Origin of the sequence: Winogradskyella pulchriflava (genome assembly GCF_042434315.1) — a bacterium.
GTDB classification, from domain to species: Bacteria; Bacteroidota; Bacteroidia; order Flavobacteriales; family Flavobacteriaceae; genus Winogradskyella; species Winogradskyella pulchriflava.
The window spans coordinates 921982-979652 of record NZ_JBHLTQ010000001.1 but is presented as its reverse complement, the minus strand read 5'-3'; the positions used below and the strand labels follow the sequence as shown (position 1 = coordinate 979652).

General features: G+C 33.4%; 48 protein-coding genes and 1 tRNA gene (2 of these 49 only partly in view). 27 read left to right on the top strand and 22 right to left on the bottom strand.

Annotated elements, in window-relative coordinates; all coding sequences use genetic code 11:
* The 4 genes from ACFFGA_RS04325 to ACFFGA_RS04310 all read left to right on the top strand — a co-directional run.
* On the top strand, positions 1-1618 hold the 3' portion of the coding sequence (locus ACFFGA_RS04325; protein WP_386060156.1) for an efflux RND transporter permease subunit. 803 nt of this gene lie to the left of the window's left edge; only the last 1618 of its 2421 coding nucleotides appear in the window; its start codon lies beyond the left edge, outside the window; the stop codon is at positions 1616-1618.
* 21 nt (positions 1619-1639) lie between these two features.
* Positions 1640-3073 (top strand): asparagine--tRNA ligase, encoded by a 1434-nt coding sequence (gene asnS, locus ACFFGA_RS04320; RefSeq protein ID WP_386060153.1) that lies wholly within the window; start codon positions 1640-1642, stop codon positions 3071-3073.
* Positions 3074-3150: 77 nt separating this feature from the next.
* Complete coding sequence (gene rpoN, locus ACFFGA_RS04315) at positions 3151-4617, top strand: RNA polymerase factor sigma-54 (protein WP_386060150.1); 1467 nt, start codon at positions 3151-3153, stop codon at positions 4615-4617.
* A 15-nt stretch (positions 4618-4632) separates the two neighbouring features.
* Entirely contained in the window at positions 4633-5241 is a 609-nt protein-coding gene (locus ACFFGA_RS04310) for a hypothetical protein (RefSeq protein ID WP_386060147.1), read from the top strand.
* Here ACFFGA_RS04310 and ACFFGA_RS04305 read toward each other — a convergent pair.
* The 10 genes from ACFFGA_RS04305 to ACFFGA_RS04260 form a co-directional block, all read right to left on the bottom strand.
* Complete coding sequence (locus tag ACFFGA_RS04305; RefSeq protein ID WP_386060144.1) at positions 5236-5934, bottom strand: porin family protein; 699 nt, start codon at positions 5932-5934, stop codon at positions 5236-5238. The two genes, ACFFGA_RS04310 and ACFFGA_RS04305, sit on opposite strands and share 6 nt — an antisense overlap.
* A 98-nt stretch (positions 5935-6032) precedes the next feature.
* Positions 6033-6497 carry an ExbD/TolR family protein gene (locus tag ACFFGA_RS04300; protein WP_386060142.1) on the bottom strand — a complete coding sequence of 155 codons (465 nt, stop codon included), beginning with the start codon at positions 6495-6497 and terminating at the stop codon, positions 6033-6035.
* Positions 6498-6508: 11 nt separating this feature from the next.
* Entirely contained in the window at positions 6509-7144 is a 636-nt protein-coding gene (locus tag ACFFGA_RS04295) for an ExbD/TolR family protein (RefSeq protein WP_386060140.1), read from the bottom strand.
* Between the two features lie 6 nt (positions 7145-7150).
* Positions 7151-7621 carry a hypothetical protein gene (locus tag ACFFGA_RS04290; protein ID WP_386060137.1) on the bottom strand — a complete coding sequence of 157 codons (471 nt, stop codon included), beginning with the start codon at positions 7619-7621 and terminating at the stop codon, positions 7151-7153.
* A 16-nt stretch (positions 7622-7637) separates the two neighbouring features.
* Complete coding sequence (locus tag ACFFGA_RS04285; RefSeq protein ID WP_386060134.1) at positions 7638-8405, bottom strand: MotA/TolQ/ExbB proton channel family protein; 768 nt, start codon at positions 8403-8405, stop codon at positions 7638-7640.
* 75 nt (positions 8406-8480) lie between these two features.
* Positions 8481-8568 (bottom strand) — tRNA-Ser (locus ACFFGA_RS04280).
* Between the two features lie 74 nt (positions 8569-8642).
* Entirely contained in the window at positions 8643-9668 is a 1026-nt protein-coding gene (locus tag ACFFGA_RS04275) for an asparaginase (protein ID WP_386060132.1), read from the bottom strand.
* 3 nt (positions 9669-9671) lie between these two features.
* Positions 9672-10439 carry a TatD family hydrolase gene (locus ACFFGA_RS04270; RefSeq protein WP_386060129.1) on the bottom strand — a complete coding sequence of 256 codons (768 nt, stop codon included), beginning with the start codon at positions 10437-10439 and terminating at the stop codon, positions 9672-9674.
* A gap of 50 nt (positions 10440-10489) precedes the next feature.
* On the bottom strand, positions 10490-11233 hold the full coding sequence (locus ACFFGA_RS04265) for a tetratricopeptide repeat protein (RefSeq protein ID WP_386060126.1): 744 nt from the start codon (positions 11231-11233) through the stop codon (positions 10490-10492).
* 4 nt (positions 11234-11237) lie between these two features.
* On the bottom strand, positions 11238-11819 hold the full coding sequence (locus ACFFGA_RS04260; RefSeq protein ID WP_386060124.1) for an RNA polymerase sigma factor: 582 nt from the start codon (positions 11817-11819) through the stop codon (positions 11238-11240).
* Positions 11820-11962: 143 nt separating this feature from the next.
* Between ACFFGA_RS04260 and ACFFGA_RS04255 the strand changes: the two genes are divergently transcribed.
* The 6 genes from ACFFGA_RS04255 (at position 11963) to ACFFGA_RS04230 (ending at position 19303) form a co-directional block, all read left to right on the top strand.
* Positions 11963-12400: a hypothetical protein gene (locus ACFFGA_RS04255; protein ID WP_386060121.1), complete on the top strand. Its 438-nt coding sequence runs from the start codon at positions 11963-11965 to the stop codon at positions 12398-12400.
* A 76-nt stretch (positions 12401-12476) separates the two neighbouring features.
* Positions 12477-13502, top strand: coding sequence for a hypothetical protein (locus ACFFGA_RS04250; RefSeq protein WP_386060118.1), 1026 nt, complete (start codon positions 12477-12479; stop codon positions 13500-13502).
* A 136-nt stretch (positions 13503-13638) separates the two neighbouring features.
* Entirely contained in the window at positions 13639-15588 is a 1950-nt protein-coding gene (locus ACFFGA_RS04245) for a DUF7849 domain-containing protein (protein WP_386060115.1), read from the top strand.
* A gap of 58 nt (positions 15589-15646) precedes the next feature.
* On the top strand, positions 15647-18193 hold the full coding sequence (locus ACFFGA_RS04240) for a CHAT domain-containing protein (RefSeq protein WP_386060112.1): 2547 nt from the start codon (positions 15647-15649) through the stop codon (positions 18191-18193).
* Entirely contained in the window at positions 18177-18632 is a 456-nt protein-coding gene (locus ACFFGA_RS04235) for a retropepsin-like aspartic protease (protein ID WP_386060109.1), read from the top strand. The genes ACFFGA_RS04240 and ACFFGA_RS04235 overlap by 17 nt, the downstream gene beginning before the upstream one ends.
* 47 nt (positions 18633-18679) lie before the next feature.
* A complete protein-coding gene (locus ACFFGA_RS04230) occupies positions 18680-19303 on the top strand; it encodes a response regulator transcription factor (protein WP_386060106.1) in 624 nt (207 codons plus the stop codon).
* A 491-nt stretch (positions 19304-19794) separates the two neighbouring features.
* Here ACFFGA_RS04230 and odhB read toward each other — a convergent pair whose 3' ends face one another.
* Both odhB and ACFFGA_RS04220 read right to left on the bottom strand, forming a co-directional pair.
* The gene (gene odhB, locus ACFFGA_RS04225; protein WP_386060103.1) at positions 19795-21009 is read right to left on the bottom strand and encodes a 2-oxoglutarate dehydrogenase complex dihydrolipoyllysine-residue succinyltransferase; all 1215 of its coding nucleotides are present in this window, start codon (positions 21007-21009) and stop codon (positions 19795-19797) included.
* A 43-nt stretch (positions 21010-21052) separates the two neighbouring features.
* Positions 21053-23809, bottom strand: a complete 2757-nt coding sequence (locus tag ACFFGA_RS04220) for a 2-oxoglutarate dehydrogenase E1 component (protein WP_386060100.1) — start codon at positions 23807-23809, stop codon at positions 21053-21055.
* Positions 23810-23922: 113 nt separating this feature from the next.
* On the opposite strand from ACFFGA_RS04220, the gene ACFFGA_RS04215 reads away from it, so the two are divergent.
* The gene (locus ACFFGA_RS04215; RefSeq protein WP_386060097.1) at positions 23923-24468 is read left to right on the top strand and encodes an alpha-ketoglutarate decarboxylase; all 546 of its coding nucleotides are present in this window, start codon (positions 23923-23925) and stop codon (positions 24466-24468) included.
* A gap of 6 nt (positions 24469-24474) precedes the next feature.
* Here ACFFGA_RS04215 and ACFFGA_RS04210 read toward each other — a convergent pair whose 3' ends face one another.
* The 3 genes from ACFFGA_RS04210 to ACFFGA_RS04200 are packed head-to-tail and all read right to left on the bottom strand — an operon-like array spanning position 24475 to position 26417.
* Positions 24475-25035 carry a hypothetical protein gene (locus ACFFGA_RS04210; RefSeq protein ID WP_386060094.1) on the bottom strand — a complete coding sequence of 187 codons (561 nt, stop codon included), beginning with the start codon at positions 25033-25035 and terminating at the stop codon, positions 24475-24477.
* Between the two features lie 60 nt (positions 25036-25095).
* Positions 25096-25443, bottom strand: coding sequence for a hypothetical protein (locus ACFFGA_RS04205; protein WP_386060091.1), 348 nt, complete (start codon positions 25441-25443; stop codon positions 25096-25098).
* Entirely contained in the window at positions 25443-26417 is a 975-nt protein-coding gene (locus ACFFGA_RS04200; RefSeq protein ID WP_386060088.1) for a polyprenyl synthetase family protein, read from the bottom strand. The genes ACFFGA_RS04205 and ACFFGA_RS04200 overlap by 1 nt, the downstream gene beginning before the upstream one ends.
* A 119-nt stretch (positions 26418-26536) precedes the next feature.
* Here ACFFGA_RS04200 and ACFFGA_RS04195 point away from each other — a divergent pair, with 119 nt between their 5' ends.
* The 8 genes from ACFFGA_RS04195 to ACFFGA_RS04160 all read left to right on the top strand — a co-directional run bounded on the left by ACFFGA_RS04195 (position 26537) and on the right by ACFFGA_RS04160 (position 37576).
* A complete protein-coding gene (locus tag ACFFGA_RS04195) occupies positions 26537-27145 on the top strand; it encodes a TetR/AcrR family transcriptional regulator (RefSeq protein WP_386060086.1) in 609 nt (202 codons plus the stop codon).
* 6 nt (positions 27146-27151) lie between these two features.
* Positions 27152-28498: a TolC family protein gene (locus ACFFGA_RS04190; protein ID WP_386060083.1), complete on the top strand. Its 1347-nt coding sequence runs from the start codon at positions 27152-27154 to the stop codon at positions 28496-28498.
* Positions 28499-28517: 19 nt separating this feature from the next.
* Positions 28518-29711: an efflux RND transporter periplasmic adaptor subunit gene (locus ACFFGA_RS04185; protein WP_386060081.1), complete on the top strand. Its 1194-nt coding sequence runs from the start codon at positions 28518-28520 to the stop codon at positions 29709-29711.
* A complete protein-coding gene (locus ACFFGA_RS04180) occupies positions 29701-33237 on the top strand; it encodes an efflux RND transporter permease subunit (RefSeq protein WP_386060078.1) in 3537 nt (1178 codons plus the stop codon). Before ACFFGA_RS04185 ends, ACFFGA_RS04180 begins: the two co-directional genes overlap by 11 nt.
* 157 nt (positions 33238-33394) lie before the next feature.
* A complete protein-coding gene (gene aspS, locus ACFFGA_RS04175) occupies positions 33395-35149 on the top strand; it encodes an aspartate--tRNA ligase (RefSeq protein ID WP_386060075.1) in 1755 nt (584 codons plus the stop codon).
* Positions 35150-35195: 46 nt separating this feature from the next.
* Positions 35196-36977, top strand: a complete 1782-nt coding sequence (locus tag ACFFGA_RS04170) for a chloride channel protein (protein WP_386060073.1) — start codon at positions 35196-35198, stop codon at positions 36975-36977.
* On the top strand, positions 36974-37219 hold the full coding sequence (locus ACFFGA_RS04165; RefSeq protein WP_386060071.1) for a hypothetical protein: 246 nt from the start codon (positions 36974-36976) through the stop codon (positions 37217-37219). The genes ACFFGA_RS04170 and ACFFGA_RS04165 overlap by 4 nt, the downstream gene beginning before the upstream one ends.
* 165 nt (positions 37220-37384) lie before the next feature.
* The gene (locus ACFFGA_RS04160; protein WP_155088814.1) at positions 37385-37576 is read left to right on the top strand and encodes a cold-shock protein; all 192 of its coding nucleotides are present in this window, start codon (positions 37385-37387) and stop codon (positions 37574-37576) included.
* A gap of 56 nt (positions 37577-37632) precedes the next feature.
* On the opposite strand, the gene ACFFGA_RS04155 is transcribed toward ACFFGA_RS04160, so the two are convergent.
* Together ACFFGA_RS04155 and ACFFGA_RS04150 are read right to left on the bottom strand one after the other, a co-directional pair.
* A complete protein-coding gene (locus tag ACFFGA_RS04155; RefSeq protein WP_386060068.1) occupies positions 37633-38088 on the bottom strand; it encodes a protease complex subunit PrcB family protein in 456 nt (151 codons plus the stop codon).
* A gap of 11 nt (positions 38089-38099) precedes the next feature.
* Positions 38100-38549, bottom strand: a complete 450-nt coding sequence (locus ACFFGA_RS04150) for a nucleoside deaminase (RefSeq protein ID WP_386060065.1) — start codon at positions 38547-38549, stop codon at positions 38100-38102.
* Between the two features lie 65 nt (positions 38550-38614).
* On the opposite strand from ACFFGA_RS04150, the gene ACFFGA_RS04145 reads away from it, so the two are divergent.
* Positions 38615-40399, top strand: coding sequence for a 1-deoxy-D-xylulose-5-phosphate synthase (locus ACFFGA_RS04145; protein ID WP_386060062.1), 1785 nt, complete (start codon positions 38615-38617; stop codon positions 40397-40399).
* Here the strand turns inward: ACFFGA_RS04145 and ACFFGA_RS04140 are convergent.
* A complete protein-coding gene (locus ACFFGA_RS04140; RefSeq protein WP_386060059.1) occupies positions 40373-40543 on the bottom strand; it encodes a hypothetical protein in 171 nt (56 codons plus the stop codon). The genes ACFFGA_RS04145 and ACFFGA_RS04140 overlap by 27 nt on opposite strands.
* Positions 40544-40624: 81 nt before the next feature.
* Positions 40625-41965, bottom strand: a complete 1341-nt coding sequence (locus ACFFGA_RS04135) for a deoxyguanosinetriphosphate triphosphohydrolase (RefSeq protein ID WP_386060057.1) — start codon at positions 41963-41965, stop codon at positions 40625-40627.
* A 251-nt stretch (positions 41966-42216) separates the two neighbouring features.
* Here ACFFGA_RS04135 and ACFFGA_RS04130 point away from each other — a divergent pair, with 251 nt between their 5' ends.
* Both ACFFGA_RS04130 and ACFFGA_RS04125 read left to right on the top strand, forming a co-directional pair.
* Complete coding sequence (locus tag ACFFGA_RS04130) at positions 42217-43542, top strand: beta-helix domain-containing protein (protein ID WP_386060054.1); 1326 nt, start codon at positions 42217-42219, stop codon at positions 43540-43542.
* A 64-nt stretch (positions 43543-43606) separates the two neighbouring features.
* Positions 43607-46435, top strand: a complete 2829-nt coding sequence (locus ACFFGA_RS04125; RefSeq protein WP_386060051.1) for a TonB-dependent receptor — start codon at positions 43607-43609, stop codon at positions 46433-46435.
* A gap of 80 nt (positions 46436-46515) precedes the next feature.
* Here the strand turns inward: ACFFGA_RS04125 and ACFFGA_RS04120 are convergent, their stop codons facing one another.
* Positions 46516-46872, bottom strand: a complete 357-nt coding sequence (locus tag ACFFGA_RS04120) for a toxin-antitoxin system YwqK family antitoxin (protein ID WP_386060048.1) — start codon at positions 46870-46872, stop codon at positions 46516-46518.
* Positions 46873-47280: 408 nt separating this feature from the next.
* On the opposite strand from ACFFGA_RS04120, the gene ACFFGA_RS04115 reads away from it, so the two are divergent.
* From ACFFGA_RS04115 to ACFFGA_RS04100, 4 genes are all read left to right on the top strand, one after another.
* Entirely contained in the window at positions 47281-48486 is a 1206-nt protein-coding gene (locus ACFFGA_RS04115; protein WP_386060045.1) for a porin, read from the top strand.
* A 77-nt stretch (positions 48487-48563) separates the two neighbouring features.
* On the top strand, positions 48564-50897 hold the full coding sequence (locus tag ACFFGA_RS04110) for an inorganic phosphate transporter (RefSeq protein WP_386060042.1): 2334 nt from the start codon (positions 48564-48566) through the stop codon (positions 50895-50897).
* 257 nt (positions 50898-51154) lie between these two features.
* Complete coding sequence (locus tag ACFFGA_RS04105) at positions 51155-52006, top strand: OmpA/MotB family protein (protein WP_386060039.1); 852 nt, start codon at positions 51155-51157, stop codon at positions 52004-52006.
* A 153-nt stretch (positions 52007-52159) separates the two neighbouring features.
* Complete coding sequence (locus ACFFGA_RS04100; protein WP_386060036.1) at positions 52160-52879, top strand: DUF6503 family protein; 720 nt, start codon at positions 52160-52162, stop codon at positions 52877-52879.
* A gap of 156 nt (positions 52880-53035) precedes the next feature.
* Here the strand turns inward: ACFFGA_RS04100 and ACFFGA_RS04095 are convergent, their stop codons facing one another.
* Together ACFFGA_RS04095 and ACFFGA_RS04090 are read right to left on the bottom strand one after the other, a co-directional pair.
* A complete protein-coding gene (locus ACFFGA_RS04095) occupies positions 53036-54835 on the bottom strand; it encodes a ribonucleoside-diphosphate reductase subunit alpha (RefSeq protein ID WP_386060033.1) in 1800 nt (599 codons plus the stop codon).
* A gap of 2 nt (positions 54836-54837) precedes the next feature.
* Positions 54838-56127 (bottom strand): ribonucleotide-diphosphate reductase subunit beta, encoded by a 1290-nt coding sequence (locus ACFFGA_RS04090; protein WP_386060030.1) that lies wholly within the window; start codon positions 56125-56127, stop codon positions 54838-54840.
* An 835-nt stretch (positions 56128-56962) separates the two neighbouring features.
* Between ACFFGA_RS04090 and ACFFGA_RS04085 the strand changes: the two genes are divergently transcribed.
* Positions 56963-57671 carry the 5' portion of a LytR/AlgR family response regulator transcription factor gene (locus ACFFGA_RS04085; protein ID WP_386060027.1) on the top strand. The gene runs 26 nt beyond the window's last position, so only the first 709 of its 735 coding nucleotides appear in the window; the start codon lies at positions 56963-56965; its stop codon lies beyond the right edge, outside the window.

Sequence of the window (57671 nt, the reverse complement as noted above, 5' to 3'; positions counted from 1 at the left end):
GTTTGGTATATTAGGCTTATTAGGCTACGAGATTACTGTGCTTACAGCTTTAATTCCACCTTTAATCATTGTAATTGGTATTCCTAATTGTATTTTTTTAATAAACAAATATCAGCATGAGGTAAGGTCTCATGGTAATAAAGTAAAATCATTACAAAGGGTTATCACCAAAGTAGGTAATGCTACGTTAATGACCAATGTAACAACGGCTTCTGGTTTTGCTACATTCATCTTAACAGAAAGTACATTACTAAAGGAATTTGGTATCGTAGCATCGTTAAGTATTTTGGCAATATTCATTTTGTGTTTACTCATCATTCCTATAATTTACACCTTTTTGCCTTATCCAAAGGATCGCCATTTAGAACATCTTAATAAACGATGGATTGGTGGCTTTGTTAATTGGATGGAGCGCATGGTAAAGCATAAAAAAATTACCATTTATGTTACAGCTTTTATTCTAATTATTGCGAGTATAATTGGAATGTACAAAATAGAAATATCTGGCAGCTTAATAGAAGACATGCCTAAAGACAAGCAGTTTTTTAAGGATATTCGATTTTTTGAAGATGAATTTAATGGTATTATGCCATTAGAAATTATGGTAGACACAAAGCGTAAAAAAGGAGTCATGAAATTGGCAACTTTAAAACGTATAAATGAGTTAGAGGAACTAATTGTTGAAACACCAGAACTATCAAAACCTATATCAGTTGTTAGCTTAGTTAAATATAGTAAACAAGCTTATTACAACGGAAATCCCAAATATTATCAGTTGCCAACAAGCCAAGAAAATAGCTTTATCCTATCCTATGCCAGAAACTCATCATCTGATGTAGATCTGCTTAGAAATTTTGTGGATAGCACAGGGCAATACGCACGTATCACAACTTTTATGAAGGATATTGGTACGGATAAAATGGAACGTATTCAAGAAAACCTTCAAAATAAAATTGATAAAGTTTTCCCTAAAGAACGTTACGAAGTCACTATGACTGGTAAGGCTTTAGTATTTCAAAAAGGCACAAAATATCTAGTTCGAAATTTAATCATTTCTTTAACGCTTGCCATTTTCCTTATTTCGTTGTTTATGGCTTATCTTTTTCGTTCTTTTAGAATGATAATTGTATCGCTTATCCCTAACCTGTTGCCTCTAATAGTCACAGCTGGTTTAATGGGTTATGTAGGTGTGCCTATTAAACCTTCAACTATATTGGTGTTTAGTATAGCTTTTGGTATTTCAGTCGATGATACCATTCATTTCTTGGCAAAATACAGGCAAGAGCTACAAGCAAATCACTGGAAAATTAGAAAATCCGTTTATGCTGCGCTTCGTGAAACCGGAGTAAGTATGTTTTATACTTCAATTGTTTTGTTTTTTGGATTCTCTGTATTCACCATATCGAGTTTTGGCGGTACGGTTGCCTTAGGAGCATTAGTATCAATAACTTTGTTATTTGCTATGCTTTCTAACTTACTATTATTACCATCATTGTTATTATCTTTAGAAAGAAACATCGCCAATAAAGAAGTATTGCGCAAACCAGCAATTGATATTATTCCTTCTGACGATGATGATGAAATGGACACTAAAAACGAACAAGAAAATTTATCTTAGCATTTTCAAAATAATTAAAAAATGACAACAAAAACTGTAGCAGAATTATTATCGCAAGATGTAACCTTACAAGATGTTACCGTAAAAGGATGGGTTAGAACTTTTAGAGCTAACCGTTTTATAGCTTTAAATGATGGTTCTACCATAAATAATATTCAATGCGTTGTAGATTTTGAAAATTTTGACGAAAACCTTTTAAAACGTATCACTACAGGTGCTGCAATACATATTACTGGCGAGCTTGTAGAAAGCCAAGGAAAAGGACAGTCTGTTGAAATACAGGTTAAAGAATTAGAGATTTTAGGAGATTCCGATCCTGAAACCTATCCTATTCAGCCCAAAAAACACTCTTTTGAATTTTTAAGAGAGAATGCACATCTGCGCACCAGAACTAGTACGTTTAGTGCTGTAATGCGTTTACGTTCATCATTATCATTTGCAATTCACAAGTACTTTAATGAGAATGGTTTCTATTACATGCACACACCAATAATTACTGGTAGTGATGCTGAAGGTGCTGGTGAAATGTTTAGAGTAACAAACTTAGACGCTAAAAACCCTCCATTAACAGAAGACGGAGACGTAAATTATAAAGAAGATTTCTTCGGAAAAGAAACCAACTTAACAGTTTCTGGTCAGTTAGAAGCTGAAACCTATGCCATGTCTCTTGGTAAGGTTTACACCTTTGGACCAACATTTAGAGCAGAAAACTCTAACACATCGCGTCACTTAGCTGAGTTCTGGATGATAGAACCTGAAGTGGCTTTTATGGATTTGGCAGGCAACATGGATTTAGCAGAAGATTTTATGAAATCTGTGTTAAGCTATGTTTTAGAAAATAACAAGGAAGACTTAGAATTTTTAGAAAAGAGATTATTAGACGAGGAAAAAACAAAACCTCAGGCTGAACGTAGTGAAATGAGCTTAATTGAAAAAATTAAATTCGTAGTTGATAACAACTTTAAACGTGTTAGCTATACCGAAGCCATTGATATTTTAAGAAACTCTAAGCCAAATAAGAAAAAGAAATTCAATTATATCATTGAAGAATGGGGAGCAGATTTACAATCTGAGCACGAACGTTTCTTAGTTGAAAAACACTTTAAATGTCCAGTAATATTATTTGATTATCCAGCAAACATCAAAGCGTTCTATATGCGTTTAAATGAGGATGGCAAAACCGTTAGAGCCATGGATATTCTTTTCCCTGGCATTGGTGAAATGGTTGGAGGCTCGCAACGTGAGGAGCGTCTGGACGTATTAAAAGAAAAGATGAAAGCCTTAGACATACCAGAAGAAGAATTATGGTGGTATTTAGATTTACGTAAATATGGTACTGCTGTGCATTCAGGTTTTGGTTTAGGTTTTGAGCGTTTGGTAATGTTTGCAACTGGTATGGGCAATATCAGAGATGTAATCCCTTATCCTCGTACACCTCAAAACGCAGAGTTTTAAAATCATACATTAAACCTGTCGGGTTTCAAAAACCTAACAGGTTTTTTTAGTACTTTTATATTTACAGATATATAATTATGGCCCTAAAACAGTATTTACAATTTAAACTATCACAGAAGCTATCACCTCAGCAGATTCAGTTGATGAAGTTGATTCAGTTACCTACACAGGCTTTTGAGCAACGTTTAAAACAAGAGTTGGAAGAAAATCCGGCTTTAGATACTGGTAAAGAATCGGAATCTACAGAAGATAGCTTTGACGAATTTGATAATTCTACGGAAGACTATAACGACAATGACACTATTGATGCTGAAGATATTAATGTTGATGAATATCTAAGTGATGACGAAATTCCTGAATACCGTACGCAAGCCAACAATTACAGTGCAGATGATGAAGAAAAAAATGTGCCTTATGCCGCAGGTACGTCGTTTACACAACATTTAATTAATCAATTAAATACATTTAGACTATCAGAAACTGAAGAAGAAATTGCTTATTTCTTAGTAGGTAGTGTAGATGAAAGCGGCTATATTCGTCGCTCATTATCTGATATTACAGATGATTTGGCATTTACTCAAAACGTATATACAACTGAGGAAGAAGTTGAAAAGGTATTACATATTGTACATCAGCTAGATCCTGCTGGTGTGGCTGCACGAAATCTACAAGAATGTTTAAGTATTCAGTTACATAGAAAAGAACAGCATCCAGATGTGGAATTAGCAACAGCCATTATAGATAAAGCTTTTGAGCAATTTACTAAAAAGCACTATAAAAAATTGATGCAAAAGTTCAACATCAATGAAGAACAACTCAAAGATGCTATTGAAGAAATTGAGCGTCTTAATCCTAAACCGGGAGGTTCTTATGCTGGCAACAACAAAATTGTAGAACATATAGTTCCTGATTTTGCTATTAGGATTGTTGATGGTGAATTAGAGTTAACACTTAATGGCAGAAATGCTCCAGAGCTTCATGTATCTAGGGAGTACAACAATATGCTTAAAGGCTACAAAGACGCCAAACAAAAATCTAAAGCTCAGAAAGATGCCGTAATGTTTATAAAGCAAAAGTTAGATGCGGCTAAGTGGTTTATAGAAGCTGTAAGACAGCGTCAGCAAACTTTATTTGTTACCATGAGTTCTATAATGGAATATCAAAAAGAATACTTTTTAACTGGTGATGAGCGTAAACTTCGTCCTATGATTTTAAAAGACATAGCTGATGAAATAGAAATGGATGTCTCTACCATCTCTCGTGTAGCAAATAGCAAGTATGTAGATACTCCTTATGGTACCAAATTGATTAAAGAATTCTTCTCTGAATCCATGACCAACGATCAAGGAGAGGAAGTTTCTACAAGAGAGATAAAGAAAATTTTAGAAACTGTAATAGAGGAAGAAAATAAAAAGAAACCGCTAACAGACGAAGCACTTGCTAAAATTTTAAAAGAAAAAGGGTATCCTATTGCCAGACGTACAGTAGCTAAATACAGAGAACAATTAGATATTCCTGTAGCTAGACTAAGAAAAGAACTATAAGAACAATACATTTGGATGAAAGATTTTATTCTAAAAAGTATCTCGTTTGTTTTTCATCCGCTGATTATGCCTTTGTTAGGTGTTGTATTTTATTTTCATAAAACACCGCGTTTTATTCCAGAGCCTATTCAACATGCAAAAATTTTTTCTATTGTAATCCTTACTATCATTCTACCTATTCTGCTCTTCTTTTTACTTAAAACCATTAATAAAGTGGAAACAATTTATTTAGAAAGTACAAAAGAGCGCTTAATCCCATTATTTATTAATTGTATAATCTTAGTTTTAATCCTCGTACGTGTACTAACACCAAACGAAATAGTAGAGCTGTATTTCTTCTTCTTAGGAATATTATGTTCTACACTAGCTTGTTTTATTCTAGCTATTTTTAAGGTAAAGGCAAGTATACATATGATTGCTGCTTCGGGTTTTTTTATGTTTGCCGTGGCAATTGGTATCCATTACCAAATAAACATTAACGGTACCATAGCTTTAATGATGATAGTTCTTGGTGCTATTGCTACATCGCGTTTGCACTTAAACGCACACACCAATCAGGAGTTGATTATAGGTGTTTTTATAGGATTATTTCCGCAGTTGATATTTTTGAACTATTGGTTATAAGATGTAAAACATCAAACCTAATTTAAACGACTTTGCATCAATAGATGTACCATCTAGTTTTGCATTGCTATCAAAAATTGAATTTAGGCCATAGTAAACATGAAAATTCCAAGTACCATATCCTACACTAAGCGTTAATCCGTATTGCAGCTTATTAAAATCATCTAGATTAGATAATTTTTCATCTCCAGCATCACTCTTAAATTTTGTAGAATTATAAAATAAATAACCCATTTTAAACCCTGGATATATACGCCAAAAGTTGTATTCTGTAGCTGTAGATGTACGCCATCTAAATTCTATTGGCACTTCAATTAAGTAAGTAGTAAATTTATTTTTAGAAACATTAATTTCACTTTCATCAATGACACTATAGGTTATGTCGTTGCCATCTTCCAAAATAGCTATATTTTGATTATAGGAGTTGGATGATAGCCCAACACCTAAACCAATAGCAACATTTCTACGCTCATTGATAGGCATATCTCTTATAAAGCCAAAATGAATTCCAGACGAAAACCCATTCTGATTTACATCCTTAGGCTTGTTGGCAAGTAAATTATAGGTTACCGATATATAAAATTGGTCTTCCCTGTAATTTTTATAAAGTTCTGATTTATCAGTGCTATCCTCGTTTTGTGAAACAGCAAAATAACCTACAAAAATCATTAAAAGTAATATGTAGTACTTCATAAGATAAATCTACAAAATCTTTGATTGAGTTTCTTATTATACAATAAAAAAACGTCCTAATTACTCAGGACGTTTCTTCTATAAAATTAAGAATTTTATTATTCTTCAGTTTTTACATTAGCAATATACATTACTTTAAGTGCATTAGCTTTACGTAGCTCCTGCTTAATGTCTGACACTAAACCAGCATGGGTTTCCTTATCAACTTTAAGACCTACAACTACTTTACTTTGTAATTCTTCATTCATATCTGCTATTGCCTGAAGTATTGAAGGTTTTACGTCTTCAACTCCAATTATTGCATCGTTAAACTGAATTCTAGGTTCAGTACCTAGGTGCTTATACTGACTGCTTGGCTTACCTGCATAGATAAAGGTTGTTCTGTCCTTTTTAAGCTTTTCTACCTGATCTGCGCTTGGTAATTTATTCTCAATCATTAAAGAACTATCACGCATAACGGTTGCTACCATGAAAAAGAAAAGCAACATAAATACAATATCAGGTAAGGATGCCGTTGAAATTGCCGGTAAATCTCCTTGTTTTCCTTTTTTAAACTTTGACATAATTGTTACTTTTAATTTTTATCTGGTTCTGCTTCAGACAATTTCATAGGGTAAAGCTTCTTAATCGTTTCAATACGTTCATTAAGAACCTCATCCTTGCTAAATTGGTTTTTCTCCTTCTCTTCTAACATGGCGGTAAACACTTTATCAGCATTTGGATAATACTTTTTGTATAATCTTGATGCCTCTCTTTCTCTTAAGAAATTATAAGCAGCAACTAATTCGTTCTGTACTTCTATGTATTTCTCATAAGAGGTTTCCCTATCATGTTTCATTGAGATAATAGCTTTGTCTGGATGATCTGAAGAATCCTCTAAACGTTTTCCTTTGCAATAGTCACAACTTTCACCTTCGGCATTTGTGCCTCCTCCATTATCAAGAAATTCTATTGCCGCTTGTCTTAAGTCTTTCATCTCCATAAGCTCTTCTTCTACGAGCAATTGGTTATCACGACTTACAAGTACAGTAAATAAATTTTTCTGTTTAATAATAGGTGGTTCTACCTCAGAGTCGTCAATAGGTGGCAAACTTCTTAATAATCCCTTGTCCTTTTCTATAGTTGTAGTAACTAGGAAGAAGATAAGTAGTAAGAAAGCAATGTCAGCCATTGAACCTGCATTTACTTCTGGTGCCGATCTTTTTGCCATACTATATTATTTACTGATTATTTTTTTAACTCCTGAGAAAACCATTGTAATTGCAGCTAGTGCTAGTAAAATATAGAAAGCTACTAAGCCTGCTCCAGACATTTGAATTTCATTACTTGTTGCTGCTTTATCTCCATACTTAAAAAGATACTTGCCATCATTCATTATAGGGTTTTCATTGTCTGACAATACATAAGCAATGACCAATACTGCCACAAATGCTCCAACTCCTATTAATGTGTTCTTAAGACCTGCTGAGTTTGTAAATAGATTCTTTAGAACAAAGACTATTACGAATACCAATACCAGACCAAGCATAATATATGCTGCCCATGCCATTGGCTCAACTATAGCAGTATCTCCTGCTTGAGCAGCTGCATCTATTGCGTCATCACCTTTGGATATAATTCTAACTAAAGAAACAATACCCAAGAGACTAATTAGAGCCGCTACTATTTTTAATACTTTATGTAACATAATTTATGTGGTCTTTTTATTTTTTGTGTCTTACTAATAAATCCATCAATGTAATTGATGCATCTTCCATATCATTTACAATACTATCAATCTTAGCGATGATGTAGTTGTAAAAAATTTGAAGTATAATAGCTACAATAAGACCAAATACTGTTGTTAAAAGTGCTACTTTAATACCACCGGCTACTAAAGACGGTTGCATATCACCAGCAGCTTCAATTTTATCAAAGGCTTGAATCATACCAATTACCGTACCCATGAAACCAAGCATTGGTGCTAAAGCGATGAATAAAGATATCCAAGATACATTCTTTTCTAATTGTCCCATTTGTACTCCACCGTAAGCCACAACAGCTTTTTCAGCAGCATCCAAATCTTCGTCTGCTCTATCTAAACCTTGATAGAATATAGAAGCAACAGGTCCTTTTGTATTTCTACAAACTTCCTTAGCAGCTTCAATACCACCAGAGTTTAATGCATCTTCTACATTTTGGGTTAATTTTTTAGTGTTTGTTGTAGAAAGGTTTAAAAAGATAATTCTCTCTATAGCGATAGCTAAACCAAGAATTAAACATAATAATACAATACCCATAAAGCCTGGGCCACCTTCAATAAAACGCTTTTTTAATTCTTGATGGAAACTCAAATCTTCAGAAGCTGGTTCTGCTTGAGTTACACTTGTTGTTACAGCTGTTGTAGTAGTAGCTAATGTCGTTGCATTAACGTTAACTGTTCCGATAGCCAATAAACATGTAATGGCGAGGATAGAAAATAATCTTTTCATTGTTCTGAATCTTAATTTTATTAGTTAAAGTGTTAAAGATAAAAAAAATAATGTAACAATTGCGTAAAATATCAGCAGAGAGGAAGGGATTCGAACCCTCGATACCCTTTTGGAGTATACACACTTTCCAGGCGTGCGCCTTCGACCACTCGGCCACCTCTCTGTAAATTTTATCAAAAATTACAGTATGCCAAATAACAAAAAAAACTTCAAACACTGAAATTTATGCCGTTAATTTTAAGACATTTCTCCTCTGAGGGAGGTTTCAAAAACAGATTTAAATGTACTTGGCTCTATATTTTCACCCAAAAGATACATGAGTTTTGTTATCGCTGCTTCTGTAGTTATATCCTTTCCTGAGATGACACCAATTGATTTTAATTGCGAACTTGTTTCGTACTGACCCATTGAAACACTACCACCTACACATTGGGTTACATTAATTATATATAACCCTTTTGCAATGGCATCTCTAATTAAATTAATAAACCAAGGTTCTGTAGTAGCATTACCAGATCCATAAGTTTCTAAAATCAGTCCTTTTATTAATCGACTTTTGAGCACAGCAGTGACAATAGGCTTAGAAATTCCTGGAAAGAGTTTTAATATTCCCACATTTGTATCCATAGCTGTACGAACAATCAAGTTTTGATTTGGTTTTGGTTGCCACAAATATTCAGTGTTTATTTTTATATGTACTCCAGATTCTGCTAAATGTGGATAATTAAGTGACTCAAAGGCTTCAAAATGCTCTGCGTTAATTTTTGCAGTTCGGTTACCTCTATATAATTTATATTCAAAATAAAGACATACTTCCTTTATTATAGGTTCTCCATTTGTGTGCATAGATGCCATTTGAATAGAAGTAATTAAATTCTCTTTAGCGTCTGTACGCAAATCACCTATTGGTAATTGAGATCCTGTAAATATTACTGGTTTAGAAAGGTTTTCTAGCATAAAGCTTAGAGCAGATGCAGAATAACTCATTGTGTCACTACCGTGCAACACTACAAAACCTTCAAAAGACTGATAGTTAGCCTCAATAATTTTGGCAATATCTGCCCAATATTGAGGATTCATATTAGATGAATCTATGGGCTCTTTAAAAGACACTGTTTCTATATTACAGTCTAAAAGACGTAGTTCTGGAATTTTTACTAAGAGACTATCAAAATCGAATGCTCTCAATGCTCCTGAATCAGCATCTTTTATCATTCCAATAGTGCCGCCTGTATATATTAAAAGAATATTAGGTTTTTGCATAGATTAAATTCCAAATACTTGTTTTGAGTTTTCAGTAGTAATTTTCGCCACCTCTTCTATACTCATTCCGTAAAGTTCGGATAATTTTTCCAATACCATATATATATAGGAGCTTTCATTTCGTTTTCCACGATATGGTTTTGGCGCTAAATATGGCGAATCGGTTTCTAACACAATATGCTTTAAATCTATTTGATTGATGAACTGATCTATCTTACCATTTTTAAAAGTTACAACCCCACCAATACCTAATTTCATATTGTATGATATTGCTTGTTCGGCTTGTGCTTTTGTACCAGTGAAACAATGAAAAATTCCAAATAAATCATCTGATTTTTCCTGCTCTAATACTTCGAAAATTTCATCGAATGCCTCCCTACAATGGATTACAATAGGAAGTTTATACTTTTTTGCCAAGTTAATTTGATGCTTAAAAGCTTCAATCTGAATACCCAAAGTTGTTTTATCCCAATATAGGTCTATACCAATTTCACCAACTGCATAAAACTTTTTCTTAGCGAGCATTTCTTCCATATGAGCTAATTCTTCCTTAAAGTTTTCTTTTACATGTGTTGGGTGTAATCCCATCATTAAGAATATGTTTTCAGGAAAATCTTTTTCGAGTTGAAGCATGGATTCGGTATAAGTTGAATCTATAGCAGGAATAAAAAACCGTTTGATATTAGCATCTATGGCACGTTTTATCATCTCAGTTCTATCCTCATCAAAGGCTTCACTATATAAATGGGTATGTGTATCTGTAATTATCATTGCTGCAAAAGTAAAAAAGCCATCATGGTTTTGACGACTTTTTTGAGCTTTTATTCTAACTTCCGTAAGAGTTTTTGTGCTGTACTATAATCTTCGGCTTCTTTGGGAATTGTCTTTAAAACAGTAATGCAATCTTCTTCTTTATTTTGCTTTAGTTTACTTAATGCTAAATACCATTTGGCTTTATTTTTATATGCTGAATTTGTTTTTGAAATTTTGTTTAAAATCATATCAGCTTCGGCAAAGCCATCCGTTTCTATCAAGGCAAGTGCTTTGTATAATTCCACTTCTAAGTTTGAAGGGTTTTCTTTTAATAATTCTTCAAACAGCAAAACTGCTTCATTGTAATTTTTTGAATTAAAGGCATTCTCTGCTTTTGTACTAAGTTCATTACCACCTCTTACAGTTAAACTTATTGCATCAAAATTGTTGTAATCTGAATAACTTGGACTTGTAAATTGGCTAAACAAAAAGAAACCCAATAAAATTACCACACTCGCGGCAATAGCTATGCGGTAAAATCTTTTTGGTTTTACGGTAGACTCGTTTCGTTGCATCAATGTTTCATTGCCAAAATGTTTATTTGAAATTTTCTTTAGATTCTCCTTAAAATCGGTTATTTTATCTTGAGACCCAATATGATGATCCAAATGGTTATACAGACCTTTGTATAATTTAAAAGCTTCATTAAAGTCAGGTTCTGTTTGTAGACGAGTTTCAAATTTAGATTGTTCTTCATCACTCAAGTTTCCTGATAAATAATCTTCAAACGCTATATAATCTTGTTCTTTCATCCCATTAATAATTAAGTTGGTTAAATTTAGGTGATGCTTGCACCAACTTGGTCAGTTGCCCAATACAAAGCGATTTTTTCTTTCTGGCATAGGCATAACTCACATTGAGGCTTGCCGCCACTTCTTCCATGGATTTTATCTTAAAGGTTGCTTTGAGCAAATCTTTACAGGCATCACCTAGCTTTTGAAACATTTCGTTGAATAATGCTTGTTTTTCTTCAAAAATCGAAGTTTCAAAAGAGAGTTGTTGCGCAGCATCATCCTTAGATAACACCTCCTCATTAATTGTTACCTCCTTTTTATTGTTTTTTTTGAGTTCGTTCAGCCATTTTCGTTTACACAACAGAAAAAAGTAGGCATCAAATGGACATGTCAATTGTAGGTCTTTTTGATGAGCCTGATTATATATGGTCACCAAAGTGTCTTGTACTATATCTTGAGCTTTAGCTGTATCTCCACTATTCTGTTTTATATAATTAACCACTTTGGGAACAAACTTATCATAAATGGTCTGTATTATAAAGCCATTGTTCTTAGCTAAACCATCTATATATTTTTGGTCTTCGTGAATTTTTTTATCGCTCATAAACCCTTTGTTTGCAACGAATTTAAAAAAACTTCACCACATAAGGGTAACAATTTTAAACATGAATTTATATAAGGGTGTAACAGTCAAAATTTTAATTGACGAACAAACAAAAAATTAAACCATTTTAAAAATTAGAAATCATGAGAAAATCAATTTTAATTATCGCAACAGTAGTATTAGGGTTAACAACTTTAAATGCTATAAATCTAAAAATGACTCTTAACAGTGAAATCTCTGTAGAAATCAATGAAGACAATATTGTAGAAGTTTACGATTGGAAAGTAACTACCAGAAATGGAGAAAGTTCAGGAACTGCACAAAGCCTTGAAGAAGCCAAAAGAATGATTAAACTATTTAGTAATGGAGAAATTGTTTTAGAACAGCAAATCACAAGCTTTAAAATGTTGGCATCAGAAGCTAGTAATAATAACAACAGACTTTATTATTGGAAAGTAGAAAGTAACTATGGAAATTCTGATGGATTTGCATCTTCAGAAGCTACTGCCAAAAAAATGATTGCACTCGTAGCTAAAGGTGATATTGTAAGCTATAAAGTAATTGCAAGTAAAAAACTTTAGAAAAAAATCTAAAAGCAGGGTAACATATCCGTTGCCCTGTTTATATAAAAATGTATAACCATAAAAAACCTATATTATGAAAACCACAAAAAACGCTCAAATCTATGTAAACACAACGAGCAACAAGCTAAACCGAATTTTCGGAACCTTATTAATGATCTTGCTATTGGCACAAAGCTGTAGCACATCGGATGACTCTGACAATGACTGTGATGGTCCTTGTAACCCACCTTTAGCACAAGAGTTTGCAAACCTTAGAAACACTGCTTTAGAAGCCCGTACACAAAACTTTAATTTTAATGCAGAAGATGGTAATGTAACTTTAACATCTGCAAATGGAGTACAGATTAATATTAACGGTAACTGTTTAACCCTTAACGGAAATCCGGTAACCGGAAATGTTGACGTAGAGTATGTAGAGCTTTTTGATAAAGGCAGTATGCTTGCCACTAACAAACCTACTATGGGTGAGTTACCTAACGGAGATAAAGCTTTATTGATTTCTGGTGGAGAATTTTTTATTGAAGCAACGCAAAACGGAAATGAACTCGAAACAAACTGCGGATTACAATTAATTATACCATCTGCCTTAACAGGTGGCACTGATGCCGCAATGACACTTTGGGAAGGTGTAATAAATGCTGAAGGAGATCTTACTTGGGACGAAGTAGATGACGCAACCGGACAAGGTGGTGTATTTGGTGAAGGAGATCAATATTACAGTTTACTCGAAGGGTTTGGCTGGTCTAATGTAGATCGTTTTTACAGTGATCCAAGACCAAAAACACAAATACAGGTACAACCACCTGTTGGCTATAACTATACCAATAGTGCTGTGTATTTATCGTATGATGGAGAGGATACAGGTTTAGCACAGTTAGATACTTATGATGGCACATTAAATCTGTTTAGTGAGCATTATGGACAAATTCCTATTGGATTAGAATGTCATGTCATTTTTGTTACTGAAGACGATGGTGTTTGGAGATATGCTATTAAGCCTGTAACCATTGTCGCAGATGATATTATAACGTTTAATTTAGGGGAAACTACCGTAGGTACTGAAGCTACATTAACCGCTTTGATAAATGGTTTACCATAAGCCAATGCCTACTTTAGTTTATAAAAGTCAGAAATTAATTTTTCTGACTTTTTGTGCTAAAATATATTTAGGAATATCCACAATATTATGCCCTTAAATTTTAATTGTTAAATTTATTCATGCTAAATCCATCATAATGAAATCTACAATCGCATTTTTCTTAATCCTTTGCTGTCCATTACTTGCCTTTACACAGCAAAATACAGAAATAGACACCTTAAGGCCCATTGCCAATATAGAGCATAAAGCTGTTGGTAACCAAATAGAATTTACTCCTAACGCGCCAGAGCTCAACCAAATTGCTGGTGCGCCAAAAGCGTTTTACAGCAATTTTTGGGAGTTTGGAGATGGTACATTTAGTAAAGAAAAAAATCCTATAAAATCTTATAAAAAGAATGGTGAGTACACCGTTAGGTTGTGGGCTACAAATAATTATGGCACAGGAAAACCACCTGTATCGCGACCAAAAAAGATTAACGTAACCAATGCAGACACTAATTACCAAGAGGAAGCATCCATGGACGGTGCTTTAAACCTTCAACGCAATAGGGAACCTGTACCGAATGATGATATTGTTGTAGTATTTAGCTATAAAAACAAAAAAAACTACACCACAAACGGAAAATTGTTTTTGTTTTATAATGAATCTAAGTATAATGCCGATAACTTTAACCTAGTAGATACAAGAACGTATCATAATGAAACTATTCTTAACACTGAAGATTTAGTATTTACTTCTAAGCTAGACAACCCTATTTATTATGCATCCGTTGACCATGACGTAAAGCCACTCAGGACTCAACTACAAGACACAACGGAACGCAAAAATCTTCCACTAACTTTAGATGAAGCTAAAATGGAATATAGAAATTCTAGTCAGTTACAATTTAGTAATATGGAACCCAACGAAGAACGACATGTATTCTATACGTTTAAAACCACCAGAGAAATGCTTAAGGATACTAGCGCAATTATTTCGGTAAGAGGCGTTTATGTTCCTGATGATGCATACGATAATCATAATGTTAAGGATATGGAAATGGAGATTGTAACATCTCACGATCCCAACAAAATGTCTTCTAATGCCACATTTATGAATTATAGATTGGTACGCTTTAAAAAGCCGAAATTTAAAATCCGTTTTCAAAACAATGGTGAAGGACCAGCAAGAACAATTCGATTAGAAACAGACATACCAGATATGTTCGATAAATCCTCAATTGAAGTATTAGACATGTATCCCAAGGTAAAAATTTGTCCAAAACGTGAAGTGGAATACAGTTGCTTAGATACTACCTATACCGATAAGCAGGCTATATTTACCTTCAAGAATATTTATTTGCCAGGTAGCGAGCAGAAAAATGTAAAGGAGTATGACAGCACTAAAGGTTTTGTGCAATACCGTATAAAGTTTGCTAAGGATTTTCACAAAAAGAAAACAAAATCGCGCACTGCTATTATTTTTGACAAGAACGAACCGATTATAACCAATTATTCTACAACGCGTTTTTTGCCTGGGATTTCTATAGGTGCAAAAGTGGGTTACAATTCGTTTTCTGATTTAAAAAATTCTGAGAGTTATTTTTTGGGAGCTACTATTTCTCCTTACAAATCGTACCGTTGGTATTGGCAAGTGGAATTATTAAACAGTCTACACTCATTTAATGGCAATACTTCGGTACAAGAAGAGTTAGTAGATAGTCAAGGCTTTGTGTTTTTTCAACGTACCACAACAGAAAACAGTTATAAAAATATTGATTGGGAAATACCAGTACTCTTAAGATACAACGTCAATAATTATATTGGTTTGGGTGCAGGAGTCATTGGCACTATTTCGGTAAGTGAAAAGCGAGATCAATCCGTTTTAATTGAGCAGTTTGAAGGGCAAAATCCTGATGCTCCAGTTTTTAATACTGAAGAAAGTAGTGCTGAAATTAAGGAGTCGTTTACAAACTTTAGGTCTGGTTTTCTGATTGAGGCTACAGCTGGCTTTGCTCGTATTGGACCAAGTCTTGGTGCACGTTATGTCTTTAACCTAAAAGAGGATTACAACTATCTACAACTATATGCTATTTGGAAATTTTAGTTGTTCATAATTCCCTATAAACGTTATGAGAATTTGCTACATATTATTTTTTTTATTGATGAGTGGCATTGGCCTCGCTCAAAATATTGAAGAAAACATTTATGTAGCTACAGAAACATTTAATGCTAATCCCAATAATTCAACATTAAGCGCATTGAATGATAAAATTGTGGTATTTGAAACCCAAATAACAACGAAGAACGAGTACTATGCCTTTATTAATTTACTGGTTAATAAAGCCTACTACTTATCAGAAAACAACAAGATTAAAGAGGCAATTACCACATACGAAAAAGCACATCAGTTATATGAACAACATGAAATTAAAACCTACGATATTGTAGAATACGGTCTTATTCCATTGGGAATTCTTTATCATAAAACCAATGCCTATTTAAAAGCAGAGCGGATAATTACATACTACATTGAATTAGCAAAAAAACAAGGTAACGAGCAGCAGCAAATCACAGGAACTATTAATCTCTCCAAGCTATATCAGTCCTTAAACAAACACACCAGTGTTATAAATATTGTTGAAAAAGGGTTACAATTAAAAGGACTTTCAAAACAACAAAAAAGCAGTCTCAATTATATAAAGCGAAAAAGTGAGCTCTTATTAAGTAGTAACCAAAAAAAACTTCTGTTAGAAAACGATATTATAGTTGGAAATCCTGATATGAGTGAAACAGAAGATTTTCAACTCAACTATGAAACCGCATTAAAAAATGGTGATTATGAAAAAGCCCTTAGCAATTTCAATAGGTTAAAAACTCTAAAATTAACGCAACTCACCTCTGCGAGAAACAAAGCAAGGTTTAATTTTCAAGAAGCCCAATTGTATTATTTATTAGGCAAGAACGACCGTGCTCTATCTAGGCTTAATAATACCTTGGCTATTTTACTGCCAAATTATAATGGCAATAAATTGCCGGAAAAATCAGATTTATATCCTGAAAACACATTTATTGATGTTTTTGATTTGTTAGCAGAACTACAAACTGATGCAGAAGAATCCTTAAAATGTTATTCGTTAAGTTTTTATGTTGCGGAGTTATTGACTGAAGATAATACAAGCCAAGAAAGTCTTATCCTCAATGCCTCTGTTAACAGAAATCGAAGTGAAAAATGTATCAGCATTTTATATCAACTTTATAATGTTAAAAATGAAACGAGCTATTTTGAACGTGCTTTTGAATATGCCGAACGCCATAAAGCCTTAGCCTTAAAATGGTATAACAATAAAAGAATCCTTTTAAAAAAAAACCCAACAGATAGTTTACTTATAAAGGAATCTGAATTATTACAGCAACAACAGGTACTCACCAACAGATTACTAAACCGACCTATTAATAAAAAGGGATTAAATATTCAAGATAGTTTGAGGCTACAGCTTATCGTTATAGGTAATGATTTAAAAGATTTACAAAAACGTATCAACAAAAAATACGAAGTAGAAAACAGACCAAGTTTAAAGCAATTAAAAACAAAATTAAGTAATGACAAAGCTTGCTTGGTAGAATATTTCCATGGCAAAAATGATATTTATCAATTTATAATATCACCAAACCATTTTGATTTTAAAATAATTAATCTAAACGCATCTCGTAAAAAAGCCATTACAGGTTTTATAGATTATTTTAATGATGCATCTGCTATAAATAATAATAGCTCTAAATTCTCATTAGATGCCTTTAACCTATATCAGCTTTTACAAGTTAAAAACGTGAGCTCTTTTACCAATGTTATTATTGTACCAGATGGGATTTTAAATTTTATCCCTTTTGATGCATTATTAACAGAAGCCACCTCATCCACATCTTATACAGCAATGCCTTTTATGGTTAAAAATCATAGATTAGCTTATAATACAAGTGCTTTGTTTTATTTACATAACAAACCATACATATTTCATAATTCTGCGCTAGGTGTTTTTCCTGTTTTCGAAGATAGCAATCAAAAGTTAACACATTCCGTCACGGAAGCAGAGTCTATAGATGACGAAGTTAACGCCAAATTTTTAATGTATAATGCCGCAAAAAAACAAGAAGTATTAGAACAAGCTCGTAATTATAGTATATTACATTTATCTACACATGCCAATGGTGGTAGTTTTACAATTCCTGCCCATATAGATTTTATAGATGCTAAACTCTACCTCAACGAATTGTATAGCCTAAATTTAAACAATGACCTCGTTGTATTAAGTGCTTGCGAAACTGGTGTTGGTATGTTACAAAAAGGTGAAGGTAGTATGAACCTAGCTAGAGGATTTAAATACGCAGGCGTTGATAACATTATATTCTCATTATGGAAAATCAACGATTTGTCAACCACACAACTAATGTCTTCCTTTTACAGGCATTTAAGCCAAACAGAATCAGCTTTTAGGGCCAACCATAAATCCAAACTAGACTACCTCAACGATTCTAATATTTCAAATATTAAAAAATCACCTTACTACTGGAGTGCTTTCGTTTATTACGGAGACTTAACGGTAGAGAAAGAAATGAATTACACAAAATATATTATCTATGTAATAGTTATTATAGGTATTGGCTTAATTTTGTGGTTTATCAATAAAAGAAAACATGGAGATTACCCTTAAAGATTTTTTACTTTTAAAAGGCTATTCCAAAGTCAAGTTAAAGCTCACAAAAACAAATCATTTTGAGATTAAGGCTTCAATAAATGGAATTAAAGGACGCTTTATTTTAGACACAGGAGCCTCTAGTAGTTGTGTTGGTTTTGAAGCCATTGAACGCTTTAATCTCAAGGTAAAAGATTCTGAAATAAAGGCAGTTGGCGCTGGTGCCTCTAATATGATGACGCAGATTTCGAGTTCTAATGATTTAAAAATTGGATCTTGGAAGAAGAAACGCGTTGCTTTAATTTTATTTAATCTATCTCATGTTAACACTGGACTGGTTAATCATAATGCAGATCCTGTAGATGGTATTATTGGTGCAGATATTTTAAAAAAAGGGAAAGCCATAATAGACTATCAAAAAAAATATCTCTATTTAAAGCTGAAAGAAATTTCATAGGCTAAAGATTCTTAGTATATTTAAGATTCAGTTGAATTATTAGCAAAATGAACCCTACCATCATCATTGCAGACGACCATCCTCTGGTTCTTAAAGGTCTGGAAGAATTTTTATTTGAAAAAAAATTTAATGTATTAGCGAGTGCAAAGAATGGTAAAGAAGCACTTGCTTTAATAAAAGCCCATGTGCCAGACATTGCCGTTTTGGATATTAAAATGCCGTTTTACACAGGTTTGCAAATTGCAGAAAAATGTAAAGAAGCTAATCTACAAACAAAAATCATCCTTATTACTTTCGAAAAAGACGAGAAAATTTATAACGAAGCCAAAGCATTAGGTATTTATGGTTATGTTTTGAAGGAATTTGCATTAGAAGAAATAGAAAACTGCATTGCATCGGTTATTAAGGAGGTTCCTTACTTTAGTCCAGAGCTTTTAGCATATATTGAAGTTGATAAAGCACCCGATGGATTAAGTACTTTAACCGAAAGAGAAATTAAGATTTTTAAGCTCATTGGTGCTAACAAAACAGCAACTGAAATAGCAACTGAGCTGTTTATTTCGGTAAGAACTGTAGAAAAACACAAAAATAACATTAGACGAAAACTTGCACTAGACTCAAAATCAGCAAGTTTGTATTTATTCGCTAAAGAAAATTTAAAATATCTCTAAAAATACGTAGTTCTACGTATAGTATTGCATTACTTTATTTATGACCTTTACATTGTTATTAATTAAGGGTTAATAACGAGCTATTAATTAGTTCTTAGGGGATTATCTTGAGCCTTGATGTAAGTCAAGGCTCTTTTTTATGAAAAAAAATCAAAAAATACGTAGTTCTACGTATAGTATGGCTTTATAATTATTTGCAATTTTACATCAGCTATTAATCAACGCCTCAGGTTAAATTCATTAAGGCTCTGAATAGCTTATGATTCAGAGCCTTTTTTAAAAAAATTTATATTATGCACACAATGAAAGATAACACTTCAAAAAGAGATAGAGTTTTTATGACACTATTAATCTTATGTTCAATAATTGTGATATCCGCTAATATCGCTGTTAATTTTTTTAGTTAATTTTAGTTAGTTGTTCCTAATAAAATAGGAGAAAAAAAGCGCAATTATTTAATAATTGCGCTTTTTTATTTTTATAAAACAACCTTACATTTCCAAAGCTTTCTTTGGGTTGTTATCCATTAATAACTCTGTAGGGTTCTCTAAAGCTTCCTTTACTGCTACCAAGAAACCAACTGATTCTTTACCATCAATAATTCTATGGTCATAAGATAAGGCTACAAACATTATTGGTCTAATTTCTACCTTTCCATCTATAGCAACAGGACGTTCTACAATATTATGCATCCCTAAGATGCCACTTTGAGGTGGATTAATAATTGGTGTAGATAACATACTACCAAACACACCTCCATTAGAAATTGTAAAGGTTCCTCCTGTCATTTCATCAACAGTAATTTGACCATCCCTTGCTCTTATAGCAAGACGTTTAACTTCAGATTCAACACCTCTAAAAGATAAGTTTTCAGCATTTCTTATAACAGGCACCATTAACCCTTTTGGTCCAGAAACGGCAATACTAATATCGCAAAAATCGTAAGACACCATCTCTTTACCATCTATCATAGAGTTAACTGCAGGATACATTTTTAATGCTCTTACTACTGCTAACGTAAAGAAACTCATAAATCCAAGACCAACTCCGTGCTTAGCCTTAAAGTCTTCTTTGTATTGCTTACGTAATTCGAAAATAGGTGACATATCAACCTCATTAAATGTGGTTAACATGGCTGTTGTGTTTTTTGCTTCAACTAAACGCTCTGCTACTTTACGACGTAACATTGACATCTTGCTACGAGAAGTTCCTCTATTACCTCCTGTTGGAGTTCCCATAGAAGGTACAGCATTTACCGCATCGTCTTTAGTAATACGTCCGTCTCTTCCTGTTCCAGAAACTGAACTTGCGCTAATTCCTTTCTCATCTAGAATCTTCTTTGCTGCTGGGCTTGGAGTTCCAGTAGCATACGTTTTAGATTCTGTAGTTGCAGGTTTTGGTTCCTCTTTTTTAGGAGCTTCTTCCTTTTTCTCTTCTTTAGCTGGCGCTTCACCACCTTCTGGTTTTGCTGCACTAGTGTCAATTAAACACACCACAGCACCAACTTCTACCGCGTCACCTTCTTCTGCTTTTAGTGTAATTGTTCCACTTGCTTCAGCAGGAAGCTCCAGTGTTGCCTTGTCACTATCTACTTCTGCAATGGCTTGGTCTTTTTCTACATAATCTCCATCTTGCACTAACCATTCTGCAATTTCTACCTCAGTAATTGATTCGCCTGGCGAAGGCACTTTCATTTCTAAAATCATGCTCTTTATTTTATTAAGCTCTAATTTGAGTTGTTTTTAATTTCTATCTCTGATTGTTTTTGGTCTTATCAAAAACATAATCTATAACTTGTTGATGTCTAATTTTTGAACGCACAGAACTACCAGCTGCTGGTGCACCATAAGGTCTTCTACTTGCAGATCTAAACTGTTTAGCTTCTTCCAAATGCATCAATATATGGCTATAGGCACCCATGTTTCTTGGTTCTTCTTGTGCCCAAACAATATCATCCGCATTCTTATACTTTTTAATAATAGCTCTCATCGCTTCTGTTGGTAGCGGAAATAACTGTTCTATTCTTACTAAAGCAACATCTTCTCTACCCAGTTTTTCTTGCTCTTCTAATAAGTCGTAGTAGAATTTACCAGTAACAAAAACTAAAGTTTTTATCTTATCTGCTTTAGCATTTTCATCATCAATTAGCATTTGAAAACTTCCATTTGCAAACTCTTCTACCGTAGAAACTACTTTTGGATGACGTAATAAACTCTTTGGCGTAAATACAATTAATGGCTTTCTATAATTGGCCTTCATTTGTCTACGCAGAAGGTGAAACATATTGGCTGGTGTTGTACAATCTGCAACAAACATATTATCCTTAGCGCAAACTTGTAGATACCTCTCCATACGACCAGATGAATGTTCTGCACCTTGTCCTTCATAACCGTGAGGCAATAACATTACCAATCCATTAGATGTTTTCCATTTATCTTCACCAGAAGATATATATTGATCTATCATTATTTGGGCTCCATTACTAAAGTCACCAAATTGCGCTTCCCAAATGGTTAATGTGTTTGGACTAGCCATAGCATAACCATAATCAAAACCTACAACACCATACTCTGATAGTAACGAGTTATATATATTGAATTGACCTTGGTTTTCTGATATGTTTTTTAGTAAAACGATTTCTTCCTCGCTATCTTCTACTTTAACAACTGCGTGTCTATGTGAAAAAGTTCCTCGTTCAACATCTTGCCCAGAAATTCTAACATTAAAGCCTTCAGCTAAAAGTGTTCCGTAAGCCAAATGTTCTGCCATAGCCCAATCTAATCGATTTTCATCAAACATAGCTTGGCGCGATTCAATTAACCTTTGAATTTTACGAATAAACTTTTTATCTGCCGGAAGATTAGAAATCACTTTGGTGATGTCTTTTAAAAGTTTTTTGGACACTGTAGTATCAACTTTATCCATCATCACAACTTCGGTAACTCTATCTAGACCTTTCCACTCTTCTTGCATAAAGGCCGTAATCTCAGTCTTATCGATCTTACGAGAATCTACAAGATTTTCCTCTAGCTTATCTTTGTATTTAGACTCTATGTAGTTAACATAACCTTCATCAACAACACCTTCTGCAATTAGCTTTTGTGCATAAATATCTCTCGGATTTTTATGTTTGGCAATAGCTTTGTACAACATAGGTTGTGTAAACTTAGGCTCATCTCCTTCATTATGACCGTATTTTCTGTAGCCTAATAAATCTATGAATACATCGCGCTTGAATTTCATTCTAAAATGCAATGCAAAAAGCGCTGCATGTACAACTGCTTCGGCATCATCTGCATTAACATGAAGCACTGGAGATAATGTTACTTTACCTACATCTGTACAATATGTACTAGAGCGACCATCTAAATAGTTTGTTGTAAATCCTATTTGGTTATTTACAACAATATGAATTGTTCCATTAGTTTTATAACCATCTAATTGTGCCATTTGCACAACTTCATAAACCAAACCTTGTCCTGCAATAGCTGCATCACCATGCACCACAATTGGAAGCACTTGAGAGGCATCTGAAATCTCATCTTTATCTTGCTTAGCTCTTGCAATACCTTGCACTACTGCACCTACAGTTTCTAAATGCGAAGGGTTAGGTGCAATATTTAGGTTTATTTTTTTTCCATTGTAGGTCTCACGATTACTCGTCCAGCCTAAGTGATATTTAACATCACCATCAAAAATTTCCTCTTCATAATCCTTTCCATCAAATTCGCTAAAAATATCTTTTGCAGATTTTCCAAAAATGTTTGTCAGTGTGCTTAAACGGCCACGATGTGCCATTCCCATTACAAACTCTTTCACACCTTCATCCGCAGCTTTTTCTATAATCGCATCTACAGCAGGTATCAACGATTCATTTCCTTCTAAAGAAAATCGTTTCTGACCTACATATTTTGTATGTAAAAACGATTCAAACGCTACGGCTTGATTTAATTTTTTTAGGATGTATTTTTTTTCATCATTAGTGAAAACACTATGATTATCATTTACGTTCAATTTATTTTGAATCCATTCAATCTCACTAGGATTTCTAATGTACATATATTCAACACCTATAGAATCGCAATAAATGCTCTCTAAATGGTCAATTATATTTTGTAGTGTCGCTGTTTGTAACCCAATAATCTCACCTGCAGAAAATACGGTTTGCAAATCGCTCTTACTTAATCCGAAATTTTCAATTTCTAAGGTTGGAGCATACTTACGCCTTGCTCTAACAGGGTTTGTTTTGGTAAACAAGTGACCTCTGCTTCTATAGCCATCAATAAGTTTTACAACCTGAAACTCTTTTTGAAGTTGTTCAGGGATTTGAGTAGAAACACCTTCAACAAGTTCTCCATCCATGCCATAATTCTCCGATCCAAAATCGTAACCTTGAAAAAAGGCACGCCAACTTGGTTCTACAGAATCAGGATTTTTTTGGTATTGTTCGTATAAATCAGCAAAATATGCTGTATGTGCTGCGTTGAGAAAGGAATATTTATCCATTATTTTTTATGAGACGTTATCGTTTCAACAAAATTTCTTCAAAAATACAACTTTTGCCAAATATAGATGCGGTTTTATTATATTTATAACAATTTGAAACAACAATTATTAATATGGTAAATTATACATTGAATAAGATTATAAAAAATAATATTTCTGCGATTTTAATATGCTTTTTTATCTCCTTTTCATTTTCACAAAACGACACAACTGCATCTAATGACTTTTGGAAAAATGTTCAGTTTGGAGGTGGTATTGGATTGAATTTTGGTGACGGTTTTTTTAGTGGAGCATTAGCACCTGCTGCTTTATATAGACACAATGCTTACGTCGCTACTGGTGTAGGTCTTAATTTTCTATATAGCTCTCAAAAAGATGTTTTTAAATCCACAGTTATGGGAGGTAGTGTTATTGGATTATTTAACCCTTATAGAGAGTTGCAAATATCTACTGAGTTTGAGCAACTACACGTCAGCAGAAACTTTGATGAAGAATTTGTAAGCAATGCTGATGACAAATACTGGTATCCTGCTTTATTCTTAGGACTTGGCTACACAAATGGCAGTATGACTTTTGGCATACGGTATGACGTTTTATATGACAAAGATAAAAGCATACAAAACCAAGCTTGGATGCCTTTTGTTAGATTTTGGTTTTGATGGTTATCAAATTGTAATTAGTACTTCTAGGAAATTACGTTCAATGACTTGGCTATCTTCTAGTAAAATTGAAATTTTGAACTCAACAAACACTTCTTCTTCGATTTCTTCTGAAAGCACAAGTTCGTAGCTATCATCAGCATCAAATTTATCATTATTAATATAGGCTAATATATGTTCGACATCTAATAAATCATTATTCTGTTTAAGTTTAAAAAAAATGTTCAGGCTTTCTGCTGCTGCAATTCCATTAAACTCATTGTTAGCAGTTATAGTAATCGCAGTTACGCGGTTTGCCACATTGACTTTATCATTACAAGTAGTAGCATAAGCTGTATTTAAAGGTTTAATTTTACTTGATGAATATGCAAAATCATCTTCATAATCAAAATGAAGAAAAAGTTCTAGGTCATTATGATTTATGCTCTCTAAATCAAAGTCATTTTTGTCATTTACAGCAAAATAAACAGAAGATATCTTCACATCATACACGCTTTCACAACAAGAAAAAAGTACCAAATCTAGTATGCAGAAAAAAAGTATAGAGTGAATTGTTTTCTTAATCATTAACACATTTTCTATATAGATGTAATTTTCAATAAAAGGTTGCGCGTACTTTTTAAAAAATTAATTAGTAGCCCGATACCAAACCTTTTGCCACTCGCGTTGCAAGATTAAAAAAGTAACATCTTCAGAAAGTTTTACTAAATCATCACCATCTAGGGAACGAATCTTATTTTCTGAAACATCTACTTGATATAGTAAGTTAAGGTAATCGGAAAATTTGTTTTGTATAAGGTAGAAAACGGTTTCTTGTAACACCAATTTTAGACTTGTGGGTAGCGTTTCTTTATCAAATTCCAAATCTACATTGGCCAATAACAAATCCTTATTTAATTGTACAACTAACTTTTTATAAAGTCGTAGCCTATTAGCCTCAATTATTAAATCATCAAAATTAGATGGTAAAGTCATTAAACATTTCTATTCATTAGTTGCTCTCCAAATAACCTAAGCAGTTGTTTTTTATCTTCTGAAATGTTTAGAGCATTTAAAACTTCAAAAGCTTTATTGGTATAGTCCTTTACAGCAATTTGCGTTGCTTTGGCTGCGCCAGAAGTTTCAAAAACAGTCTTAACCTGCTTAACTTTGGCTTCGCCAGAAAGCGTTTCACTATTCATAAAGTCTATTAAATTCCCTTTTTCCATTTCAGAACCAAGCTCTAAAGTTTTAAGGTAGAGATACGTTTTCTTATGCTCTAAAATATCACCTCCAACCTGCTTACCAAATGTTTCAGGATTTCCAAAAGCATCTAAATAATCATCCTGCAACTGAAAAGCAATTCCTAAATAGCGTCCAAAATCATATATGGCATCCTGATTTTCATTTGAAGCTTTAGCCACAATCGCACCCATTTTCATTGCAGCACCAACTAAAACTGCTGTTTTATACTCAATCATCTTAAGATATTCGGGTATGGTAACATCATCTCGAGTTTCAAAATCAATATCGTATTGTTGGCCTTCACAAACTTCTAAAGCCGTTTTACTAAACAATTTTGCAAGGGCTTGGAATGTGCTTGGTTCATAATTTTCAAACAACTGATAAGCCAATATTAACATAGCATCTCCAGAGAGAATTCCAGTATTTAAATCCCATTTTTCGTGAACGGTTGCTTTACCTCTTCGCAAGGGAGCATCATCCATTATATCATCATGCACCAATGAAAAATTATGAAACACTTCAACGGAAAGTGCCGCATCCATAGCTTCTTTGGCATTACCTCCAAAAACCTCAGAGGTCATTAAAGTCAAAACCGGTCTAAGCCTTTTGCCACCTAACTTTAAAATGTAGTTAATAGGCTGATATAAATTATTTGGTTCTTTATCTGTAGTGAAATCCTCTAAATAGGTTAAAAAAGATTTCTGATACTGTTCTATGTGTTGCATAAAACAAAAATAATGCTTTCAACATATTTTAAACTAATGTTTGCTATGTTAAAAAAACATTAAAACTTTGGAAACTTTTTTTGTTTTTAAAGTTTCCTGTCGTAGATTTGCACCCAATTATGAGAGAAAAAATTATACATAAGTCGTCTGAACTATTTCTTACACTTGGCTTTAAGAGTGTAACAATGGATGATATAGCAAATGAAATGGGCATTTCTAAAAAAACCATTTATGTGCATTTCCCAAACAAAACAAAATTGGTAGAAGCCACAACTATGCATTTGTTTGAAACTATTTCTTGTGGTATTGACAGCATATGTGAACTTCAAAAAAACCCAATTGAAGAAATTTTTGATATAAAGCAATTTGTGATGGAGCACCTTAAAGACGAAAAGTCTTCACCACAATATCAATTGCAGAAATACTATCCGAAAATTTTTGCTACGCTAAAATCCAAACAGTTTGAAGTTATGCAAGGCTGTGTTACCGAAAATCTAAAAAGAGGATTGGAACAAGGATTATATAGAGACAATATAAATGTTGATTTTATATCTAGAATCTACTTTAGTTGTATGATAACTCTAAAAGACCCAGAATTATTCCCTCTTAAAACCTTCTCAATGAACACCTTAATGGAATATTATTTAGAATATCACTTAAGAGGTATCTGCACACCAAAAGGCCTTGAAATATTAAATAAATTATTAAAAATCAATCAAAATCAATAAATACTAATGAGAAAAACACTCATACTTATTACAAGTCTAATCATAACTTCTATTGGGTTTTCACAAGAAAAACCAACGAGTTTGTCACTTCAGGAAGCTATTGATTATGCTTTACAGAACAATCGCTCTGCCATAAACGCAGCTCGCGATATTGATGCTGCAAAACAGCAAAAATGGGAAACAACGGCTACTGGTTTGCCTCAATTGAGTGCTAAAGTAGATTATCAGAACTTTTTAAAACAGCAAGTTCAGGTAATACCAGCAGAGTTTTTTGGTGGGCAACCAGGTGAATTTGCCGAAGTTACTTTTGGCACAAAGCAAAATATGACAGCTTTTGCTACACTTAACCAAAAAATATTTGATGGTTCTTACATTGTAGGTTTACAGTCCGCAAAAGTGTTCTTGGAAATTTCTAAAAATGCAAAAGTAAAAACAGATCTTGAAGTTAGAAAAGCAGTTATAGAAGCTTATGGCAATGTGCTTCTCGCAGAGGAAAGCATCAAGATTTTTGAACGAAACATTGAGGTGCTAGATAAAAACCTTTTCGAAACACAGAAGATATATGAAAACGGACTTGGAGAAGAAGAAAGTGTTGAACAATTACAAATTACACTATCTGGTGTAAAAAGTAATTTAAACAATGTAGAGAGATTAAAAACCCTTGCCTACCAAATGCTTAATATAACATTGGGCTTAGATGTTTATAACAATCTTGTCTTAACGGATAGTTTAGAAAGTTTAACAGACCAAAACATCTCTTTGAGTATGCTAGAGGTAGAGGCAAATCCAGAAAGTACCATTGATTATCTTATTGCAGAAAATGACACAGAATCAAAATCTTTGCTTTTAAAGCTTGAAAAAAGCAAAGCATTACCGACTCTTAATGCTTTTATTAACGGAGGCTATTCTGCATTTAGTAACAAGTTTACGTTTGCTAATAGTAATCAAGATTGGTTTGGCTCATCATTAGTTGGTGTTAGTCTGGATATTCCAATTTTTAGTTCGGGTATGCGAAGTGCATCAACCCAACGCGCACAAATTAATTACGAAAAAGCCAAAACAGAGCTAACAGAAACTGAACAACGCATAAAACTTCAAATAGAATCTGCTAAAAGCGATTACCAATTTGCAATAGAAGATTATCAAAACAAAAAGGAGAATTTAGCTCTAGCAGAACGTATTGAACGTAAAAACCAAACTAAATTTTTTGAAGGTATTGGCTCTAGTTTTGAGCTTAGACAAGCACAAACCCAACTTTATACAGCACAACAAGAATTACTACAAGCCATGCTAGATGTCATAAATAGCAAAACGGCTTTAGAAACTGTATTAAATAACACAACATTAAACTAATCGATCATAAAATCAAATCATGAAAAAATTATATACCATAGTATTAGTCTCAATGCTTTTAGTCTCTTGTGGAGGAGAACAAAAAAAGAATTCCGTAGAGAATGTTTTAGAAAGCAACAACATAGAAACCATTAGAAAAAAACGTGGAGAATTAGTTAATGAACAACAAGCCATTAACGAAAAAATAAAACTCCTCGATGAAAAAATAAAAGCTATAGATACGGTAAAACACGTACCTCTTATTACAACCTTTACAGCTAAAACTGAAAAATTCGAACACGTTTTAGAGCTACAGGGAAATGTAACCACTAAAAACCTATTAACTATAACACCAGAGTATAATGGTATTCTAACAAATGTGTATGTTAAAGAAGGTCAAAAAGTAAGCAAAGGACAATTGCTTGCTAAAATTGATGATGGTGGATTAAGCCAACAAGTTGCTCAATTACAAATACAAGCAGATTTAGCCAAAACTACATACGAGAGACAAAAACGTCTGTGGGACCAAAACATTGGTAGTGAAATTTCCTTTTTACAAGCTAAATCTAATTACGAAGCTCAGCAAGAAGCTGTAAGTCAGCTCAAACAACAAATAGCTAAAACTGCTGTTAGAGCACCATTTTCTGGCACTATAGACGATGTTATAACAGAACAAGGAAGTGTTGTGGCTGCTGGACAATCACCATTAATGCGTATAGTAAATCTCGACAACATGTATATCGAAGTTGAAGTACCAGAAAGCTACGTCTCAAATGTTGTTAAAGGCAAAAAAGTAGAAGTTAATATTCCTGTTTTAGGAAAGACTATTGACACTAAAATTCGTCAAGCTAGTGATTATATAAATCCTGCTAACCGAACCTTTAAAGCAGAAATCGAAGTGCCTAATAAGGATAAAGACATAAAACCTAATCTTACTGCTCGTTTAAAAATAAACGACTACACCAATGAAAATGCCATTTTAATTCCTCAAAGTGTTATTTCAGAAAATGCTGATGGAGAACAATATGTATATATCGTAACCGATAAAAATGCAGAAGGGATTGGTACCGTACAACGTTTAATTATTGAAACGGGAAAAACACAAGGAGATGTCATTGAAGTCTTAAAAAATCTTGAAGAAGGTGCTGAAATTGTTAAAGAAGGAGCGCGTAGCGTTAAAGACGGACAATCTGTTGAAGTAATCAACTATAAAGAAGAGAACAATGGCAAATAAGAAAAAGAAAAATACCGAAAAAGAATTTGGGTTCTCGTCATGGGCTATTAATAACAAAACCACGATGTATGTGCTTATCTCTGTCTTTTTCTACCTAGGTGTTTCTGCTTTTTTTAGCATGCCTAGAGAGAACTTCCCAGAAGTCAATGAAACAAAAATATATGTTAGCACAGTATTTCCAGGTAATACTGCCGAAGATATTGAGAAGTTAGTTACTGACCCTTTGGAAGACAAACTTAATATTGTTAGTAACAAGGTTGAAATCACATCAACATCTCAAGAGGATTACTCGATGATAATTGTTGAGTTTGATGAAAACATTACTGTAGAACAAGCAAAACAAAAAGTAAAAGACGAAATTGACAGTGAAACGGCCAGTGAAGATTGGCCAACTTTTAATGGTGCTAAAGTAGAACCAGATGTTTTTGAATTGAGTCTTTCTGAAGAAATGCCAATCCTTAACATCAATATTTCTGGAGATTATACTGTAGAAAAGCTAAAAGATTTTGCCGAGTACCTTCAAGACGAAATTGAAGATTTACAAGAAATCAAAAAAGCAGACATTAGAGGTGCTCAAGAAAAAGAGGTTGAAGTTGCTGTTGACATCTATAAAATGATGGCTGCAAAAGTGACGTTCAGTGATATTCTTGGTGCTATAAGTCAAGGGAATGTAACACAATCAGCAGGTAATTTAAAAGCTAGTGGACAGCGTCGTACCATTAGAATTATTGGAGAAATCGAATCACCTTCAGAACTCGAAAACTTTGTCGTAAAATCTGAAAACGGAAACGCAATTTATTTAAAAGATGTAGCATCTGTTTCATTTAAGGAAGAAGACAAAACTACTTTCGCTAGAAAATCTGGTGAACCTGTTGTAATGCTCGATGTAAAAAAACGTGCAGGGAAAAATATGGTTGCTGCAGCAGAGCAAATTCAAGTTATTGTACAAGATGCAATAGACAATGTGTTTCCGCAAGACTTAGAGGTGTCTATCACTAACGACCAGTCTTCTGTAACTATTGGACAAGTTGATGATTTAGTAAATAACATCATTTTTGGTGTTATATTGGTAGTTACCGTTTTAATGTTCTTCCTAGGATTTAAAAATGCCCTATTTGTTGGGTTTGCTATACCAATGTCTATGTTTATGTCACTCATGATATTGAGCTTAATTGGTTATAGCTTAAACACCATGGTGCTCTTTGGTTTAATTATGGGACTTGGAATGCTGGTGGACAACGGTATTGTAGTTGTTGAAAATGTCTATCGATTAATGGACGAAGAAGGCATGAGCCGTATCGAAGCAGCCAAGAAAGGAATTGGGGAAATTGCTTTCCCAATTATTATCTCAACTTTAACAACGGTTGCAGCCTTTGTACCTTTAGGACTTTGGCCAGGAATTATGGGAGAGTTCATGAAGATTCTACCTATAACTTTATCTATTGTACTTGGTTCTTCATTGTTTGTTGCTATATTTTTCAATTCAGTTTTAGTATCGCGCTATATGACTACTGAAGATAAGGATATGCCACTAAAGCAAATCATTAAAACCACTTCTATTGTTGCAGTAATTGGTTTACTCATCTTATTGTTTGGTGGCGCGTATAGAGGTTTAGGTACTATTATGATCTTTACAGCTCTAATGATGTGGGCTTATCGCTTATTTATCAGAAAATGGGCTAATAATTTCCAAAACAAATCTTTAGTTAAACTTGAAAATTGGTACGAACGTCAATTACGTAAAGCATTATCTAAAAGAAAACCATACGTACTAAGTATAGGAACATTTCTATTGTTAATTGCAGCGTTTATTGCGTTTGGAATTTCACTTGCTACGCAACGTACAAAAGTTGAATTTTTCCCAGACAACAAGCCAAATCAGATTATTGTATATATAGAGTATCCACAAGGCACAGCCATTGAGAAAACCAATGCTATTACTGAGCAAATAGAAAAACGTGTATTCGAGGTTATTAACCAGGACAAATACATGGATAACGGTAGAAATTTCTTGGTAGAAAGTGCTGTATCCCAAGTTGGTGAAGGCGCTGGAAATCCACAAACCGATGGTGGCTCTTCTGCCGAAATGCCTCATAAAGCTAAGATTACAGCTTCAATGCGAGAGTACAAATACCGTCGTGGAGAAGACAGCGAGCTTTTACGCCAAAAAGTGCAGGAAGCTTTAGTAGGTATTTATCCAGGTGTACTTATTTCTGTTGAAAAAAATGTTGATGGTCCACCAGCTGGAGCACCAATTAATATTGAAATTGAAGGCGATGATTATAATGAACTCATCGCAACTGCAGAAAAAATGCGCGAATTTATTAACTCTAAAAATGTGGCTGGTATAGACGAGCTTAAAATTGATGTTAATAAAGATAAGCCTACAATGCTAGTAGAAATAGATAGAGAAAAAGCTGGTGAATTAGGTGTATCTGCTAAACAAATTGGTGATCAATTACGTAACTCAATTTTTGGATCTAAAGCAGGAATTTACAAAGAAGATGGTGACGATTTTGATATCTATGTGCGTTTTAATGAAGCTAATAGATATAACACTAGTGCCTTATTTAATCAAAATATAACCTTTAGAGATAACACTGGTCAGATTAAGGAAATTCCATTATCTGCTGTTGCCAAACACAAAAACAATTCTGGTTTTAGTGCTATAAAGCATAAAGACACTAAGCGTGTGGTTACCGTTTACTCTGCACTAGCGCCAGGTTATACGGATGCAGGAGCGATTGTAACGCAGATTCAAAATGAAATGAAGAGCTATGAAGGTTTACCTGATGGTATTAAAATAGATTATACAGGACAAATTGAAGAGCAAAACAAGCAAATGGCTTTCCTTATGGGAGCATTCTTTACAGGACTTGGATTAATCTTCTTTATTCTAATATTTCAATTTAATTCGGTTTCTAAACCAACAATAATAATGCTCGCTATATTTTTGAGTTTCATTGGTGTGTTTGGTGGTATAGTATTATCTGGTAGTGCCTTTGTAATTATGATGACGATGGTTGGTATTATTTCACTTGCCGGAATTGTTGTAAACAATGGTGTGGTACTCTTGGATTATGCGCAACTCTTAATTGACCGAAAGAAAAACGAACTCGATTTAGATGAGGATGAATATCTATCCAGAGATGACCTTTTTGAAAGCATAGTAAAAGCAGGTAAAGCACGTTTAAGACCTGTAATACTAACTGCTATTACTACTATTTTAGGATTAATCCCTTTAGCTATTGGACTAAACATTAACTTCTTTACGTTAGCTTCAGAATTTGATGCCAACATATATATGGGTGGAGATAACGTTGTTTTTTGGGGACCATTAGCATGGACCGTAATCTATGGTTTATTAATAGCTACGTTCTTAACTTTAATAGTAGTACCAATTCTTTTCTATCTAAGTGTCAGGCTAAAAATGTGGATACATAAAGACAGAGTGGCAAAAGCACCAGAAGAGGTATTACCTCAAGAAGTTTTTAATATGGATAAAAGAATTGAAGAACAATTCTAAATAATATAATTGATGATATACTATCAATTTACAGTAAACCTTTTTATTGAGAATTAGTGAAGGTTTGATTAATAGTGAGAAAAGCCTCAACAATTGTTGAGGCTTTTTATATGATTATACCATAAGTTGCTTAAATTTGCACGATTAAAATTTCAATATGTATAGAAGTCATAATTGTGGTGAATTAAGAGCCACAGATAGCAATACAGAAGTTACACTTTCTGGTTGGGTACAAGGGATAAGAGATAAAGGATTTATGATATACATCGATTTACGAGATCGTTATGGTATCACGCAATTATACTTTGACGAAGAACGTACTCCAAAAGCTATTATAGAAAAAGCACAGAAGTTAGGTCGCGAGTTTGTTATACAGGTAAAAGGACAGGTTATAGAACGTGCATCAAAAAACCCAAATATTCCAACAGGAGATATAGAGGTTTTAGTTTCAGAATTAACGGTTTTAAATAAAGCCTTAGTTCCTCCTTTTACAATCGAAGACAAAACCGATGGTGGTGATGACATAAGAATGAAATATCGTTACCTAGATATTCGTCGTAATCCTGTAAAGGATAGTTTAATCTTTAGACATAAGGTAACCCAAGCAGTTAGAAATTATCTATCTAACCAAGGTTTTATAGAAGTTGAAACACCATATTTAATAAAATCGACACCAGAAGGTGCACGCGATTTTGTAGTGCCTTCTCGTATGAATGAAGGCCAATTTTATGCATTGCCGCAATCGCCTCAAACCTTTAAGCAATTGCTTATGGTTGGTGGCATGGATAAATATTTTCAGATTGTAAAATGTTTTAGGGATGAAGATTTGCGTGCAGATAGACAACCTGAGTTTACACAAATAGACTGCGAAATGGCTTTTGTTGAGCAAGAAGATATTCTAAATATTTTTGAAGGCTTAACTAGACATTTACTAAAAGAAATAAACGGTGTTGATGTAGAAAAATTCCCAAGAATGATCTACGATGATGCGATGCGATTATACGGAAATGACAAACCAGACATTAGATTTGGGATGGAATTTGGCGAACTAAATGAAGTGGCACAACACAAAGATTTTGGGGTTTTTAACAATGCCGAATTGGTTGTTGGTATTGCAGTACCTGGTGGAAATAGTTACACAAGAAAAGAAATAGACAAACTTATTGATTGGGTAAAGCGTCCGCAAGTAGGTGCTTTAGGTATGGTTTACTCGCGTTGCAATGAGGACGGCACATTTAAATCTTCGGTAGATAAGTTTTACGATCAAGACGATTTAGCAAAATGGGCAGAAGTTACAGGAGCAAAACCTGGCGATTTAGTTTGTGTATTATCTGGTGACAAAAACAAAGTAAGAGCGCAACTAAGTGCTTTACGTATGGAATTAGCAGAACGTTTAGGACTCAGAGATCCTAAAGTATTTGCACCGCTTTGGGTTATAGATTTCCCGTTATTAGAATTAGATGAAGAAACGGGTCATTACCACGCTATGCATCATCCATTTACATCTCCAAAACCTGGTCAGATAGAATTATTAGATTCTAAACCTGGTGAAGTAAAAGCTAACGCTTACGATTTAGTTTTAAACGGAAATGAAATTGGAGGAGGTTCTATTCGTATTCACGATAAAGCAACTCAAGCCATAATGTTGAAACATTTAGGTTTTTCTGATGAAGAAGCAAGAGCACAATTCGGTTTCTTAATGGATGCTTTTGAGTATGGAGCTCCACCACATGGAGGTTTAGCTTTTGGTTTAGACAGACTTGTTGCCATTTTAGGAGGCCAAGAAACCATTAGAGATTTTATTGCTTTCCCTAAAAACAATTCTGGTAGAGATGTAATGATTGATGCACCTGCACCAATTGATGATGAACAGCTTGCAGAACTAAGTTTAAAATTGAATTTAAAATCTTAAAATATTTAATCCTGCTTCTTGCAGGATTTTTTATTAGATTTAAACTATGCCAACAAAATCAAAATTCTATAAACGCTTACTCATTTGGAGATATAAATACATCTCTGAAAAAAACTTTGTGTTTTTATTGAGCTTGGTTATTGGTTTGTTAGCTGGACTTATTTCTGTTTTTGTCAAAAACATCACCTTTGCTATTGAAGCTGTTTTTGAAAAAGGCATATTACTTTCAGAAAATAGTATCTACTTTATATTGCCCATTATTGGACTTTTTCTTGTTTACCTTTTTGTAAAATATGTTTCAAAAAAGCCTAGTGGACATGCTATTCCATCAATACTGTTTTCGTTATCCAAACGAGATGGAATCATTAATAAAAAAAACATCTATTTCCCACTAATAACAGCACCTATAACTGTTGGTTTTGGTGGTTCTGTAGGACTTTTAGGACCTGCAATATTATCTGCATCTGCAGTGAGTTCTAATCTTGGACGTTTGCTTCATGTAGACCGAAAAACAAGAAGCCTATTAATCGCCTGTGCAGCTTCAGGAGCTATAGCTTCAATTTTTAAGTCACCAATTGCAGCTATAATTTTTGCGATAGAAATCTTTAGTTTAGATTTAACTTTTGCTTCTCTACTTCCGCTTTTGATTGCTTCGGTGTCTTCTGTTATAACCTCTTATTTTTTCTTAGGAGATAGCGTGCTTTTTAATTTTACAGTTTCAGAAAAGTTTGCAATAAAAGACACGTTATTCTATATTTTATTAGGTATTGGTACTGGTGTTGCCTCCATCTATTTTTCGAAAATATATTTTGGGATTACCTCCTTTTTTAATCGCTTTAAATCTGCCAAACATCGGCTTATCATTGGTGGTTTAGCCATAGGTGTGATGTTGTTTTTTATTCCTCCACTATATGGTGAAGGCTTTGGTTTTATAAACAATTTAATGCTTGGTAATGATATAGAGGCTTTAGGAAATACTCCTTTTGACGCGCATTTAGACAACATCTGGATTGTTATTGGTTTGCTTTTTGGCATTACAATATTTAAAGCTATAGCTATGACCACTACTTTTGCAGCAGGTGGAACTGGTGGAATTATCATTCCGACCTTGGTTATGGGAAGTGCTCTAGGAAATGTGGTTGCTAAAGTGATTAATAATTGTGGTTTAGGCTTTTCAGTCTCTGAAGCCAATTTCACACTAATTGGTATGGCTGGTCTTATAGCTGGTGTGCTTCATGCACCTTTAACTGCTATATTTTTAATTGCAGAAATTACAGGTGGCTATGAATTGTTTGTACCCTTAATGATAACTGCCTCAATGTCATTCATTATTAATAAGAACGGTTTAGACCACACCATTTACACCAAAGAATTATTAGAAAAAGGAGCACTTTTAACTCAAGATAAGGATAAAAGCGTCTTAACATTAATGAAACTAGATGCGGTCATTGAACAAGATTTTATTCAACTACATCCAGAAATGACTTTAGGAGAAATGCTAAGAGATGGTGTTTCTAAATCGAGTAGAAATTTATTTCCGGTAACAGATTCTGATAATATTTTTGTTGGCATTATTTTGTTAGACGATATACGAACTGTAATGTTTGATCAATCGCTTTATAATTCCACAACTGTTGAAACGTTTATGCATCAAGCTCCAGAATATATTATTTATGAAAAGGATTCGATGCAAGATGTAATGCAAAAGTTTCAAGATTCTAATGCTTGGAATCTACCTGTTATAAAGGAAAATAAATATTTCGGGTTTGTGTCTAAGTCAAAATTATTGACAGCTTACCGTAAAGAATTAATTAATTTTACAACATGAAACTCTTAAAATCTATCACTCTAATTGCATTTATAGGCTCATTTGCTAGTATATTATGTGGTTACATATTAGATGTTGCCTATTCTCAAAAGCTCATTGGTTTTGGTGTTGTTGGGTTGTTTTTAGTTGTATTTCCTCTATTTTCTTATTACAGATGGAAGGGTAAAGACGTAAAAGATTACATGCTCACTAAAGAAAATCTGGATAAAATGAGAGAAAACCAGAAGGAAAACAAGCTCTAATAAGTTTATAACCTAGAGATTAAAGCCTTTATTGACAGGGCTTACTAGCGTTTTCGCAACACCAATTTAACTCATTAGTTTTCAATATTTTAAAATAAAACGATAATTTAACAATGGCGTTAATTTATATTATATCTTTGCACTTTAATTTTTATTTATTTTATAATGACTGGAACAGTTAAATTTTTTAATGATTCAAAAGGATTTGGATTCATTACCAACGAAGAAACAGGAAAAGACATCTTTGTACACGTATCAAACCTTAACGGTGTTGAATTGCGCGAAGGTGACCAAGTAGAGTACACAGAAGAAGAAGGAAGAAAAGGCATGGTAGCTGCAAACGTGCAGGTATTATAAGTATATATCTTACAAGTTTCAACGCTCAACCTTTGGTTGGGCGTTTTTTTTGCTTTCTATTTAAATTCTATAGGTAATTCGCTTTTCATAATCTTAGCTATATAATAAGGCTGTGTCATAACACTTGTTGCCATGCCATCTGGTGATTTGCGAATAATTTCAACTAATATTTTTTCTGAATCAGGTTTAATATCCAACTCTAAACTATGGCCTCCAGAAGTTTTAACCTCATCAAAAACAGCAATAACGGTAAACTTTGAAAAGTCAATTTTAGTTTCTGAAAACCCATTAGTAACATTGTTTACCGAATTCATTTTAGCCATTACATTATTCCAATCTTCTGTATTGTTAATTACCATGTTTTGCTTTTCAAAACCTTCATCACCAGAGCCGTACAAATTGCCTTTACCAATTAAAACAATAGCTTCATTTTGCATTTTTTCTTGATTTTGAGTTGATTTACAATTTAATGCAAACAGCAAGATGAATATGGAGAACGTCTTATGTATCATTTTTATAGATTTTAGTTCAAATTACGCTTCTCAATAAAAAAGCGTTTTAATAATGCCGAAGCCTCCTCTGCTAAAATTCCGCTTACCACTTCCGTTTTTGGGTGCAACGTAGTTCCAAGTGTTTTAAAACCTCTTTGCGTATCTGAAGCTCCATAAACAATCTTAGAAATTTGACTCCAATACAAAGCACCTGCACACATTTGGCAAGGTTCTAAGGTAACATAGAGCGTGCAATTGGTTAAGTACTTTCCGCCTAAAAAATTTGCAGCAGAAGTAATAGCTTGCATCTCAGCGTGTGCCGTAACATCGTTTAATAATTCTGTAAGATTATGCGTTCTGGCAATAACCCTATCTTCAATAACAATAACAGCACCTACAGGTATTTCACCTTTTTCAAAAGCTACCTCAGCCTCCTGAAGTGCTTTTTTCATAAAATAAGTATCGTCAAACGGATTTATCATTGTTGTAAAAATACGATTCTATTTGAATTAAAAATAAAATTGCAAATGGTACATTTGTAGATGTAATGGATAATTTACTAAAACATATAAATCTACCTAAAGATCTACGTCTATTAAAGACAGTTGATCTACCTATTGTAGCAAAAGAACTGCGTGATTTTATCATCAATATCGTTGCTACAAAAGAAGGGCATTTAGGTGCTAGCCTTGGAGTTGTTGAATTAACCATTGCATTACACTATGTATTTAATACACCTGAAGATTTATTAATTTGGGATGTTGGCCACCAAGCCTATGGCCATAAAATACTTACTGGTAGAAAAGACATTTTTGACACCAATAGACAACTTAATGGTATAAGCGGATTTCCAAAACGTAGTGAAAGTGAATATGATGCTTTTGGAGTTGGACATTCTTCAACTTCAATTTCGGCTGCTTTGGGTATGGCAATTGCCTCGCAACTTAAAGGCGAAGACAAACACCATATTGCCGTAATTGGTGATGCTTCTATTGCCAGCGGAATGGCTTTTGAAGGTTTAAATCATGCAGGAGTTACGGATGCAAATTTATTAGTTATCTTGAACGATAATGCCATTGGGATTGACCCAAGTGTTGGAGCTTTAAAGCAATATTTAACAAACGTTAAAAAAGGGACTGAGAAACAAGACAATATTTTTGAAGCCTTAAATTTTGATTATTCAGGTCCTATAGATGGTCATGATTTACCATTGTTGATATCCGAATTAGAGCGATTAAAAACCGTAAAAGGCCCAAAATTTTTACACGTTATCACCACTAAAGGCAAAGGTTTAAAACAAGCCGAACTCGACCAAGTAAAATACCATGCACCTGGAAAATTCAATGCCAATACAGGAGAGTTAATAACCAAATCTCGTTTTAGCGAGCAGCCTCCTAAATATCAAGATGTTTTTGGTGAAACTATTGTAGAACTTGCCTTAAAAAACGAAAAAATCATTGGAATTACACCTGCTATGCCTACAGGTAGTTCTTTAAAATATATGATGGAAACAATTCCAAATCGAGCAATTGATGTTGGTATTGCAGAGCAACATGCTGTTACTTTGGCTGCTGGAATGGCAACTCAAGGTCTTATTCCGTTTTGTAATATTTATTCAACATTTTTACAGCGTGCTTATGATCAAGTTATCCACGATGTCGCTTTACAAAAACTTCCAGTTATTTTTTGCTTGGATAGAGCTGGTTTAGTAGGTGAAGATGGTGCTACGCATCACGGAGTTTTTGATTTGGCTTACCTCAACTGTATTCCTAATTTGGTGATTTTTGCACCTAGAGACGCTATAGCACTACGAAATATAATGTACACAGCTCAATTAGGAATTGATTTTCCTTTGGCTATACGCTATCCAAGAGGTAGAGGTCATATTCTAGATTGGAAAAAGCCTTTTGAAACTATTGAAATTGGTAAAGGTGTTTGTTTAAAGAAAGGAGAAAAAATTGCAATTCTGTCTATTGGCACTATGTCAAAAACTGTAGAAGGTGCCATAGCAACTATGGATAATGAAAGCGATATAGGGCATTATGATATGCAATTTGTAAAACCACTTGACACCAATTTATTACATGAAATATTCGGGCATTATGATGCTATTGTCACCATAGAAGATGGCACTATTTTAGGCGGATTTGGTAGTTCCGTTTTAGCATTTGCAAACTCCAACAATTACAAGCATAAAATCATTACACTTGGTTTTGAAGATGAGTTTATTGATCATGGTAGTACAGAGCAATTAATGCAACTTTATCAATTGGATGCTTTATCAGTAAAAAAGACAATTGACAACTTACTCTTCAGTATCAACAACGGCTAAATCGGTTTCGCTTTCAATCTGCTCTACTTGAGCCGTGTCCTGTACTGGTGGTTTTTCCTGAGTGTTCGAAATATCGTCAATCATTAATAGGCAAGTCAATACAACCATAAAAATGACTAGGCCTCCTAGTATATTATTTCTCATAAGTAGGTTTTTTGGGCTGATTATGAGATAAATAAAGAACTTATATCGTTAAAAAACAAATTTATTCGATGAAATGCATATCTATAAAATATTACCTTTAAGCTTTTTGTGTAATAGCATTGCATTGGTATCAGACAATTTTGATATATATAAGCAGATTGCTAAAAGGTTTTTATATAATGAATCCTTTGTCATGGTAACAGATTCGGGTAGGCTATTCATCAATAATTTATCATAATTAGACATATTATCATTAAAATAATTATAGGCTAATCTTCCAAAAGCATTTAGCAACTGGTTCAAAATCTCATAACCAGAAATCTCTTTATTTATAACTTCTTTAGAGCGGTAAACATTTTTAACACTCAGCGAAATAATATCTTTTATCTGTGCTTTGTATTGGCTTACATCTAAGAGGGCTGTTTCAAAATTGCCAGCTAAAATTGCTTCTTCATTTTTAATAAAGATGGATACTGCCTCATCTATTAATGTATTAATAGCTAAGGCTCTTAAATAACTAACGCGATCCTCTGTTGTTTGTAATGCATTATAATTTTTGGTTATAATTTTGTCTCTAACCAAATTAATTAAATACTCTAAAGCATACTCCTCTTCAATAAGGCCCAAATTAATGCCATCTTCAAAATCTATTATAGTATAGCAAATATCGTCAGCCGCTTCAACTAAATATGCTAAAGGATGCCTTTGAAAACTACAATGGTCATTACTTCTGCTCAACAAACCAAGTTCTGACGCTACATCTTGAAACATTGCTTTTTCACTCTGAAAAAAACCATATTTTTTATCTGCAATATGTTGGGTTGGTTTTTTTGGTAATGATTCTTTAGGATACTTCATAAAAGCTCCTAGAGTTGCAAAACTTAATCTTAAGCCACCTTCTCTTCCTGCTCTACTCTCCGTTAAAATTTTAAAACCATTAGCATTTCCTTCAAAATCACATAAATCTTGATACTCATTATCCGTTAAGTGCTTTTTATAGTCCGCTCCTTTACCATCTATAAAATAAGCACCAATAGCTTTTTCACCAGAATGCCCAAAAGGAGGATTACCAATATCATGTGCTAAAGCTGCAGCAGCTACAATAGCTCCAAAATCATTCATTTTGTAACCGTGAACATTTTCGAGATGTGGATGCTTTTTAAGAAGTAACTGCCCTACTTTTCGTCCTAAAGACCTGCCCACAACACTTACTTCTAAACTATGTGTTAAACGCGTGTGTACAAAATCGGTTTTAGATAAAGGCACAACCTGAGTTTTATCTTGAAGTCCTCTAAACTCAGAAGAAAAAATAATACGATCATAATCTACTTCAAAACCCAAACGAGTTTCGTCCTGTTCTTTACGTAGTCTTTTGTTTGTGTCCCCAAAACGCTTTAAGGATAGCAATTGTTCCCAATTCATAATCTAAAAATATTAGCAGCTGCAAGATATAGAATTTGCTATAGAATTGATTATAAAAACTATGCCTGTTACAATAACTTTTCAATGTTAACGAATTGTTTCCTTAACATAAACTCCCTTAATACTGAGCTAACATTATACTAACCTTTTCATTACGAATCTTTAATTTTTGATTAACCTATAAAAAGGTTTATCAATGTTTCTTTGCAGCACAATACAAATAAACAAACTGTATATTAAAATTTAACTCAATGAAAAAATTACTTTTAATCGCGTTAGTAGCTTCTACACTAGTATTTACTGGCTGTTTCAAAGATGATGATACTCCTATAGTAATCGAAGAAACTACAATAATTGTTAATGACCCAGGAAACGGAAATCCTACAGATTGCCCTGTAATTGCAAAAACAGGTCAGTTAGCTGGAGACGAAACTTGGACGGCTGATAACATTTATCAATTAAATCAAAAAGTTGTTATACCAGCTGGTGTAACTTTGACTATTAACCCAGGAACAATTGTAAAAGGTTCGCCTGGTACTGGTTCGTTAGCTTCTGCTTTAATTGTTGCAAGAGGTGGCATACTTAATGCTCAAGGTACCGCAGACCAACCAATTATATTTACATCAACTCAAGATAATATTAACTGTGGTGAAACTGCAGGTACTAACTTAGATGAAAACGACAGAGGTCTTTGGGGAGGTTTACTAGTTTTAGGTAACGCACCATGTTCTTTCTCTGGTGATATTACTGAATCTCAAATAGAGGGAATTCCTGCTGCTGATACTTTCGGTTTATATGGCGGTACTGATCCTGCTGATAGCTCTGGTAACATGCAATATATTTCTATCCGTCATGGAGGTGCTTTAATTGGTGAAGGAAACGAAATTAACGGATTAACACTTGGTGGTGTAGGTTCTGGTACTACTATTAATAATATAGAAGTTATTGGTAATGTAGATGATGGTGTTGAATTCTTTGGTGGAACTGTTAACGCTAGTAACTTATTAGTATGGGCTCAAGGTGATGATGCTATTGATATTGACCAAGCTTATTCAGGTACTATTGATAATGCTGTGGTAGTATTAGGAGATATCTCTGACCATGCTTTTGAAATTGATGGTCCAGAAGGTTCTGCTGTTGGTTCTTTTACATTACAAAATGTTACAATAATGGGTAACGCTACAACTTCAAATGGTGAGTATGCTGACTACAGAAGTAGAGCCAGAGGAACAACTAGAAATATCTACGCTGTTGGTTTCCCAGCTGGTAAAGATGTAGAGTTAGACAACAATGGTGTAGCTCAAAACTTCTTAGATGGTTTAATCACTTTTGAGAACTGGCAAATCGTTGGATTTGATCATTCTATATTCGTTGAAAAAGTTGGATGCGCTCAAAATTGTGATGACGACGACGAAGGCAACGATATAGATGAAGATGAAATCATCTTAAGCCCAACTTTTACTGAAAGAGCTGCTAACTGGGCAACTCAAGTAACAGAAGGTTCTCAAACAGTTGGAGCTACAACTTCAAACTTTAGCTGGACGTATGCAAATACTGCTGGCGGATTAGGTTTCTAAAAATTCACTTAAATATCTCAACCCATCATTTACTAGGTAAGTGATGGGTTACATTAAATTATATATGAAAAACATACAAAAAGCTTTAGTTTTTGTTTTCTTTCTAGCAACATATTTTTCCTTTGCGCAAGGTAAAGTGGTAGGTACTGTTATTGATGGAGAGTTTAATGAGCCATTGCCTTTTGCTAATATCCTTGTAAAAGGTACTGCAAAAGGTGTAAGTTCTGACTTTGATGGAAAATATGAGCTTGAACTAGAGGAAGGCACGTATACATTAGTTTTCTCGTTTGTTGGTTATGAAACTAAAGAAGTGACAGAAGTTGTTATAAAATCTGGAGAAGTTGTTACTTTGGATGTCGTTTTACAAACCAACTCATTAGATACGGTTGTAATTACAACAACCACTAAAAGAGATACAGAAAATGCTGTACTAAATATTCAGAAAAAATCTGTAGTTGTATTAGATGGTCTTTCTGCGCAAGCTATAAAAAGTACTGGTGCCAGTAACGTAGCTACTGCTGTAAAAAGTGTTCCTGGTGTTTCTATTCAAGGAGGAAAATATGTTTTCGTTCGTGGCTTAGGTGATAGGTATACAAAATCCATATTAAATGGTGTTGATATTCCTGGGCTAGATCCAGATAGAAATACAATTCAAATGGATTTATTTCCTACCAACATAATAGATAACGTAATTGTCTTAAAAACTGGTGCTGCTGAATTTCCTGCTGATTTTACGGGTGGTTTAGTAGATGTTGTAACCAAAGATTTTCCAAGCAGAGCGGAATATGCTATCTCTCTTGGATCAGGTTATAATCCTGATATGCACTTTAACGATAATTACTTAACCTCTGAAGGTAGTGATACTGATTTTTTTGGCTATGATGATGGTACAAGAGATTTACCTATTAATCGTTACCAACAAATTCCTGGTACTTTTGATAACAAACTATTATTAACATCACTTACCAGTAGATTTCAAAAGGAGTTAAGAGCTAAGCAAGAGCAAAGTGGAATGAACTTTGATTTTGGATTTACTCTAGGAAATCAGTATGACATAGGTGAAAATGACAAGTTAGGTTACCAAGCTTCATTCTCTTACAAAAATGAAACTACGTTTTATGAAAAAAGACAAGATGGTGCTTTTGTGAAAAATTTTGATGACTCTTCTGTAAATAGCTTAAACTTAGTACAGTCTTCTAATGGACAAGAAGGTATTAATAACGTTATACTAAACGGAATGTTAGGCTTAACCTACAAGACTGATATGTCTAAGTTTAAAGTCAACTTATTACACATACAAAACGGTGAATCAACAGCAGGATTTTTTGGCCAACAACGATCACAGACTGGTGTTGGTGGAGGTTTAGAACCATTAGTAAAGCACGCTATAACTTATACAGAGCGTTCAATTACTAATTTACTATTATCTGGTAAACATAGGTTAACAAATGATGAAAATGCCATGAATTTAGAGTGGAAATTATCTCCTACTTTCTCTAAGGTTATGGACAAGAATCATAGAATTACACCAATGCAACAAGCTGATAATGGAGATTTCTTTATTAGTCCATCTGCATCAACATATCCAATTCAATTATGGAGAAACTTAATTGAAGAAAACTGGTCTGGTAAAGTAGATTTAGACAAATCTGTAGAAATGTTTAACAGACCTGCAAAGCTTAAATTTGGTGGTGCTTATACATACAAGTTTAGAGATTTTAGTATTGATGACTACACCTTTAACATTCAAGGTGACGACTCTTATATTGCTAATGGAGACCCAGACAACTTGTTAGATTCTCAAAACATTTGGAATCCTGATTCTGATACAGGTACTCATTTAGTATTTGGAGATCAGTTTAACCCTATTGATGCTTACGAAGGTGAGCACCATATTGCAGCCACATATTTCTCAGCAGAATTTAATGTTACTGAAAAATTAAATACAGTTTTAGGGATAAGATCGGAGTTTTTTAACTCATTTTATACAGGACAGGATAACGAAACTGTTTTAGAAAGAGAGTTAATACTAGATGAGTTCGATTTATTTCCATCGGCTAACTTAATCTATGCGTTAAATGACAACTCTAACCTTAGAGCATCTTATTTTCGCTCTACTGCTAGACCTTCTTTTAAGGAGTCTTCTTTATCTAGAATTTTTGACCCAATTACCAGTAGATTATTCATAGGTAATATAAACTTAGTACCAACGTATGTTAACAACTTTGATTTAAGGTACGAGTACTTTGGTGAAAATGGGCAGATGTTCTCTGTTAGTGGTTTCTACAAGAGTTTTACAGACCCTATTGAGCAGTCATTTTACATACAAGCACCAACTCAAGTAACCTTAGGCAACTTAGGTGATGCAAAAGTTTACGGAGCTGAATTTGAATTAAGACAACGTTTAGGGTTTATATCTGAAGGTTTAGACAACTTAAAAGTTGTAGCTAATGTTACGGTTACTAAATCTGAATTAACAATGTCTGATGAAGAGTATGAAAGTCGTCAATTAGCTGCAAGAGATGGAGAAAGCATTGACCGCGAAAGAGATTTACAAGGTCAGGCTCCTTTTGTAATCAATGCTGGTTTAGATTATAGCAATTCAGATATAGGATTACAAACAGCTCTATTTTATAATATACAAGGGGCTACTTTAGAAGTTGTAGGTATAGGGTTAGTTCCTGATGTTTACACACAACCTTTTAATAGTTTAAATTTTACAATCAATAAATCTTTTGGTGAAAACAAAAGATCTTCAGTAGATTTAAAGGTGACTAACATATTGGGTGACGAAAGGTTAAGCGAATTCGAATCTTATAAAGCGAGTAACGAAATCTATTCTCTAAGAGATCCAGGCACAGAAATTTCTTTAGGTTATACGTTTAAATTCTAAGGAAAAATACACAGTTAGTTTAAAAACAAAAAAGGCTTTCTATATTCTAGAAAGCCTTTTTAATTTTTACTTTAATAATGTTATTTATTAATGGCAAGTTTAGTTTTGTTATCCCATTTGTTAACACTAACAATTTTTGAATCTATAAAGTCCACTTCGTTTAGAGAATTGCCTTCCCAGAAAAACCATTTTCCAACTTTTTTTCCGTTAGCATAATTACCTAATGCAACTTTATTCCCTTCAGCATCAAAGCTTACCCATTCGCCATGTAATTTTCCATTTGCGTTAAAGGTTCCTTTTTGCTCTATTTCGCCATTATTATGGTAATAAGTAACCTCGGTTACATCACCTTTCTTTTCTAGTTTTGGCTGTTTTTTATCTTGAGCGTATGTAAAACCTACACATAGCATCACTAATACTATTATTATCTTTTTCATGTCACTTTTGGGCTATAATTAATAAAATGTTACTCAAATATAATCTATTTTTTACAATAAATCAACGTTTACGTAACATTAAATTAACATTGTAATTGTATTTATTTGATTTTCAATATATTAACACCTCACATTTAATGCAGTCACTTTTCTTAATGATTACATAATATTCGCTTTACAATGGAGTCATTTTAAGTCTTCATATTTGTATTGTTGTTGTTTACAACACTTTAGTATTTCATAAAATTTATTAGTTTTTGTCGACTAAATAATTATGAATTCTAATGAGGCTGCTTTTAATTTAAGCAGCCTTTTTTATTAAAAAAAATGTGATTAAGTTAATAATTAGGAAACATTCACTTAACATTAAAGTTGGTTATTTGCAGCGACAAAAACTAATAATGACTAATGAAATTAAAAATTACTCTAGGAGCAATTTTTTTGTTTGCTCTAAACGTTACCTCTGCTCAGGAAATAAGTGATACTTCCTTTGGAAATGGCTTAATTAATTTTGTTGCCAAAGACAGTTCCTTCAGTATAAAATTTGCACCACGTTTTCAAGTAAGATCTAACTCATCTTGGAATCATGATGGTAATCAATACGGAAGTCCCGAACATAATTTTATAGTACGTCGTGCACGATTAAAATTTGATGGTTTTGCTTACAGTCCAAAGCTTAAGTACAAATTAGAGTTAGGACTATCTAACAGAGATCTTGCTGGAGCTAATGACTTTAACAGAAACACACCACGTTATATCCTAGATGCTGTTGTTATGTGGAACTTTTCTGGTAATTGGGAGTTATGGGCAGGACAAACAAAACTACCTGGTAATGTAGAACGTGTGGTATCTTCTGGAAATCTTCAACTTATAAACCGCTCCTTATTAAATAGTCGTTTCAATATTGACCGCGATTTAGGCGTTCAATTGCGTCATAAAACAAACTTAGGACGCAATTTTTTAATGCGTGAAAAATTTGCAATTTCTCAAGGAGAAGGCAGAAATGTTAGTGAAGGAAATGAAGGTGGTTTACAATATACAGCGCGCTTAGAATTTTTACCATTTGGTACTTTTAAATCTAAAGGAGACTACAGCCAATCTGATTTAAAACGCGAAGAAAAGCCAAAATTAATGGTAGGTTTTACATATAACTACAACCAAGATGCTGTAAGAGAACGAGGTTTTGCTGGTGATTATATGATAAGAACTGATGGTACAATCTACGAAACCGACCAAACTACAATTTTTGCTGATGCCATGTTTAAGTACAACGGGTTTTCATTTATGGGAGAATATGCAAAACGTACCGCAGATGAGGCAATTGCTACTGAGGCAGATGGTACTACTCCAACTGGTGATATTGTTTTAACCGGAAATGCTTTAAACTTACAAGCTGGTTATTTATTTAAAAGTAATTATGAAATAGCTGCGAGATATACAACTGTAGATTACAAAAATGAGACTGGTGAATTACCAGTGCAACAATATACACTTGGAGTAAACAAATTTGTTGTTGGTCATAAATTAAAGGTACAGTCTGATATTAGTTACACTACCTTAGATGGCAATGAAAACAATATTAGATTTAGACTTGGATTTGACATTCATTTTTAATCAAAAAAATAACATTTAGGTAACCTAACACTTAAATTCTATAAAGATATTTGCAAACTTATTTGAATTAAAAAAATATGGAAAATATATACTTATATATGATAATTGCCCTCGCCATTTTAGCCATTGCTGATTTGGTTGTAGGTGTAAGTAATGATGCTGTAAACTTCTTAAATTCGGCTATCGGTTCTAAAGCCATTTCATTTAGAACTATCATGATTGTCGCCAGTCTTGGTGTTGCTGTTGGTGCCGTGTTCTCTAGCGGAATGATGGAAGTTGCACGTAAGGGAATCTTTAATCCTGGTGAATTTATGTTCAACGAGATTATGATCATTTTTATGGCTGTTATGATTACAGACATTCTTTTACTGGACTTTTTCAACTCTGTTGGAATGCCAACGTCTACAACAGTATCCATTGTATTTGAATTATTAGGTGCTGCTGTTGCAATAGCATTGATAAAAATTTACGCTAATGGTGGTGGGTTTGGAGATGTAATAAATTACATCAATACATCCAAAGCTTCGCAAATTATATTTGGTATACTGCTCTCGGTCGTCGTCGCGTTCTCAGTAGGAGCGTTGATTCAATGGGTAACGAGACTGCTATTGTCTTATGATTTTCAAAAGAAAGCTGTTTGGGTTGGTGCCTTATTTGGTGGTCTTGCTTTAACTGCAATTACTTATTTTATCTTTATGAAAGGTTTAAAAGGCACTTCTTATGCTTCAGAATCTTTTGATATACTTGGCGGAGTAACTATGAAAGACTTTTTAGAAAACAACGTACTTTCTATTGTATTGGCAAGTTCTGTTTTCTGGTCATTATTGTCTTTTGCTGTGATTACTATTTTCAAAACAAATATTTACAAGCTTATAATCATCGTTGGAACTTTTGCTTTAGCATTAGCTTTTGCAGGTAATGATTTGGTAAACTTCATTGGTGTTCCTGTAGCGGCATATAATGCATTTACAGAATGGACAGCTTCAGGATTAGCTGCTGAAAGTTTCCCAATGAATGTTTTGGCTGAAAAAGTACCAACAAATAACTGGTTATTGTTTGCTGCAGGAATGATAATGGTATTAACCTTATGGTTTTCAACCAAGGCTAAAAATGTGGTAAAAACGTCTTTAGATCTTTCTAGCCAAGGTGCAACACAAGAACGTTTCCAACCTAACTTTTTATCTCGTGGGTTTGTGAGATTTGCAATGGCTATGTCTCAGTTTTCTTCTTATATGCTACCAGAATCATGGCAAGCAAAAATTGAGAAACAATTTGAAAAGCCTTATGTAACGCTTACAAAAGCTGAAGAAAAGGAACAACCAGCTTTTGATATGGTTCGTGCAGCTGTAAATTTAATGGTTGCAGCAGTTTTAATCTCAATTGCAACGTCATATAAGTTACCATTATCTACAACCTATGTTACCTTTATGGTAGCCATGGGTACATCTTTAGCCGATAGAGCTTGGGGAGCAGAAAGTGCAGTATACAGAGTTGCTGGTGTATTAAATGTTATTGGAGGTTGGTTCTTTACAGCATTTAGTGCTTTTTCAGCTGCTGCGTTGGTTGCCTATTTACTGAACCTTAATTTAGAGGTTATGTTCCCTATTTTATTGCTTGCTGCTTTTGGCTTGCTAATAAGAAGTTCTATAGTACATAACAGAAAATCTAAAGAAGTAAAATCTGAAGATAGCTTAAAAGCAACTGGAAGTCGTTCTGTACAAGGTGTAATTATTGAAAGTGCAGATAATATTTCTAATGTTGTAAAGCGTGGAAATAAAATCTATACCAATGCAATTAAAGGATTGGCAAAACAAGATTTAACCTTACTTAAAAAGAATAAAAAACAAATTGATAAACTATCAACTGAGGTAGATGAATTAAGAGACAATATTTTCTATTTCATTAAAAACTTAGATGAAACAAGTTTAAGAGCTAGTAGTTTTTATATAAATATCCTAGGCTACTTAGAAGATATGACGCAATCGCTTGAGTACATTTCTAAGGTAAGTCATAAACACATTAACAACAATCATAAAAAGCTTAAGTTTAGTCAAATTAAGGAGCTTAAAGAGGTTGATGATGCTCTAGAAGCACTTTTAAATGATACTAAGACGGCATTTGACTCACATTCTTTTGAGCAAATTGGCTCTATATTAACCCGTAAAAAAGAAGTTCTAGATTTAGTAACTGATAAAATCGTAAGGCAAGTAGCACGTACACGAACTGAAGAGTCGAGTCCAAAGAATACAACGCTTTACTTTGGATTGTTATTGGAAACAAAAGACTTGCTTAATGCTACTATGAATTTATTACAAGAATATTATGATTCTTTTGATAGTTCAATTGAGCCAGCAACAATTAACGTTGTGGACGAAGTCATCGAAGACAACGGAGCTTCTGAACAAGAGTAACAGATTACCTTACTTATAATTTGTGAAAAACCATCATTAATTAATGATGGTTTTTTTTATTCTATAATGGTTAACTAAAGAGAAATTTAAAAACAATGTTCTTTTATCCGTTTGCGCTTTTCTATTATTCATCTCAAAACACTATTGCAACTTCCTTAAATTCAGTATTCTTCATAAAATTTTAAACTGTTCAACGTCCAAAAGGAACGTTTCGTCGTATATAAAACTGAAAACTAATTTAACACAAAAACCATAATATGAAGAAAATTTCAATTCTTTTAGTAACAACAATTTTATTAAGCGCATGTGTTTCAAAAAAGAAATACTTGGCCTTAGAGCAAGAAAATGGTGAAATTAAAAGTGAACTAACCAAAACTCAAGTTGAAAAGGAAGATTTAGAAAATAAATTTGCAAAAATTCAAGCTAGAGTTGATGATTACAATGCAAAAATCAATTCTTTAAATGAAGATGTAGAAGGTCTAAAAATTGAAAATGACATTAAACTAGATGTTAATGCAGACGGCACGGTTATTTCTAACAAGAGCAGACAAAAAATGTTAGCAACATTAGAAAACGTTGATCCTGCAAAATTAGCTGAAGCCAAAACTTTAAAAGATTCAATGAATTTAGCGGTTCAATACAATCTTGCAAAAACTATGGATACTTCAGACTTTAACGAAGATGAAGACATTGCTGTAAATATTAACGAAACTGTAGTAATGATCTCTATTTCGGACAAGATGTTATTCAACTCAGGAAGTTACAGAATTAGCAGTAAAGCCAACAACATACTTCAAAAGCTTGCAGATGTCATTAACTCTGAAGAAAGTATTGATGTGATGGTTGAAGGTCATACAGATTCAAGACCTATCAATACTGAGAAGATTGCAGACAACTGGGATTTGAGTGTATTGAGAGCTACATCTGTGGTTAGAAAACTACAGAACAAATACAATGTAGATCCTGCAAAATTAATTGCATCTGGTCGTAGTAGTTACCAACCTTTGGTTGAAAACAACTCTAGTGAAAACCGTTCTAAAAATAGAAGAACACGAATTATATTAATGCCAAACATTGATAAATTCTTTGCTTTAATGGAGGCAAAATAAATCTAATATTTTTTTAAGGTGATAATAAAGCATCCTCCCGTATAGTTCGGCATTGGATGCTTTTTTTTATTTTTAAACTTATCTTAACTTCAGTTACACTACTTTTAAGCATACTAAATTAATTGCAAATAATTTGCAGAGAAATTTTATTTTATGAAATCCTTCCTTTTTTCAATTGTTTTGTGCGCTTCGTTAGCTTCATTTGGTCAAAATTTGACTGCTGCAAAAATCTTAGAAAAAAGTATTAATTATCACGATCCAAATGGCAATTGGAATACTATAAAAGCTGGATTTACTGTAGAGATGACTACACCAAACGCTTCAAAACGCACTAGCCAAATCCGCATAGATTTGGTTAAAGAATTCTTTAGTGTAAAAGCCACTAGAGATACTGTTACAACTATTTATTCTGTAAACAAAGGAATTTGCGGAATGTCATATAACGGCAAGGATTTGGATAGCATAACAGCCAAAGAAAAAAACATGTCTTGTGATAGAGCTACGCTTTATAAAAATTATTACACTTACCTCTACGGTTTGCCTATGAAGCTTAAAGATCCAGGCACAAACCTTAGTGAGAACGCTGAAAAGAAAACATTTAAAGGAAAAGACTACTTGGTACTAAAGGTCACTTATGATGAAGCTGTAGGCAGCGATGTTTGGTATTTCTATTTTAACCCAAAAACATATGCTATGGAAGTTTATCAGTTTTTTAAAACGGATGAAAACGGCAATGAAAAACCAGATTCAGGCGAATATATTTTACTCACTGATGAAGCTGTTGTAAACGGTATTAAAATGCCTAAAGTAAGAGCCTGGTATTATAATAAGGATGATGGCTATTTAGGGACTGATACTTTAGTGGATAAATAATACATTATCACTTTGTCATGCTGAATTTATTTCAGCATCTTCAATATAATAGCTTAGATTCTGAAACAAGTTCAGAATGACAAAAAATTAAAAAGCACCTCATTTCTGAGGTGCTTTTTAACATTATAATTTGAGGTTCTTTTCTAAAGGAATTTATTACCCTTCACAACTAGTACATTCCTTCTTCTGCTTAAATTTCTGTGCTGCATTCATACTGTGTTGGTAGTACAATGACTTTACACCTAATTGCCACGCTGTAACATAAAGCTTATTAATGTCCTTTACTGGCATATCTGGATGTACCATAATATTTAAGGACTGTCCTTGGTCTATATGATTCTGTCTGTTTGCCGCCTGATAAATAATGGTCATTTGGTCAATTTCAGAATAGGTTTTAAAGACATCTTTTTCATGATCTGTTAATCCTTCTAAATGCTGAACAGAACCATCATAATCACGTATGCTTTTCCAAACTTCATTAGTATCCATTCCCTTTTCTTTTAAAAGTGCTTTTAAGAAAGGATTCTTAATTGTAGTCTTTATTTTGGCAATATCCTTAACATAGCTATTAGACCATATTGGCTCAATACCTTGTGATACCTGTCCTAAGATAAAGGCAGATGATGTTGTTGGTGCCACAGCATTTAATGTGGTATTACGTCTACCGTAACCTTTTAATACTTCTGGCTCACCAAATAATGTTGCCAATTCTTCTGAAGCTTTAACCGATTTTTCTCTAATAGTCTTAAAGATTTCACTGTTAAGATTAAATGCTTCTTGACTATCAAAAGGCAACATCTTTGATTGCAATAATGAGTGCCAACCTAAAGCTCCCATTCCTAAAGCTCTATTTTCCTTAGCAAAGTTATAAGCTTTCTCCATAAACAAAAATGTTTGTTTATCATCACGATCTGGAGAATCTCTATACACTTCAAGTTTAGTTACAAACTCTTCTAAAACTGCATCTAAGAAATAAATCATAGTCTCAACAGCATCTGTATCTTTCCACTTATCGTAGTGCAATAGGTTTATAGAAGATAATACACATACAAAAGACCATCTGTCGTTTGTTGGCAACATAATCTCTGAACACAAGTTACTTGCGTAGATTTCATGATTCTTTTCCTTATAAACTTCTGGAGCTGCATTGTTAGCATTATCTTTAAAGAAAATATATGGATACCCTATTTCGCCTCTTCGTTGTAATACTTTTGCCCAAATAGCTCTCTTTTCAGTATCACCATCGATCATTTCTTGCATCCATTGATTACCAACAGTAACACCATGTGTTAACTCTTGTATTGGATTACCTTCTGTACCGATTTCTAAAAACTCGTTTATATCATTATGTTCAATTGGTAGGTATGGGGAAAAACGACCTCTTCTTACAGAGCCTTGACTTACTACGTCAACCATTTTTTCAAATAATTGCATAATATGTACTGCTCCTGAAGATTCGCCATTGTTTTTTACTGGTGCACCTCTATGACGAAGCTTACCAAAATAGCCTGAAGTACCACCTCCTAGCTTAGACATCATTCCAACTTCTGATTGTGTGTAGAGAATATCTCCCATGTCATCAGAAATGTGCGAACCAAAACAACTAATTGGTAAACCGCGTTTTTTACCAAAGTTAGACCACACTGGTGATGCCAAAGAGTAATAACCTTCTGCCATGTAGCCATAGAATTTATCCGCAAAGCCATCGATTTTTAAAATTTCTTCGGCTCTATTGGCAATTTCTCTAATTCTTGCTTCTGGAGTTGTACCTTCTGTAAGGTAACCAGATGATAAAAATTTGCGACTATGGTCTGTTAACCATTTTATCTCTGGCTCAGATTTAGCCTCTTTAATGGCTTCTTTTCTGGCTTTAATTAATTCATCGTGAGGTGAAGTTTTAGTAGTTTGAGGGTCTGCTACTTTGTTTTCAAGGTCTAAGTTAGTTTTGTCGTTCATGGTTAAAATAAGTCGTCGCTAGTTATACTTTTAGTTCTTTTACTATAGTTGATTGAGCGTTTCACAAAGAAATCGCCGTGTTTGGTACCAATAATTTCATCATCAAACCATTCAGTCTGTGCTATTAGGCTTTCATCAATATCGAACACTTTTTCTATGCCGATACTTTCTAATGAATTATTGAATCTGTTTTTTATAAATTCGTTGATTACGTTTTTAGGAAGGAAATCCAACTCACCTGCCTCAAAAATCCAATCGATGATTCTGCTTTCTGAAGCAAAAGCTTCTTCGCACATAACCTTTACTATGGTATTGTGCTCTTCACCAAACCAAGTTGGGTTTTCGCTTTTAATGATTCTAATAATATCAATACCAAAATCACCATGGATTTGTTCTTCTTTAGAGGTTGCTTCAACAACATTAGAAATACCTTTTAGCATATTCTTGTGCTTATTGAAAGCCATGATGATTAAAAATTGTGAAAACAAAGACACGTGTTCTATAAAGAGTGAGAACAATAAAATAGATTCTGCATACTCTTTGTTATCCTCGCTTTTTGCATTTTTTAGAGCTGTCTCTAAATAATGTACACGTCTCATTATTACTGGATTTTTCTTTAATCTTTTAAACTCATTGTTAAGACCTAAAATCTCTAACAAGTGAGAATAAGCATCATGATGACGTACTTCACTTTCAGCAAATGTTGCTCCCACAGACCCTATTTCTGGTTTTGGCATTTTATGGTAAATGTCTCCCCAAAATGTTTTTACCGCAACTTCAATTTGCGAAATGGCAAGCATTGTATTTTTAATAGCATTCTGCTCAACAATAGTAAGCTTTGTTTTAAAATCTTGAATATCACTAGTAAAATTGAATTCTGAATGTATCCAATACGAGTGCCTAATTGCATCTACATATTCATTTAGTTCTGGATACTCATAAGGCTTTAAATTTATTCGCTTTTCAAAAATGTTTGTCTTTCTGTTTCTGGCTTGCTCGTCTCTGTACAAAATGTATGCTTTAGCAACATCCAAAAACTGACTATCCATTAATTTAACCTCAACAAGGTCTTGTACCTCTTCTACAGTTGGCACATATCTATAATCTTTACTTTTTCTGTCTAATAATTCTTTTAAAACATTTACAGAAATTGTGTTTGCATCTTCTTTGGTACCATTACCAACAGACATCATTGCTTTTTCAACAGCATTAGAGATTTTATTTAAAACAAACGGACTTGTTTCGTAATCTCTTTTAATTATTTCCGTGATCTCTAGTTGCTTGGTATCCATAGTTAATTTTAATTTTAGACGCTAGACAGTTAGTAGAATGGTTTGTAATCATTCCTGATTTCTGTAGCAAACACTGTAAAATTTGTTATTATTTTTTCCTTTATTAGGAATAAATGGGCGTGAATTTTAAAAACTAAATTTGAGGTAAATTTAACTTCAGCACTCAAATAATATATTTTTATTTTGCCCTGAACAAAGATTGACAATTGTCGTTAAAATTAAAAGACAAAATAACAAACGTTGTCAACAAGTTTTTAACAAACCAAGGTATCACCCATAAAACCTAATGGTTTACAAAGTTTTATTTTAACTAATTGACAATCAGTAATTTATATGTATTCTGATATTAATAGAAATGTAGGATTTATCGTATAAAAACAAAGGCTAGTAGGCGTGTTTATTGATAATTTTATAAATTAATTTTAGAAAAACTTTAACAAAAAAAGAGCGTTAAAAAAAACGCTCTTTTCCTCCCTAATAACTAACTAAAGTAATGAAAAAGCAACCCTTAATTGCTTTTATAAAATCAACACTTAAAAATAAAAGTCAGGAATTATAGTAAACCCTGACTTTAACTGATTAATAGCGTTCAACCTTTTAAGAACAAACCCCCAATTCGCTCTTAAAACTTGGTCAGTTTTGTTTCACAAATATCATTTTTTAAATAGTTACTTTATTATCTAAATGTATGATTGGTAAAAAAAAGTGTATAACTGGATAATAGAAATTGGCCGTATTATTTTTTAGCATATTATACATAAAACCATACATGATATACATAAAAGAGCAATAAAAGATCATATATGTATATATTTGATAGTGTATATTTTTAGTTATGTTAAAAGCAGTAATTGTAGATGATGAGCCAAAGGCTATCCAGAGTTTAATTTGGGAATTAAGCAACTTTAGTGACGAGATTGAAGTTTCGCAATCTTTTTCAAAGCCCGAAGAAGCTTTGAAATACCTAGAGTCCAACACTCCAGATTGTTTGTTCCTGGATGTACAGATGCCAACTATTGGCGGTTTTCAGTTTTTAGAACAGCTAGAGCAAATTAATTTTGCTGTTGTTATCACTACAGCTTACGATGAATATGCCATAAAAGCACTAAAGCACGAAGCTATTGATTATCTTTTAAAACCTATAGACTCTGACGATTTAAGAGAAACCATAAATAAGATTAAAAAGCACAATGACCGCTTTCTTAATGCTACTAAGTTAGAGAACATGCTGACTAATTTTAATTCAAAATTCAATAAAAAACGAATTACAATCAACACAGATGGCAAACTCTTATTTTTAGATGTCGATGATATTATTTATGTAGAATCCGACGGTAATTACAGTACGCTCTTTCTTCAAGATCAGAAAAAAGTAGTGGTTACTAAAAAACTAAAAGAAGTAGATGCCATTTTACCTGAACATTATTTTTTTAGAATACACAACTCCTACATTATTAACCTTAATAAGATAAAAGCCTTTATAAAAAATGAAGGTTATGTTATTATGGACAGTAACCACAAAATTCCTGTGGCAAGACAACGCA

Excerpts from the sequence above, each read along its gene's own strand:
- ACFFGA_RS04255 (WP_386060121.1), top strand. The coding sequence starts at position 11,963 with ATGAGAAAATCAATTTTAATTATCGCAACAGTAGTATTAGGGTTAACA.
- ACFFGA_RS04115 (WP_386060045.1), top strand. The coding sequence starts at position 47,281 with ATGAAATTAAAAATTACTCTAGGAGCAATTTTTTTGTTTGCTCTAAAC.
- ACFFGA_RS04245 (WP_386060115.1), top strand. The coding sequence starts at position 13,639 with ATGAAATCTACAATCGCATTTTTCTTAATCCTTTGCTGTCCATTACTT.
- ACFFGA_RS04215 (WP_386060097.1), top strand. The coding sequence starts at position 23,923 with ATGGTAAATTATACATTGAATAAGATTATAAAAAATAATATTTCTGCG.
- ACFFGA_RS04265 (WP_386060126.1), bottom strand. The coding sequence starts at position 11,233 with ATGAAAGAACAAGATTATATAGCGTTTGAAGATTATTTATCAGGAAAC.
- ACFFGA_RS04230 (WP_386060106.1), top strand. The coding sequence starts at position 18,680 with ATGAACCCTACCATCATCATTGCAGACGACCATCCTCTGGTTCTTAAA.
- ACFFGA_RS04205 (WP_386060091.1), bottom strand. The coding sequence starts at position 25,443 with ATGACTTTACCATCTAATTTTGATGATTTAATAATTGAGGCTAATAGG.
- ACFFGA_RS04135 (WP_386060057.1), bottom strand. The coding sequence starts at position 41,965 with ATGAATTGGGAACAATTGCTATCCTTAAAGCGTTTTGGGGACACAAAC.
- ACFFGA_RS04140 (WP_386060059.1), bottom strand. The coding sequence starts at position 40,543 with ATGAGAAATAATATACTAGGAGGCCTAGTCATTTTTATGGTTGTATTG.
- ACFFGA_RS04310 (WP_386060147.1), top strand. The coding sequence starts at position 4,633 with ATGAAAGATTTTATTCTAAAAAGTATCTCGTTTGTTTTTCATCCGCTG.
- aspS (WP_386060075.1), top strand. The coding sequence starts at position 33,395 with ATGTATAGAAGTCATAATTGTGGTGAATTAAGAGCCACAGATAGCAAT.
- ACFFGA_RS04105 (WP_386060039.1), top strand. The coding sequence starts at position 51,155 with ATGAAGAAAATTTCAATTCTTTTAGTAACAACAATTTTATTAAGCGCA.
- ACFFGA_RS04290 (WP_386060137.1), bottom strand. The coding sequence starts at position 7,621 with ATGTTACATAAAGTATTAAAAATAGTAGCGGCTCTAATTAGTCTCTTG.
- ACFFGA_RS04195 (WP_386060086.1), top strand. The coding sequence starts at position 26,537 with ATGAGAGAAAAAATTATACATAAGTCGTCTGAACTATTTCTTACACTT.
- ACFFGA_RS04180 (WP_386060078.1), top strand. The coding sequence starts at position 29,701 with ATGGCAAATAAGAAAAAGAAAAATACCGAAAAAGAATTTGGGTTCTCG.
- ACFFGA_RS04220 (WP_386060100.1), bottom strand. The coding sequence starts at position 23,809 with ATGGATAAATATTCCTTTCTCAACGCAGCACATACAGCATATTTTGCT.
- ACFFGA_RS04120 (WP_386060048.1), bottom strand. The coding sequence starts at position 46,872 with ATGAAAAAGATAATAATAGTATTAGTGATGCTATGTGTAGGTTTTACA.
- ACFFGA_RS04200 (WP_386060088.1), bottom strand. The coding sequence starts at position 26,417 with ATGCAACACATAGAACAGTATCAGAAATCTTTTTTAACCTATTTAGAG.
- odhB (WP_386060103.1), bottom strand. The coding sequence starts at position 21,009 with ATGATTTTAGAAATGAAAGTGCCTTCGCCAGGCGAATCAATTACTGAG.
- ACFFGA_RS04130 (WP_386060054.1), top strand. The coding sequence starts at position 42,217 with ATGAAAAAATTACTTTTAATCGCGTTAGTAGCTTCTACACTAGTATTT.
- ACFFGA_RS04100 (WP_386060036.1), top strand. The coding sequence starts at position 52,160 with ATGAAATCCTTCCTTTTTTCAATTGTTTTGTGCGCTTCGTTAGCTTCA.
- ACFFGA_RS04145 (WP_386060062.1), top strand. The coding sequence starts at position 38,615 with ATGGATAATTTACTAAAACATATAAATCTACCTAAAGATCTACGTCTA.
- ACFFGA_RS04190 (WP_386060083.1), top strand. The coding sequence starts at position 27,152 with ATGAGAAAAACACTCATACTTATTACAAGTCTAATCATAACTTCTATT.
- ACFFGA_RS04185 (WP_386060081.1), top strand. The coding sequence starts at position 28,518 with ATGAAAAAATTATATACCATAGTATTAGTCTCAATGCTTTTAGTCTCT.
- ACFFGA_RS04110 (WP_386060042.1), top strand. The coding sequence starts at position 48,564 with ATGGAAAATATATACTTATATATGATAATTGCCCTCGCCATTTTAGCC.
- ACFFGA_RS04170 (WP_386060073.1), top strand. The coding sequence starts at position 35,196 with ATGCCAACAAAATCAAAATTCTATAAACGCTTACTCATTTGGAGATAT.
- ACFFGA_RS04150 (WP_386060065.1), bottom strand. The coding sequence starts at position 38,549 with ATGATAAATCCGTTTGACGATACTTATTTTATGAAAAAAGCACTTCAG.
- ACFFGA_RS04275 (WP_386060132.1), bottom strand. The coding sequence starts at position 9,668 with ATGCAAAAACCTAATATTCTTTTAATATATACAGGCGGCACTATTGGA.
- ACFFGA_RS04300 (WP_386060142.1), bottom strand. The coding sequence starts at position 6,497 with ATGTCAAAGTTTAAAAAAGGAAAACAAGGAGATTTACCGGCAATTTCA.
- asnS (WP_386060153.1), top strand. The coding sequence starts at position 1,640 with ATGACAACAAAAACTGTAGCAGAATTATTATCGCAAGATGTAACCTTA.
- ACFFGA_RS04165 (WP_386060071.1), top strand. The coding sequence starts at position 36,974 with ATGAAACTCTTAAAATCTATCACTCTAATTGCATTTATAGGCTCATTT.
- ACFFGA_RS04295 (WP_386060140.1), bottom strand. The coding sequence starts at position 7,144 with ATGGCAAAAAGATCGGCACCAGAAGTAAATGCAGGTTCAATGGCTGAC.
- ACFFGA_RS04125 (WP_386060051.1), top strand. The coding sequence starts at position 43,607 with ATGAAAAACATACAAAAAGCTTTAGTTTTTGTTTTCTTTCTAGCAACA.
- ACFFGA_RS04240 (WP_386060112.1), top strand. The coding sequence starts at position 15,647 with ATGAGTGGCATTGGCCTCGCTCAAAATATTGAAGAAAACATTTATGTA.
- ACFFGA_RS04210 (WP_386060094.1), bottom strand. The coding sequence starts at position 25,035 with ATGATTAAGAAAACAATTCACTCTATACTTTTTTTCTGCATACTAGAT.
- ACFFGA_RS04260 (WP_386060124.1), bottom strand. The coding sequence starts at position 11,819 with ATGAGCGATAAAAAAATTCACGAAGACCAAAAATATATAGATGGTTTA.
- ACFFGA_RS04160 (WP_155088814.1), top strand. The coding sequence starts at position 37,385 with ATGACTGGAACAGTTAAATTTTTTAATGATTCAAAAGGATTTGGATTC.
- ACFFGA_RS04235 (WP_386060109.1), top strand. The coding sequence starts at position 18,177 with ATGGAGATTACCCTTAAAGATTTTTTACTTTTAAAAGGCTATTCCAAA.
- ACFFGA_RS04305 (WP_386060144.1), bottom strand. The coding sequence starts at position 5,934 with ATGAAGTACTACATATTACTTTTAATGATTTTTGTAGGTTATTTTGCT.
- rpoN (WP_386060150.1), top strand. The coding sequence starts at position 3,151 with ATGGCCCTAAAACAGTATTTACAATTTAAACTATCACAGAAGCTATCA.
- ACFFGA_RS04285 (WP_386060134.1), bottom strand. The coding sequence starts at position 8,405 with ATGAAAAGATTATTTTCTATCCTCGCCATTACATGTTTATTGGCTATC.
- ACFFGA_RS04250 (WP_386060118.1), top strand. The coding sequence starts at position 12,477 with ATGAAAACCACAAAAAACGCTCAAATCTATGTAAACACAACGAGCAAC.
- ACFFGA_RS04095 (WP_386060033.1), bottom strand. The coding sequence starts at position 54,835 with ATGAACGACAAAACTAACTTAGACCTTGAAAACAAAGTAGCAGACCCT.
- ACFFGA_RS04155 (WP_386060068.1), bottom strand. The coding sequence starts at position 38,088 with ATGATACATAAGACGTTCTCCATATTCATCTTGCTGTTTGCATTAAAT.
- ACFFGA_RS04270 (WP_386060129.1), bottom strand. The coding sequence starts at position 10,439 with ATGATAATTACAGATACACATACCCATTTATATAGTGAAGCCTTTGAT.
- ACFFGA_RS04090 (WP_386060030.1), bottom strand. The coding sequence starts at position 56,127 with ATGGATACCAAGCAACTAGAGATCACGGAAATAATTAAAAGAGATTAC.